The sequence below is a fragment of the Streptomyces sp. SCL15-4 genome (assembly GCF_033366695.1).
Taxonomy (GTDB): domain Bacteria; phylum Actinomycetota; class Actinomycetes; order Streptomycetales; family Streptomycetaceae; genus Streptomyces.
Window position 1 is genome coordinate 7,053,071 of sequence record NZ_JAOBTQ010000001.1, and the last position, 56,900, is coordinate 7,109,970.

Genomic DNA, 56,900 nt, shown 5'->3' on the forward strand with positions numbered 1-56,900 from the left:
CCGCGACGGTCCTGCCGCAGACCTCCCTGGACCTGACCCGGCCGCTGGCCACCGTACGGCTCGCGGGCGCCGCCGGCCGCCGCGTCGGGGACGCAGGGCCCGCCGTGCGCCGGGCCCTGCGCGCCGCCGCCGGACTGCTCGCGGCCGAACAGCTCGGGGTCGCCGACTGGGCGCTGACGGAGACGGTCCGCTATCTGAAGGAGCGCAAGCAGTTCAACCGGCCGGTCGGCGGTTTCCAGGCGCTCAAGCACCGGCTGGCCCGGCTGTGGCTGGAGGTGGTCCACCTGAGGGCCGCCGCCCGCGCCGCCGCCGACGCCCTCGCCTCCGGAAAGGACACCGACGTCACGGTGGCCGTCGCCCAGGCCTACGCCGCCCCCGTCGCCGTACGCGCCACCGAGGAGGCGCTGCAACTGCACGGCGGGATCGGCATGACCTGGGAACACCCCGTCCACCTGTATCTGAAGCGGGCCAAGGCGGACTCGATCGCCTACGGCACGGCGGGCGCCCACCGCGAGGCGCTGGCCGCACTGGTCGACCTCCAGGCCCCGTGACGGTCCCCCGGTGAAGCCCGCCCCACCCGGGGCGGGCCTTCCGCGCGCCCGAAGTGAACAGCACGCCAACTCCCCGTCGCACGGGATCCCTTGGGGCGCACCCGCACGCATACTCTCCCCGGTCCCCATCATCCCCAGGGAGGCAGCGCATGGCCCTCACCACCCGTCGCGGAGCCCTCACCACCCTCGGCGCCGCCCTCGCCGGCACCCTCGCCCTGCCCGCGAGCGACGCGCTGGCCGGTGAACGCCGGCGGCGGCCCCGCCCGCTGTGGCAGGCCCACGCCCACAACGACTACGCCCACCCGCGGCCCCTCCACGACGCCCTCGACCACCGCTTCGGCAGCGTCGAAGCCGACATCTTCCTCGTCGGCGACCAGCTCCTCGTCGGCCACGAGGCATCCGGCCTCGACCCGTCCCGCACCCTGGAATCCCTCTACCTGGAGCCGCTGGCCGCCCGGGTCGCCGCCCACCACGGCTCCGTCTACCGGGGCCGGCACCGCCCGCTGCAGCTACTCGTCGACATCAAGACCGAGGGCTCCGCGGCCTACCTCGCGCTCGACCGCCGGCTGCGCCGCCACCCGCGCCTGTTCACCCGGTACGTGCACGGCCGCGTCCACCCGGGACCGGTCACCGTCGTCGTCTCCGGGGACCGGGCGGCCCGTACGCCGATGGCCGCGCAGACCGAGCGGCACGCCTTCTACGACGGCCGGCTCACCGACCTGGCCGCCGCCTCCGCCCCCGCCTCCCTCATCCCGCTCATCAGCGACAACTGGACGCAGAACTTCACCTGGACGGGCAGCGGGACGTTCCCGGACGCCGAGCGGCGAAAGCTGCGGACCCTCACCGCCGCCGCGCACGCGCGCGGGCAGCGAATCCGGTTCTGGGCCACGCCCGACACCGCCGGTCCGGCCCGCGACGCGCTGTGGAGCGAGCTGCTGGCCGCCGGGGTGGACCACCTCAACACCGACGACCTCGCCGGGCTGGAGGCCTTCCTCGACGCCCGCGCCTCCGTGTAAGACCACACGATCGGCGGACACGTCAGCCGCCCGGACGAACCCTCCGCTACGTCACACTTGCGCCCGAAACGCCGCACATGGGGCGTAGCGGAGGAGGTTCCGATGGCGATTTCCATCTCTGTGGTGCTGCTGCTCCTGGTCCTGGTCGTGATCTTCATGCGCAGTGGCGCGCTGAAGGTCTCCCACGGCCTGGTCTGCATGCTGTTCGGCTTCTACATGGCCTGCACGAGCATGGCGCCCACCATCCACAGCGGACTTTCCGCGACCGCCGACCTGGTGAGCAGCCTGCGGCCCTGACCCGGCCGGGCCTCAGCCCGCCGAGAAGACGCCGACGCCGTTGGGCACGGGGCGCTCGGTGCCGCCGCTGGGGTGGTTGCGCACGGTCACGGCGGAGGCACCCGCGTCGCGGGTCACCATCTCCGTCGAGCCGCCGCCGTCCAGGTTGAACGCGTCGGAGGCGCCCAGCGACCGCATGACGTCCGCCTCCTCGTGGACGGTCAGCCCCGAGCGGTAGTCCGCGCCCCCGTCCAGCGCCAGGAGCAGCAGCTGCCGGCCACCGCCCTTGACGCCCACGGCCGTGCGCACCGCCGAGGTCTCGTCGTCCAGCCCGGACAGCGGGGCGCCGCCGCGGACGACCGGGAAGCCGCCGACGGCGAACGCGTACGGCACCCCGGACGAGGCCGCCGTCAGGCCGTGCGTGATCCGCACCGGGTCGCCGACCGACAGCTCGCGCAGCTCGCGCGCGCCCTCCTCGCGGCCCACCAGGACCGTGGTGTCCGCGGGGATCGCGCCGCCGCCCGGAGTGCCGGACGCGGAGACCACCCGGCCGTCGCGCACCTTCACCTCGTAGGTGTCCTCGCTGCACGGAGCCGAGCGCTGGGTGTCGGTGCCGCACACGGCGCGCTCGCGGGAGGCACCGCCCCAGCGCGCGGTGAACGCGCCGACGGAGCCCACCGGCAGCGCGTACTGGTTGAGGCCCTTCAGCGGCAGCTCTCCTTCCGGTGTGACGGCCGAGCCGGTGAGGGAGAGCCGGTCCAGGCGGGCCCGCCGGTCGGTGCCCACCCCGAGCACCTCGCGGGTGTCGGTGCCCGGGGGCAGCGCCGGCCCGAACCGCTGACCCTTCGGCACCGCCGCCTTGAGCACCTGCCCGTTCGCGACGGCCGGTCCCACGGGCGCGCCGGTGGCGTCCACGCCCGGGTGCTGGGTCTCGGTGATGTGGAAGAAGTCGCCGTTCACCCCGGCGACCGCACCGGCCGAGTCCGCCAGCCGGGAGACCGTCGCCCGGGCCGCCACCGTGCCCGGATACAGCAGATCGACGCGGACGTGCGGGTTGCCCAGGTCCACCGTGAGCAGGTGGACGCGGGCCGTGCCCTTCGCCGCGTCGACGTCGAACTGCCGGTAGGTGACGCCCGGTGCGATCCGCCGGCCCGCCGGTGCGGCGCCGGCCGGCGCCGCACCCGCCAGGGCCGCGCCGGCCAGCACACCGAGCGCCGTGGCCGTCGTGAGAACCGCTCTGCCCGCCGCCGAACGCGCGCCGCGTCTGGTCACCGTGCCTCCTGATGCCTCGTCAACCGCCCCCGTGTGCAGGGGCAGTGCAGCAGAATCGGGCGACCGGCGGTACGCCTACGCGTCGACGACGCGGGAACGGGTGAGAAAACGTACCCCCTCGGGTGCCTCCAGCGAGAAGCCGCTGCCGCGTCCCGGGACGACGTCCACGATCAACCGGGTGTGGCTCCACGCCTGGTACTGGCCGCGTGCCATCCAGAACGTCACGGGCTCCGGCACCCCCGCCACGGCCAGCTCCGCCAGCAGCACGTCCGAACCGCCGGTGCGGAACTCGCCGTCGGGGTAGCACATCGGGGCGCTGCCGTCGCAGCAGCCGCCGGACTGGTGGAACATCAGCGGGCCGTGCTCGGCCCGCAGCCGGCGCACCAGCTCCGCGGCGCGCGGGGTGAGTTCGACGCGCGGGGTCTCCTGTGCCATGGCACCGTCCCTGACAGCCCGGGGATGGATTTTCCGCGTACCAGTCTCACGGGGTCTCAGGAGCGCGTCCAGAGCGCGGTGTTGACCGATTCCGGTCTACTGCGGACCGACGCGCCGTGCCAGCAGGGCGTACGTGCCCGAGGCCACCGCCAGCCCGGCCGGCAGGGCCAGGTCGACGCCGAGGGCGGCCGCCACCGGCCCGGTGCAGACGCTGTCGACGCACAGCGCGGAGGCCGTCACACCCGCCGTCAGCGCCAGCGCCCCGGCCGCGTTGACGCCGCCGGTGTACCAGAACGGCCCGCCGGGCGACTCGTCGGCGAGGGCGGGGCCGTCGTAACGGCCCCGGCGCAGCAGGATGTCCGTGGCGTAGACGGCCGTGGCGGGGCCGAGCAGCAGCACGGTCAGCTGGAGCACATCGCCGACGGTGTCCAGGAAGTCGGAGACCAGCAGCGCGTACAGGGTGAGCGCCACGGCCACCGCGCCGTCCACCAGGACGCTGAGCGTGCGCCGGATGCGCAGGCCGACGGCCTGGAGGGCGAGACCGGCGCTGTAGGACGTCAGCGCGTTCAGCGCGATGGTGCCGAGGACCAGCGCGAACAGGAACACCGGGCGGAACCAGCCGGGCAGCAGCCGCTGGAGCGAGGACTCCGGGTCGTTCATGTCGACGGCGGTCGCGGCACAGGCGCCGATGCCGCACACCAGGACGCTCGGCACGAAGCCGCCGAGCGCCGTCCAGCCGGCCACCGCCTTCGCGGGCGTGGCGCGCGGCAGATAGCGGGAGAAGTCCGCGCTGGTGGTGTACGACAGCGGGCCCGAGGCGATGAGGGCGATCCCGGCGGACACGGCCGCCCACAGGTCCCTGCCGGTCAGCGGCGTCGCGGGGGCGTAGCCGAAGTCGGTGTGCCGCAGCACCGCGACGCCCACCACGGCGAACACCGCCGACAGCGCCAGGGTGATCGGCAGGTAGAGCCGGACGATCGCGGCATGGCCGTAGACGCCGATGGCGAGCGTGACGGCCGCGATCAGCACCACGACGGCCGCCTTGGTCCCGGCGTTCACCGGCAGGCCCGCCCGGTCCACCAGCGAGAAGGCCGCGGTCGCCGCCGCCGCGAGGTTCAGCGCGAAGTAGCACACGGAGATCAGCCAGCCGGTCACCGCGTTGTTCACCCGGTTCCCGCGCACCCCGTACAGCGCCCGGGTCACCACCTCGCTCGGCGCGCCCGCCACCGGGCCCGGCACCGCCAGCAGGCCGGTGAGCAGCCAGAACAGATTGCCCACGACGATCACCGCGAGCGCCTGCCACAGGTTCAGCCCCATCAGCACCAGCGCGCCGCCCACCACCAGGCTCAGGTAGTTGACGTTCGCGGCGGCCCACACGGAGAACAGCTCCCGGGGCCGGCCCCGGCGCGCGGAGTCCGGGATGTGGTCGATGCCGTGCGCCTCGACACCGGCGTGCCCGGGGGCCCGGGAGGCGGCGGCGGAGCCGTCGGACGCGGGCCGGGCGCCGGGGTGCGGGTCGGGAAGCGTGGACGCCATGGAGCCTCCGGAGGCGGTGGGATGGGCCTGGCCGCTTATTGAGCAGGTGACCAGTTGCGTATTGGTCGCACACTCAATAGCATCGCCGTCATGTCGTCAAGCGTTCAGCGCAAGCGCATTCGCAAGGACCCCGCCGCCCGGCGGGCGGAGATCGTCGCCGCCGCCGCGGCCGTCGCCCTCGCCGAGGGCCTGGAGTGCGTCACCCTCCGCCGGATCGCCGAGGAACTCGCCGTCCGCCCCGGGCTGATCAGCCACTACTTCCCCTCGGCCGAGGACCTGGTCGCCGAGGCGTTCGGCTGCGCGGCGACCGGCGAACTCGACCGCCTCCTCCCGGCCGAGCGCGCCGGACGTACGCCCACCGGGGACCTGGCCCGCTTCCTCGCCCACACCTCCGGCGAGGCGTACGACGCGCTCAGCCGGCTGTGGATCAACGCCCGCCACCTCAGCCGCTACCGGCCCGTCCTCCGCGGCCGGGTCGCCGAGCAGGAGGCCGCCTGGCGCGGCCGGCTGGAAACCCTGGTCCGGGACGGCGTGGCGGCCGGCGAGTTCGCCACCGACGACCCGTCGGCGGTCGCCGTGCAGATCCTCGTCGTCCTCGACGGCCTGGGCGTCCACGCCAACACCGCGACACCCGAGCGCCCGGCCGCGGTCCTGCGCATGCCTCGCACCACGGCGGAGCGGGAACTCGGGCTGCGTCCCGGCACGCTCGACGAAGCCGCCGCCTGATCCACCCGCCCCCGCGCCCCTCATGTCCCCGCGCCCTCCCGTGAGCGAAGGAGCCCCTGTGCCCGCCGATCTCGTCCTGCTCTCCGCCCGGCTGCTCGATCCCGGCACGGGCGGCCTCCTGCCGCACACCGCGCTCGCCGCGGAGCGGGGGCGGATCAGCTTCCTCGGCGACGACCGGGACGCCCGTGCCCTCGCCGGGCCCGGCACCACCGTGGTCGACCTGCGCGGGGCGGTGGTCACCGCCGGGTTCACCGACGGCCACCTGCACCCGGTCTCCGGCGCCGAACGCACCATGGGCGCCGACCTGTCCGGCTGCCGCGACCTGGACGCCGTACGCACCGCGCTCGCCGCGGCGGTACGGGAACTGCGGCCCGGCGCCTGGCTGCGCGGCTGGGGCCTGGACCCCAACGCCTTCGGCACCGCGCCCGTGGCCGCCGCCGCCCTCGGCCCCGTGCTCGACGGGGTGCCCGCGCTCATCGACCTGTTCGACGCGCACTCGGCCCTGGCCAGCGAGCGGGCGCTGGAACTGGCCGGCGTCGACGGGCCGCGTGTCTTCGCACAGGGCTCGGAGATCGTCTGCGACGCCGCCGGCCGGCCCACCGGACTGCTGCTGGAGGACGCCGCCTGCGAGGTCGTCGAGGCGGTCGCCCCGAGGCCCACCGCAGCCGAGGTCCGCGCCCGCGCCGCCGAGGTGCTGGCCGCCATGGCCGCCTCCGGGCTCACCGGCGGGCACGCCATGGACGCGAACGGCGACAGCCTCGCCGTCTACGCCGCCCTGGAGGCCGAGGACGGCCTGCCGCTGCGGCTGAGGATCGCCCCCTGGTGCCGGCCCGAGACGGACGACGCCGGTATCGCCGAGCTGGTGCGGCTCCAGGGCACCGGCGGCGCGCTGTGGCGGGTGGCGGGCGTGAAGCTGTTCATGGACGGCACCATCGACAACGGCACCGCCTGGCTGGAGGCCCCCGACTGCCACGGCCGGTCGGACCACGCGCACTGGCCCGATCCCCGGCGCTACACCCGGGTGATCGCCGACCTGCACCGCGCCGGCGTGCCCACGGCCACCCACGCCATCGGCGACGCGGCGGTCCGCCATGTGCTCGACTCCGTGGAGCGGGCCCAGGCCGGGACCGCGCGGACGGGCGGCACGGGTGGCAGCGGCGGTACGGGCGTCGTACGGCACCGGGTCGAGCACATCGAGACCGTCCCCGACGACACCGTGCGGCGGTTCGCGCCGCTCGGCGTCGCCGCCTCGATGCAGCCCACCCACTGCTGCGAGTTCACCCGGGCGGACCACACCGACAACTGGTCGCGCCGGCTCGGCGAGGAGCGGGCCGGCCGCGCGTTCCGCTGCCGGGACCTGTGGGAGGCCGGGGCCCGGGTCGTCCTCGGCTCCGACTGGCCCATCGCGCCGTACCCGCCGCTGGCGGTCATGGCCGGCGCCCGGCACCGGCGTCCCGCCGACCTCTCGCTGCCTCCGCACGGCCCCGAGCAGGCCCTCACTCCGCTCCAGGCGCTCCAGGGCATGACCGTGTGCGCCGCCTGGGCGGCGGGCGAGGAGGACCGCGCCGGCCGGCTGGCCGTCGGCCACCGCGCCGACCTCACGGTGCTCGCCGACGATCCGCTGCGGGTACCCGACAGCGAGCTGGCCGCGCTGCCCGTGCTGCTGACGGCGGTGGCGGGACGGGTCACGCACCGGGCGGCGGGGGTGTAGCGCGGGCCCGGGGGAGGGGCGGGGCCGCGTGGGCGGTACGCCGCTTCCACGGGCCCGGTGGACGAGGGAGCCGCACGCTTGCGGCGGGGTCGTTCAGCGGGCGGAGTCACGGCGTTCGCGGCGTTCGCGGTGGGCGCGGCGGGCCTCCGGCAGCAGCGGGAGCAGCGACACGACGATGACCACGGCCACCAACGGCAGCAGATAGTCGTCGATGTGCGGCACGGACGCCCCCAGGGTGTACCCGGCCAGGACCAGCGTCTGCGACCACAGCACCCCGCCCACCGTCTGCCACAGCGTGAACGTCCCCGCGGGTACGCCCAGGACTCCGGCCACCGGGTGCAGCACCGTGCGCAGCAGCGGTACGAACCGGCCGATCACCAGCGCCTTGCCGTAGCCGTAGCGGGCCACCAGCCGCTCCGCCCGCGCCGCCGCGTCCGTCACCCGGCGGCTGGACGTGCGCGCCAGCAGCGCCCGCCCGCCGTGCCGCCCGATCAGATACCCCACCTGACCGCCCGCCACCGCCCCCGCGGCCGCGCACACCAGCACCTGCCACAGCGCGAGCCGGGGCGGCTGCTGGGCACTGCCGGCGCACAGCACCCCGGCCGGGAACAGCAGGGTGTCACCGGGCAGGAAGAAGCCGACGACCAGCAGGCCCGACTCCGCGAAGATCACCGCCAGCACGCCCAGCGCGCCGAAGGCGGCCAGCACCGAGGCGCTGTCCATCGGGTTGACGGCGGTCACCTGCCCGCACCTCCCGGCCTGCTCGCGGACGCCTCCGCTCCCCAGCATCGCCCGCGCGACGCACCCGCGCGCACCGGTTTTCCCGGCCGGCTCCGGGCGGCCGCAGGACTCGCCTCCGTGCCCGGAGGGGCGGTCAGTATCCGTACCGGCTCTTCAGGTGGCGCCAGAAGTCCCGCAGCATCCAGGTGTCGAACTCGGTGATGCGTGTGGCGCTGCCCGCGTTCATGAGGAAGCAGCACCGGCCGGTCGGCGTCCAGTCGTAGAAGTCGTCCAGGCCGAAGGTGTGGCCGACCTCGTGCAGGTAGATGTGGATGTCCTCCTGGTCCAGCGCGCCGGTGAAGTACTCCTGTCCCACGCGCTGGCCCCAGTCCCCGCCGGCCCCGCCCTGGAAGCCCTTGGTCAGCCACAGCGACTGGTCGTAGTGCCGGGCCGCGCCGCCCGGGCATTTCGAGTAGTCGCCGTTCTGGTGGAAGAAACGGCCGCAGTCGGGAGCGCACTGCGGGGCGCCGGCGCTGTCCAGGACTCCGGCGTAGACGTCGACCGAACTGTCGGTCCACCGGAGCGTGGCGCGGTCCTTGACCGCCCAGCCGACGATGTCGACCGGCACGCCGGTGTACGGCCAGGCGTTGTGCCCCTTGCCGTCCACCACCATGGCCGCCGTCCACTTGCCGAACTGCTTCTTCAGCGCGGCGTGGACGCGGTCGCGCAGCGCGGCGCTCACCGGGGCGTCGGACTCCCAGCGGACGCAGTAGTTGATGCGGCCCTTGTTGGCCATGATCTGGTCCCAGCCGTAGTTGCGGAAGCCGTAGAGGTCGGGGTAGGTCGACTCGACGTGGTTCCAGACCTCGCCCAGCGGCTGGACCAAAGTGGCCGGCGGATTCCAGTCGTCCGCCGCCCGGGCCCGGGACGCCGCCGCACCGGCCGCCGGGACGAGCGCGGCCAGGACGGCGAGCACGGTGAACAGCCGTGCGATACGTCTGTACATGGTGAACTCCTCGTGGGGGGAACGGGATTCACCTGTCGGTCGCCGCCGGTGCCGCCGAGGTTGCCGGTCGGCGGGGGCGTGAGCCGGGGTGTACCGCATTCGCGCCCCCTGCCGCATCGCCCATCGGATCCGATTCACTCGAATGGCTTAACGAAACCAGGCCTTGGCTTTTCATTTCATTCCTCTGGCTGAGAGGATGCCGAGGCCACCCTCTCCACATTTTTGTATGAAAATCTCAAAAGGGTGGCGAGTCGAATGTGAGAGCGCAGTGGCAGATATTTTCGACAAGCAGTTGACGGCCGTCATGCAGCACGCGACACGCATGCGGCCGAGGGCCGTCTACAACGCACTCGAGGCACGCGGAGGGGAGGTGTTCCTGGGTGGAAAACGCCTGGTCATGGCCGCCCGAAACGATTATCTTGGCCTTTCCGGTCATCCCCGTGTCGTGGCGGCGGCGGCCGACGCGGCCCGTCGCTGGGGTGCCTCCGCCTCGGCGAGCCGGCTGATCGGCGGAACGCTCACCCTGCACGAGGAACTGGAGGCCAGGCTGGCCGCGTTCCTCGACGCCGAGGCGGTGATCGTGACCACCACCGGCTTCGAGGCGAACCTGGCGCTGGCTCCCCTGCTCGGCCGCGGTGACATCGTCTTCAGCGACAAGGCCAATCACGCCTCGCTGATCGAGGCGGTGCGGCTGGGCTTCGCCGACAGACGCTGGTACCGGCACTCGGACATGGCGGACCTGGAGCGCAAGCTCGCGGCGGCCGACCCGGACGCCGCCAAGGCGATCCTCACGGACGGGCTGTTCTCCATGGAGGGCGACTTGTGCCGGCTGCCGGAACTGGTCGCGCTGGCCCGGCGCCACGGTGCCCGCCTGGTGGTCGACGGCGCCCATGACATCGGGCTGCTCGGGCCCGGCGGACGAGGGGTGACCGACCATTTCGGGCTGCCCGACGCCGTCGACCTCCACACGGGCACCCTGTCGAAGGGCTTCGGCTCCATCGGCGGCTTTCTCGCCGGGCCGGCCGAGGTGATCCACTACCTCCGGCACACCTCGCGGTCCGTCATCTTCACCACCTCGATCCCTCCCGCCTCGGCCGCGGCGGCGCTGGCGGCCCTGACCATCATCGAGTCGGAGCCCGAGCGCCGGGCGCGCGCCTTCGAGGTGGCGCGGCAGGTGCGGGACGGCCTGCGCGGCCTCGGCTTCGACACGGGCGACTCGGTCACCCCGATCGTGCCCGTGATCACCGGGCGCAAGGAGCTGGCCACGGCCCTGTGGCGGGAGGTCCTCACCGAAGGCGTCTTCACCAGCGCCGTCTCCGCGCCGGCCGTACCCGAGGAACGCTCGCTGGTCCGGCTGTCCCTCCAGGCCACGCACACCGACGAGGACATCGACCGCATCCTCGGAGCGTTCGCCCACGCCGGCCGCCGCCTCGGCCTCATCCCCGCCGGGCCGCCGCCCGTCCCGGTGCAGCCGACCTTGAGGGAAACGCTTCTGGACTGGGTGTCATGAGCGTCACGGTCACCCCCGTCCGCGCCCGCACCGACCTCACCGCCTTCATCCGCCTCCCGTACCACCTCTACCGCGACGATCCGCTGTGGGTGGCCCCACTGGAGCACGAGCGGCGCTCCTTCCTGGACCCGGCCCGCAATCCGTACCACCGGGTGGCCGATGTCCGGCTCTTCCTCGCACGGCGCCACGGCACCGTCGTCGGCAGGATCGCGGCCATCGTCGACCCTCGTTACAGCGAGCGGCACGGCCCGGGCCGCGGACTGATCGGTCTGTTCGAGTGCGCCGACGACACCGAGGCCGCCGCCGCTCTCTTCGACACGGCGGACGACTGGCTCGCCGCGCGGGGAATGACGCGCACCTTCGGCCCCCTCGGATTCACCACCAACGACGAGTGCGGCATCCAGATATCCGGTTTCGATCAGCCGCACATCCTCATGATTCCCCGCACCCGGCCGTATTATCCGCAGCTCTTCTCCGTATGTGGATTCGAGAAGGCCAAGGATCTGGTTTCGTACGCCATTCCGATTCCCGGTGACGGGGAACCTCCCGCGGAATACCGTGAAGCCGCGGACCGCGTCCTCGCGACCCCGGGACTCACGGTTCGGCCGATGGATCCGAAGCGGACGGAAGCCGATATGGAGACCGTCCGGAAGCTCTACAACGAAACGTTCACCCGCAGCTACGGCTCGGTTCCCATCGACGAGGCGCAGTTCGCCTACGTGCTGCGCAAACTGAAGCCGCTCCTGCGTCCCGGCCTCCTCCAGATCGCGGAGATGCACGGCACACCCGTCGCCTTCCTGCTCTGCCTGCCCGACGCCCACCAGGCGCTGCGCGCGGCCCGCGGTCGGTTCACCACCTTCGGCCTGCCCGTCGGGCTGATCCGGGCCGCGCGGGCCGTCCGCCGTATCGACCGCGTGCGCTTCGCCGCCATGGGCGTGGCGAAGGAACACCGTTCCCGTGGTCTCGCGGCGGCCCTGGTCACCCAGGCCCAGCGGGCCGCCTTCCGTCTCGGCTACACCGAGATCTCCTACTCCTGGGTCCTGGAGGACAACCACGCCTCCCGCCGCCACGGCGAGGCCCTCGGCGGCGTCCACACCCAGACGCACCGCCTCTACGAGCGCGCCACCGCCGCGCCGCGCCGCTGCTGAATCCGCGATCCGGCCGCGCCCGCGAGGAGTCCCGGTGGCCGACTCCGGTCAGCTCACACAGGCCGGTGCGGTCTCCGCGGCGAAGGTCCGTGGGTGGAGGCGACTTTTTCGGCCCATGCGGCGCTTGCCGGCCCGGGCAGCGGCAGGGACGGTCACCCGGGCCCACGTCGACAGGTACGAGCGGGCATTCCGCAGGTCGGCCTGGGTACCCGTCGGTTCGCGAAGGACCCGATCGAACGAGGAGGCGGTCACCGTGACCGTGCCCGAGGAGAACCGCCCCAAGACGAGCACGACGGACCAGGTCGTCGAGTCGGCCGACACCGGCGACGAGCAGCAGCAGCCCGGCGCCTCCGGCCGCTCGATGCGCGAGGCGATGGAAGAGGCGGGGATCACACCGGACGACTTCGAGGAGTAGCCGGGCGGACCCGCCCCGACAGGCCCACGGTGACAGGAAGAGGGCCGGTGCCTCGCGGCACCGGCCCTCTTGTGTGTCGGCCTCAGACGGGGCGGACGTTCGCGGCCTGCGGACCCTTCGGGCCCTGGACGACCTCGAACTCCACCTGCTGGTTCTCCTCGAGGCTACGGAAGCCGTGGCCCTCGATCTCCGAGTAGTGGACGAAGAGGTCCGGTCCGCCGGGCTGGGCGATGAAGCCGAAGCCCTTCTCGGCGTTGAACCACTTGACGGTTCCCTGAGTCATTTGCTGCTCCTTGCAGGGGCGGGGTACGGGAGCCGCACCGTGCGGGCTCCCGGGCCGGCCTGGACGCGACTTCACCAGTTCCCTGAAGGAAGGCGGCGCCCGCGACATCGTTCTCCGCGAGCGTGCGGTGAAACACAGACACAAAAACTACGACCGCCTCGTACAACGAGCCGCCCACCGATTTCATTCCCGCCGCCGGAGAATCAGGTACGGCGCTTCCCGACGACATGTGTCTGCTTCATGCCGATATGTGCGTAGGAGTCGGCCGTGCGGGCACCCGTCGGACCGCAACGCCCTCAACCACGGGACGCACCGGTGGGAGGCAGCATGATCACCCATGAACATCTGGTGGAGGAAGTGGCCTCGCGGAGCCGCCTGGACGACACGGAGGCCGCGGACGCCGCCGTACACCTCGTCCTCGCGGCGCTGAGCAGCCGCCTCGACCCGCCGCGCCGGGAGCACCTGCGCAAGGCCGTACCGGCCCACGAACGCCCCGCGCTGCGGTACGGGGCCGACGTGGCGGACGACTCCGCCGTATCGCTCGACGACCTGCTGGCGGACGTGGCCCGGCCCGCCGGCGCCACTCCCGAGCAGGCGCTCTTCCTGGCGCAGACGGTGGTCTGCCGCATCGCGGCCGAGGACACGGACCTGGCGGCGGACCTGCGACGCGCCCTGCCGGACGAGTTCGGCACGCTGTTCGAGGAGCCGGATCAGCCCCCCGAGCGCAGGACCCCGTAGGTCACCAGCCCGTACATCAGATGCGGTATGGCGTCCGACACCCAGTCGGTCGCCGGCCAGCTCTTCGGATCGCTCACGCCCAGGCGGGCCATCGGAAGGTCGGTCGCGGCCATGGCCAGGGCGCCGGTGGCCGCGCCCCCCAGCCACCAGGGCGGCCGGACACCGGCGCGGTGTGCCAGGGCGACCACCGCGCCGGTGCCGAGACCGACGGCGATCCCCGCCAGCGCGCCCAGCCCGGCGAGCCGGTTCTCCCTGTCGTCACCCGACCCGGGAACCGGCCACCCCGCACTCTGGGCCGTCTTCTCCACGGTCCGGGCCGGAGCCTGGCTGGAGGCCCTGCCCCGCAACGCCATGTCACCGTAGGTCACCGCGTTCAACACGGTCGTCCCGGCGGCACCCGCGACGCAGCCCCGCACAACGCTTCGCATCATGCGGCCCCGAGTGCCCGTGACGTACCGGTACGAATCGCCTGGAATGCTCCGCCTCGGACATCGTGCACGAGGCCGGCCCGCATCCGCTGCTCCCTGGCGCCGTCGTAGCGTCATGCCATGACCACAGCTGACGCCTCGGCCTACTCGTACCGCATCGCCGTCCCCGAAGACGCTCCCGCCATCAAGGCGCTGGACGGCTCCTTCACGACCCGCTCCGTCTTCCGGGTGACCGCGACGGAGGAGGGGTTCGCGGTGCGGGAGGTTCCGGTGGACCCACCGCTGACCAAGGTGTTTCCCGAGGACGAGTGGGACGGTGACGAGGAGAGCGCGGACGCTCGTACCTTCGTCGCCGAGGAGGCCGCCGGTGAGCTGGCCGGGTTCGCGTCCGTGTCGTACTCCCGCTGGAATCGCCGGCTGACGATCGAGGACATCGAGGTCGGCCCGGAGCACCGGGGCAAGGGCGTCGGCCGCGCGCTGATGGGGCTCGCGGTGGAGTTCGCCCGTGAGCGCGGGGCCGGACACCTCTGGCTGGAGGTCACCCACGTCAACGCGCCGGCGATCCACGCGTACCGGCGGATGGGTTTCGCGTTCTGCGGCCTCGACACCACCCTGTACGACGGCACGCCCGCGAAAGGCGAGCGGGCGCTCTACATGAGCATGCCCTGCCCATGAGCCGGTGGCGCTGCCGGAGTGCTCAGCCGTCCGGAGGCATCCGGATGGTGAGCGGACCGATCACCGAGGACGATGGTGCTCCAGCCCCGACGTGGCGAGAGGTCACCGGAGTGCCCCGACGACGGTCGCAGGAGGTATCCCGTGGGCCCTGTGGACGCGGCCGGCGGGTCACCGACCGCCCGGCCACGGAGGTGATCGTGTGAAGACACCCCTCGGGTCCGGCATCCGCTCACGCCTGCGGGCGCTGTGGACCCCGACCGCCACAGGGCGGTCACCGCTGGCCATGATGCTGATCCTGCTGGTGCTCGTCCCGACGACGGTGCTGCTGGGCATCTTCGGCATCCAGGACCTCACCGAGGCCCTGACCTACCCGGGCCGCATCACCGGCGCCGCCCTCACCATCCTCGGGATCCTGACGCTTGCGGGAGCCGCGGCCGTGGTGGACCACTGGTTCCACAGCAGCTTCCCCTACTCCGGGACGGTCGCGCTGCTCGGCGCGTTCGCGGCGCTCGTGGCCAACCTCATGCTGCTGTTCGAGACGTGGAAGGACGGTGAGTCCCTGCTCTATCTGGTGGCGTGGAGCCTGCTCGCCGCCGGCTCCGCGTGTGCTGTCGTCATGGTGTACCAGTCGAGGATCTCCATTCCCGCTCCCAGGCGGCTGGCGGCGGCGGTGATCGGCTCCGCGGTTCTCGCAGCGGCCAATTTCAGCTACGAGCACCTTTTCCAGCCGACCCAGCGCGGGGCCAAGCCGCTCATCGCCCTGTCCGTGGGGAAGGCCGTGATCCGCCGGGACCGGGATGCGTTCGCCGTGCCGGTCGACATCAAGCTCGAGAACCACTCCGATGTGGGCTTCTACATGCTCGGAACCGAATTCCACACCATGGGCGAGAAGGTGCAGTTGAGCCGGAAGGACCGGCTGGACGAGCAGTGGCGCGATGACGCCGAGCAGTGGAGCGTCGCCGATCAGCAGATGCATCCCCTCTCCCGGCGGGAGATCCACCAGCGCGGCCAGTTGCTGGCGGCGCAGCCGTGGCTGTCCACCGGGGCATGGATCGAACCGGGCGAGAAGCTCACCGCGCAGACCGTCGTGCAGCTTCCCATGACAACGCCGTACGACCAGCTGACCTTCTACGCCACCGCGGCCTTCGCGCGCAAGGACCGGCTCCGCCTGGACCAACTGGCACGCATTGGCTACACCTGGCACGGTGTCGATGTGCCCGACTGGGTGACGCAGGACAAGACCAACGCCGTGGTCTTCAGCGGCAGGGTGTACGAGAACAACGCGATCGACAGGCATACCAGGGACGCCCGCTGGGTCACCGTCTACTGGCGTTTCAACGAGCACGGCGTCAGCCTGAGCGAGAACATCGCGCGAAAAGGCGAGGAGGCCCGCGTCCCGCCTGGTGAGGAGACCACCGCGCTGGTGGCGCGGTACGGGATCGCCGAAGCGGCGACAGGGCCGTACGAGCAGACCTTGTGGGACATCAAGAACCGGAAATGACCGGTACGGCCGTGTCGTGCGTGAGGTGGCACCGGCCGATTCCCTCCAGCCACACCACGAGGGCGAGAGCGCTGTTCACGCGGTCCCAGGAGTAGGCGTCCCCCAGGCCGAGGCGTGCTTCCCGCACGGCCCGGCACAGCGTCTCGACGTCGAACATCTCCATGACCAGCGGGTGGCTCGCGGAGCGGCACAAGTCGATGAGGCCGTCGCCGTGGGTCCGCAGGCCGCGCGCGTACAACTCATCGAAAGGGATCTTGGCGGTCCGGCCGCGGATCCGCTCCGGCAGCAGATCCGCCATCGCCTCGCGCAGAACCGCTTTCGGACGGCCCGGACGGAACACCGCCTCGGCGGGCAGGCGGCGCATCGTGGCGACGACCTCCGGGTCGAGGAAGGGGTGTGAGAGGAGGAACCCGTCCTGCCGCGCGCGGCGCCAGGACAGCGGGTCGGGCGCGGCGATGTAGTTGGCCGCGTCGTAGAGGGACTCCTCCGGCCTGCGCCCGAACACGAAACGGGCCTCGGCGACGCTGGCCTCACGGTAGCCGTGGGCCCGCGCGAAGTCGCGCCGCAGCCATGGGGGCCGGGCGAAGCCGCCGAGGCCGCCGAGTACGGTTCCCCGCCGGCCGAGGACCGCCGTGACCCGTTCGGTCGCCAGCGGAAGGGCCGGCCGTACGACATTGGCGGTCACGACGTCCCGCAGGCCCCGCTCACCGTCCGAGGCCCAGGCACGCGCCTGCCTCGCCATCCGCCGCAGCTGTCCCGTGCGGGCCAGCCTGTGCAGGTGCAGCGGGTTGGCGTCCGCGACCGGATCGGCCCCGCAACCGGTCAGGAGGACGTCACAGCCCAGTCCGGCTGCGGCGGCGTGCAGCCTGCTCCAGAACGGGGCCCGGAAAGCGTGGGCGTGCGGCTCGTCGGCGTCTGCGGCATGGCGCTCGAAGTCGTCGAAGTCGGACACGTCGTCGGCGTCGACGCTCACCAGGCGGGCACCGGGTGCGTGCAGGCGGACCCCTTCCATCGCCTCGTCCAGATAGGGCCGCTCCCCGGCCAGTTCTCCCGTGCCGAAGCGCCCGGCGAGCAGGACGAGGTCTCCCGGGCCGCCCGGCTCCGCGGCCAGCAGACGTGCCGCGAGCAACGCGACGCTGGTGGAGTCGGTCCCGCCGGAGACGTGACATGCCGTCACCTTGCCAAGACGGCGAGCGACGGCGTTCTCCAGCGCGCGGCGCAGGTCCCGCGCCGCGTCGCCGAGGCCGGCGACGTCCGCTGCGGGAGCCGGCGGATCGTACGCCCGGCGGTGGCCCTCCGGTACGCGGCCGCGTAGCCGCCCGGTGAGCGAGAGTTCCACCACCTCGCCGCCCAGGACCCGGTGCACTCCGCGGAACGGGGTGAGTTCCCAGTGGGGTTGCGCCGCGGCCCCGGTCAGGTACCGGCAGAAGTAGCGGCGTTCCAGCTCCGCTCCCTCGCCGAGGTGGCGCGCCGAGGTGCTGACCGCGCTCACCCGGCCGCCGGATTCCCGGAAGAACAGAGGGACGCGTGCCTGCTCGTCCCGTACCAGCAAGATGCGGTCGTGGCAGACCAGCACGGCCGCGTAGTCGCCGGCCGGGAGGCGGGGCGAGGCTCCCGGCCGGGCGAAGGCGTCGAGCAGACCGCGCGCGCCCGCCACGCGGTCACGGGCCGAGCCGGCCCAGCCGACGACCACCGCGGTGCCGGCCGGCGAGGCCGCCGTCGTCACGAGCCCCCGCCGTGCCAGGGCCGCGGACACCGAGAGCCTCGGTGTGGCACCGGCCCACTCCAGAAGGAGGGCCCGCACGTCACTGTCCTCCGCCGCCGATGGAGAGCACCGGCGCGAACACGTGCCCGCGCGGGTCCGCGTCGGGCACGCACAGGCCGGCCGCGGACGTCCAGGCGTGCAGGGCGAACGGGTGCTCGCGCACACCGACGTGCAGCACCGCCTTCAGGCCCTGGCGCCGCAGCAGGACGAAAGCCGTCACGGCCTCGGCCTTGCAGTCGTCGTCGACGAACCAGCTTCCACGGCCGTACGACTGCACCGCTGACTTCAGCCGTGCTACGACCTCGGCCGGGGCGGGGTCCGCGCGGGCGTATTCGGGGGCGGCCAGGGACACGAGCCGCAGGACCCTCCCGAACCCGATGACCCGGATCAGCAGATGGACGCCGCGCAGCCATAGCCCGACCTCGGCATCCGCGTACTCTTTTCCGCGGGCCGGCACGCAGCCGGCACGGACGAGGCCGGTGACGAGTTCGCCGCGTCTTGCGGAGCCCGCGTCGGCGAACCCCCGGAGGTCCGCCGTCGTCATGGCGAGGAAACGCGTCCGCTTCCAGTCGGCGATCAGGACGCCGTCGGACAACCTGGTGACCCTGCAATGCGGTGAGAGCAGCCGGCTCATGGCGCGCAGCGCGTCGGTATCCTCCGCCACCGGTCATCCTCCAGGATCGGGCCCGCCGCGGCGGGCGCGCGGCGGGCCCCGGCCCACTGCGTCGACGGGATCAGGACAGGTAACCGTGACCGTCGTACATGCCGCCGCTGAAACCCCGGATCAGACGGCCGTTGCCGAGAAGGACGAGTCCACACGTCACACGGCGGCGCCGCAACAGTCGGAGAAACATGGCCTACCTCCAGGTCAGGCAGTGCGGACGATTTCAGGCTACTACGCCCGGAATTTCCCGCAATCGGACCAGTCCGCGTCCGCTACGCGGGTGGCGGGTACGGGACTGCTCCGGACGAGTTGCGTACGGCCGTGGGCGGCATGAGGGTGGAAAGGAGGGCGACAAGGCAGGCTCGGACGCGCCGACTCACCGTACGGACCGGACGTGCGGTATCCGCCCGCCGAAGGTGTCTCGGGCGTGCGGCCGGGGCGGTCACCGGAAATCACGGGGGCAGTCGGAGCGGAGACACCATGACGAACGGATCATTCGACCGCCGTGAGGGCGGCGAGCATTTCGGACTTCACGACCAGAGCGTCCTCAAGCGCGAGAACGCCTACACGGGAAAGTACCTCGTACTTCTCGACTGCCAGGAAGAGGAACGCGGCATGGAGGCGCTGCGTTCCCAGGCCGGCATCGCGGCCGCGGAACAGGTGCGGGGTGCCGAGACGGAGAACGCCCTGCGCATCCTCGAAGAGCCGGACGTGACCGCGCTCTTCCCGGAACTGGGCGTCGCCGTCGTCGACGTGGCACCGGACCAGCGCGAGGCGCTGGTGACGGCCGCTCAGGAGGAACCGTCGATCATCGCCGCGGAGCCCGAGCGACTGGTCTACATCTCGACGATCACGGACCGCTCGCGGGAGGTGAAGGGGTACTACCCCACGTACCGCAGCGACGAGGACGTCCTGGAGCGGCACACCACGGCGGCGATGGCCGTCTCGCTGGGCCCGGCCTGGGACGAGACCGAGCACACCTGGGGCCTGCAAGCCGTGCGGGCCAACCATTCCCACCTGACCGGGCAGGGCGTCAAGGTCGCCGTGCTCGACACCGGAGTGGACACCGAACACCCCGATCTCTCCCCGCGCATCGCCGGCACGGCGTCCTTCGTGCCGGGACAGTCCGTGCAGGACGGCAACGGCCATGGCACCCACTGCATCGGCACGGCCGCGGGCCCGGCGGATCCGCAGCAGCGGCCGCGCTACGGCGTCGCGCCCGAGGCGCAGATCCTGGCGGGCAAGGTGCTCAGCAATCAGGGCAGCGGGAGCGACGGACAGATCCTCGCGGGGATCGCCTGGGCGCTGTCCCAGGGCGCGAAGGTGATCTCCATGTCGCTCGGCGCCCCGGTCAGTCCCGGGCAGCTGTTCTCGCCGGTCTTCGAGAGCCTCGCCAAGCGGGTCGTCACCGCCGGCACGCTGATCGTCGCGGCGGCGGGCAACGACGGCGGGCCGGTCAACCACCCGGCCAACTGCCCCTCGATCCTGGCTGTCGCGGCTGTGGGCAAGGCACTTGACGTGGCGCCGTTCTCCTGCCGCGGCCAGAGCCTCATCGGTGCCGAGATCAACATCGCCGCGCCCGGAGTGGAGGTGCGCTCCGCCTGGCCGATGCCCCAGTTCTACAACACGATCAGTGGGACCAGCATGGCCACTCCGCACGTCGCGGGCATCGTCGCGCTGCTGGCCCAGGGGGCGCCGGACGCCATGGCGTCCGAACTGAAGAAGCGCCTGCTCTCCGGCGCGTACCGGCTGGCGCAACTCCCCGCGAACGTCGGCGCCGGCCTGGGGCAGACTCCGTGACCGAATCCCCGCGGGTGGACGTCATCCTGTCCGTCGACCCCGGGCGGTTCGCCGAGACGATGCGTGCGGCACAGGCCGTCGGCCTCACCGTGACCGGTGAGCAGCCGCTCATCGGCACGGCTGCCGGCACCATCGCGGAGGACCGGATTCCCCTGCTGCGGGCGGTGGAAGGCGTGGAGGCCGTCGAACGGTCCCGCACGATCCGTCTCCCACCGCCCGTCCCGCCGCCCGAGCCGCCGGACGAGTGACGTGCCCGGTCTCCGCGCTCGGTCGGGCCTTTGCGTGCGGTCCCGGTCGGTCTCCGCGCTCGGTCAGGGCCAGACACCGGAGAAGTCGATGCTGCGAACCCACTCCGGATGGTCTATCAGCGGATTGCGGTTCCCCTGTATCCCGGCGATGGCGGCGTTGCGGTGCAACTCGTACTCGGACACGGGTTCGCTCTCGTGCCAGTCCAGGAGGAGGGGCAGTCGTTCCTCGGGGAACTCCGCCGGCCTGTCGCCGACGAGGCCGGGGTAGCGCAACAGGAAGTACAGGGTGGCTCTGGCGACGGCGCCCTTGCTGTGCTCCGGTTCGAACCCCGACTTCTCGCGCATACCGCAGTCCGCCCGGACGGCCTCGTCGAAGCCGGGGAAGTCCATGTAGGGGTAGTTGCCGCGGAAGCTGTTGCACGCCGGTTCGCACGCGAACAGATGGTGCAGATCACCTCGCATGGGCTCCCGCTTGGCGAACCATGACTGCGGGACGACGTGCTCGCAGTTGAAGGGCAACGCCGCCTCCAGGGCGTCCAGCTCCGCGATCAGCTCGTCCGCGCTCGCCGTGCTCTCGCGCGACAGGAACTCCTGCACGCCCTGGAGCCGGGCCGCCTCGGCGGCGGCGTCGGCGCGGATGAGTTCCTCCGCGGTGAAGGTCTTGCCCGAGTAGACGCTGCGCAGCAGGCGGTCGGGATGGAGGTCGACCCATGGGTAGAGCATCCGTGCGGGTTTGTAGGAGGGGCGGGGCCCGTGGGTCTCCTCCAGCAGCGTGGTCAGGGCCTGCCGCAGTGCCTCGCCGTCCGAGTCGGCGTCGACGTGCGCGTAGTAGGCGTCCCGCGCGGCACGGTCGTCATCGCGGACGTAGTAGGCGCGCGCCTCACCGAGCCGGAGGTTGAGCAGGGCCGCGTCCAGGTCCTGCGCGGCGGCGTCGGTGACGGCGGAGCCTCCCGCCACCCGTCCCGCCGGGGCTGCGACGGCGCCGGCGGCGGTCGGCGGAGCCGGGCGCGGACCGGAGAGCCGGTCGTGGCCGCGCTGTTCGGGCGCCCGCACGTCGACGCCGACGGTGATCCGGAGCGGCACGGTGATGCCGACCGCGGTACCGGAGGCGAGCGGTGCGGAACCGTCCGGTGCGAACCCGTCCGGCACGTATCCGTCCGGCACGTATCCGTCCGGCTTCGGCCTCGCCGCTGTCGGCGGGGCGACCTCGCCGCGCGGTGGCGGGCCCGGCGGCTGGAACAACTCGTCGCGCAACCGGCCCGCGTTCCCCGTCAGCGTGAGCCGGCTCAGCGCTTGCAGCACGCGGCTGACGCGCACTCCCTCGTTGGCCTTCCACGCCAGCCGGTGCTCGCCCATCCCCGGCCGCCAGGGTGTTCCGTCGGTGGCCAGGGGGCGGCCGTCGGGGCCGGTCTCCGGCACGGCCGAGTGGTGCAGTGCGACGACTTCCCACTGATCGTTGAAGACCGGGGACCCGGAGGAGCCCGGCGCGGTGTCGGTCACGTAGTGGACGAACAGGTCCAGCAGGTCGACGATCTGGTTCTCGCGCAGGGCGAGCTGCTTGGGCTCGCCGTTGGGGTGCTGGATGATGTTGACGAATTCGCCGAGGATCGCCTTTCCCTGCGCCCCGTCCAGGGGCAGCCAGCCGAAGTCGGCGAGCCGCGCGTCCTCCTGATTGTGTTCGGCCACCGCGACGACGGTGAAATCCAGATCGCGGTCGGTGGCGAAGAAATCATGGGGTTCGAGACCGAAGGTCACCGGGACCAGCGGGCGCCCGTCCCTGTCTGCCTGGAAATTGAACGCGACGACGGCACCGTCTGCCTCCTCCGGGCTCCGCAGTACGTGGTTGTTGGTGAGGAGGAGGGAAGGAGACACCATGAAACCGGTGCCGTGATGTCCGCCCTCGGGCGTGCGGACGGAGACCCGCCCGATCGACCGCGCGGCCAGATACCCGCCCTCCAGGAAGGCCACGCCGGTGAGGTTGTTACGTCCCATGAGGCGTTCCAGGCCGAGGACATCGGCGCCGAACACATCCGGCGACAGCGGCAGCGTGCTGCCGGTCGTCGTCACGGGCTCCGTCGGTATCTGTTCGATCGCCTTGGCGAGCGACCAGTCGGCGTTCAGGCGCGCCAGCCGCTTCTTGACCCGGCCCGGCTCATCGGCGTACAGCACGCCCCGGCTCTCGATGGTCCGGAGAGTTTCCTCTCGCTGCGGGGACCGGTCGGCGAAGCGTTTCGCGGCCTTCTCCAACTGCGCCAGGTAATCCGTTTCCGCCTGGGGAACGTGTTCTACGGTGATCATCGAACGTCTCCCTCGCTCCGTTCCCCTCCTCCATTGTGTCCACCGGTCACCGGTGATTTCTTCTCGTGCGGATGGTCGCCGAAGATGGTCGCTGATTCAAAAGTCACCCGGTCAACCATCTCGCCCGGACAGGCCGGGGACGTGGCCGGGCCGGCCCGGAACCGCCTGGCTGTCCAGCGCGCTGGGCTGTGCAATGGGCGGCGCGGGTGGCGGCGCTGCGTTCCCGGTCGGTATCGAACTGATGGCGGTGCGCGGGGAGTTGGGGAAATGGGCCGGCCGCAGGCGACTCGGTGTGCCACTTGTAGCATGGTCGGTAACCCGGTCAGAAGGGACCGTTCCATGGATGCCGGTGGCTCTCGCGACACCCTCGTTCAGGCGACGAAGCATTTCATCTCCGCGCGTCCGCAGCTCTTCGGCATCGCGTACCGCATTCTGGGCAGCGCCGCGGAGGCCGAGGACGTGGTGCAGGAGACCTGGCTGCGGTGGCAGAACACCGACCGGGCGATCGTGCACGAGCCGGCCGCGTTCCTGACCACGGTGACCACCCGCTTGGCGATCAATCTGGCGCAGTCCGCACGCGTTCGCCGGGAGACCTATGTCGGTCCGTGGCTCCCGGAGCCGGTCGACACCAGACAGGATCCGCAACTGGGTGCGGAACGGGCCGAGGCCCTCGAGCTGGCGGTGCTGCTCCTGCTGGAGAAGCTCAACCCCGTGGAGCGCGCCGCCTACGTGCTGAGAGAGGCCTTCGACTACCCCTACGGGCGGATCGCCGAGATGCTGGAGACGAAGGAGGCCAACGCCCGTCAGCTGGTGAGCCGGGCACGCAAACACCTGGCCGCCGAACGCGGGAAGCGGGTCGACCCGGCGGCCCACCGGCGTTTGCTGGAGGTGTTCCTCGCCGCGGCCCGGGCGGGCGATCTCTCGGTGCTGGAGGACGTGCTGACCGCGGACGTCGTCAGCTACTCGGACGGAGGCGGAATCCGCGGCGCGTCCAAGATCCCGGTCGTCGGCCGGACCCACGTGTCCCGCTACCTCGCGGCGTTCGCGCCGCGCTTCTGGCCGTCGACAGAGACGGAGTGGGTCGAGGCGAACGGCCGGCCGGCAGTGCTCGTCTCGTCCGGTGGCAACGCTGTGGTCCTGCTGACCATCGATGCGTCCGCAGAGGGCATCGACCGGATCATGTGGGTGATGAACCCGGACAAACTGTCTTCCTATGTTGCGTCCCTCAACAACTGACCCACGGCCGGATGTTCCTCTCGGCAGCACCGGGTGGGCATCGGCGGCCGCCTGAGGGCCGCCGGTCTCCGGGGGCCCGGCACGACTGTTCCCTCTGTCGCGCGGATGACCTGATGGGTGGTGCCACCCGTCCCGGTCGTCGGCATCCGCCTCGCTCTGCAACCTCGCGGACGGCCTTCGAGGTGCCGTCGGCCGACCGGCGACGATGACGCACGCAGCCGGCCGGCCAGGGACCCCGTTGATCACCTTGTGTTGATCCCCACCCACCGCTCACGCGGCTTCCCGCTGCTCAGCAGGAGGGGTTCGATCTCGCACCTCTGCCCATCCGTGAGCTGGTGTCGCCGCACGATACGGGCGTCCTGCCCGCATGACCACGACATCCCTCTCCCACCGACAGCCGCCAGAAGCGGTGTTTCCGAAGTGCGGTCAGTAATCCCAGACGGCCGGTACGAAACGGAAGGCGTTGCCCGCGACCGCCACGTGGCAGACGGACGGGAACGGCAGGTGGGTCGCGACCAGCTGCTCGCCGCTCGCCGCCATCTCCGTCAGGAGACGGATCCGGACGCGTGCTGATTCCTCGGGGTCGTGTTCGAACCCGTTGTGCCACTCCGGGTTGTCGAACCCGCACTGGAACACGGCATCACCGGCGAACGTCAGCCGCTCGCCGCCGGACTCCAGGCGGACGATGCTGTGGCCGGGAGTGTGACCGCCGGTGCGGCAGATCCTCACTCCTGGCGCCACCTCGTACTCCGTCTCGAACGGCCGCAGCCGGCCGCGGTAGACGTCCAGGAACCGCGAGGCGGTCGTTCGAAGCACCTCCGGTACCGGTGCCGGCATGGCGGTGCGGGAGAAATCAGGCGCTTCCCAGAACTCGGCCTCGGCGGACGCCAGGTGGACCCGCAGGTCCGGGCGCAACCGGCCCCTCAGCCCTTCGACGAGCAGCCCACCGATGTGGTCCATGTGCAAGTGGGTGAGCAGCACGTCGGTCACGGACGCGGGATCGATCCCGGCGGCGTGGAGTCGCACGGCCAACTGCCCGGCCCGCGGGAAGCCCGGAAACTCCGTCCCCAGCCCGGAATCGATGAGGATGGTCCGGTCACCGCTGCGCACCACCGCCACATTCAGCGGGTAGTCGATCACCTCGGGCGACAGGTACATGCCCCTGAGCCAGGCCGACAACTCGGCCTTGGCGGCATTGGTGGCCAGTGTCTCGGGGGTGATCGCCAGCACCCCGTCGCTGATCACCATCACGTCGATGTCGCCGACCTTCAACGGGTAGCGCGACGGAACCAATTCGTCGTGCCCCTGGGCGTCGAGGCGTGCGATGTCGGCCTGGATCATGCTGTTCTCCTCTTGGAAAGAGTTGACCGAGGACGTCGACGGCGCCATGGGGCATACCGTCCAGTCAGCCCTATGACCGGACGGCAACCAGGTTTGTGACAGCTCCCTTGCTTCCTCGCGCCGCCTCGTTCCACCGATCACGCCGAGGATCGGCCCAGGCGGTCACCTGACGGGTCCGGCAGGTGCGTTCGGATCAGCGGGTGGACCAGAGGAAGGTGCCTGCGACGTGGAGCCGGCGAGGTCAGCCACTCGAAGAAGGCCCGATGCCGCCTCCACGCGTCCGGGTGCGGCCTGCCGAGCCTGAAGGGTGGCGCTGTGACCCAGACGAGGTTCGAGAAGGGCGCCTGACCGGCATGTTGCCTGGTCAGGCGCCCTTTTTTCTGCCTAGAAGAAGCCCAGCTTCTTCGGTGAGTACGACACGAGCAGGTTCTTGGTCTGCTGATAGTGCTCCAGCATCATCTTGTGTGTCTCGCGACCGATGCCGGACTGCTTGTAGCCGCCGAACGCCGCGTGCGCGGGGTAGGCGTGGTAGCAGTTGGTCCACACGCGGCCCGCCTGGATGGCGCGGCCCGCGCGGTAGGCGGTGTTGATGTCCCGGCTCCATACGCCCGCGCCCAGGCCGTACAGCGTGTCGTTGGCGATCTTCATGGCGTCGTCGAAGTCGTCGAAGGAGGTCACCGAGACGACCGGGCCGAAGATCTCCTCCTGGAAGATCCGCATGCGGTTGTCGCCCTCGAAGATGGTCGGCTGGACGTAGTAACCACCCTTCAACTCTCCCTCGTACTCCACGCGTTCACCGCCCGTGAGGACCTTCGCGCCCTCCTGGCGGCCGATGTCCAGGTAGGAGAGGATCTTCTCCAGCTGGTCGTTGGAGGCCTGCGCGCCGATCATCGTGCCGGTGTCCAGCGGGTGGCCCGGCGTGATGCGCCGGGTGCGTTCGACAGCCGCCTCCAGGAACTCCGCGTAGTGGCCGCGCTGGATCAGAGCGCGGGACGGACAGGTGCAGACCTCGCCCTGGTTGAGCGCGAACATCGTGAAGCCTTCCAGCGCCTTGTCGCGGAAGTCGTCGTCGTGCGCCCACACGTCGTCGAAGAAGATGTTCGGCGACTTCCCGCCCAGCTCCAAGGTGACCGGCTTGATGTTCTCCGAGGCGTACTGCATGATCAGCCGGCCGGTCGTGGTCTCCCCGGTGAAGGCGATCTTCGCCACCCGAGGGCTCGACGCCAGCGGTTTGCCCGCCTCCACTCCGAAGCCGTTGACGATGTTCACCACGCCCGGCGGCAGCAGGTCCGCGACCAGGCTCAGCCAGTAGTGGATGGAGGCCGGGGTCTGCTCGGCCGGCTTGAGGACGACCGCGTTCCCCGCGGCCAGCGCCGGCGCCAGCTTCCACGTCGCCATCAGGATCGGGAAGTTCCACGGGATGATCTGCGCGACGACACCCAGCGGTTCATGGAAGTGGTACGCCACCGTGTCGTCGTCGATCTCACCCAGCGAACCCTCCTGAGCCCGGATCGCCCCCGCGAAGTAGCGGAAGTGGTCGATGGCCAGCGGGATGTCGGCCGCCAGCGTCTCCCGCACCGGCTTGCCGTTCTCCCAGCTCTCGGCCACCGCGAGCGGCTCCAGGTGCGCCTCCATCCGCTCCGCGATCCTCAGCAGGATCGCGGAGCGCTCCGCCACCGACGTACGGGCCCATCCGGGCGCCGCCGCGTGCGCGGCGTCCAGCGCCCGCTCGACGTCCTCCGCGGTGCCGCGCGCGATCTCCGTGAACGGCTGTCCGTTGACCGGCGACGGATTCTCGAAGTACTGCCCGCGCGCCGGCGGCACATACGCACCACCGATGAAGTGGTCGTACCGCGCCTGGTAGGAGACGATCGCGCCCTCGGTGCCCGGCGCCGCGTAACGAGTCATCCTGGTCTGCCTCCCGGTGAAGCGCTGCCCGCCATTGGGCAGCTCTCGGCCCGAGGCTAGGCAAGCGGACGTTGCGAGTACGTTGCGCTGCCGGCCCGGGCCGCTGCCCAGCCGGCCGGCGCCGCCAGCTCCGCCTCCAGCGCGGCGAGCCGGGCCCGCACCGATGCGGTGGGCCGTAGCGCCGCGAGGGCCCGCCACACCTCCAGGTCGTCCTCGCCCCACGGTGCGTGCGCCCAGTCCGCCAGCAGGTCCGGGTCGCCGTGTGCGATCAGCGCCGTGCGCAGTCCCTCGGCGAGCCGCTCCCTCAGCCGCACGATGGCCGGGGCCTGCGAGCCCGGCAGCAGAGGTCCGGTGTACCCCGCCACCGCCGAGGTGAGCGCGCCCGTCTCCAGCCGCCGCTCCACCACGGTGGCGTCCGACTCGGCCACGGCCGCCAGCCGGTACGGCCGCGAGGCGAGCAGCCCCGGGCCCAGCAGCCTGCGCAGTCTGGCCAGTTCGGCGCGCAGCGTCACCGGTGTCACCGACTCGTCCGCGTACAGCGCGCACAGCAGTTCGTCACCGCTCAGTCCCTCGGGATGCCGGGACAACAGCACCAGGATCTCGCTGTGCCGGCGGCTGAGCCTGATCCGCCGTCCGCCCAGGGCGAGTTCGGCCTCGTCCCGGCCGAGCGCGGTGAGCAGCGGCACCTCCTCGGGCCTGGGCGGGGCGAGCAGGGCGAGGTGGGCCTCGGCGGCGCGTGCCACCGCCCGCACGAAGCCGAGGCTGTGCGGATGGGCGAGCCCGTCCCCGCCCGTGATGTCCACGGCCCCCAGGACCCGCCCGGTGCGCGGATCGTGCACCGGGGCGGCGGCACAGGTCCACGGCTGCACCCGCCGTATGAAGTGCTCCGTGGCGAAGACCTGCACGGGCCGGTTCACGGCGACGGCGGTGCCCGGCGCGTTGGTGCCCACCGCGCCCTCCGACCAGCGGGCCCCGGGCACGAAGTTCATCCGGTCCGCGCGGCGCCGGGTCGCCGCGTGTCCCTCCACCCACAGCAGCCTGCCCTGCGCGTCGCACACCGCCAGCAGATGCTCGCCATCGGCGGCGAACGTGCCCATCAGTTCCCGGAACAGGGGCATCACCCGGGCCAGCGGATGCTCCGCGCGGTAGGTGCCCAGGTCACCGCCGGTCAGCTCCACACTGGCGGTGCCGTCCGGGCCCACACCGGCCCGCGCGCTGCGCCGCCAGGACTCCGCCACCACCGACCGCACCGGGCGCGGCACCGTGCCCACCGAGGTGAACGTCTCGTGCGCGCGGCGCAGTTCCCGGGCGCGCTCGGCGGGGTCGGTCCCCGGCTCCAGGGCAACCCACGGATCGGTCAACTCGGCCCCCCCGGGCAGTGATACGGCTGTGACGAGGGCGGTACGGCAAAGCTGCCGTGGTGTGGTCGGTCAGGAGAAGTTGACCATTCTGATGTAGCGCACCCAGTCCCAGTACGGCCCTGGGTCGGTGTGGTCCGTGCCGGGCACCTGATAGTGGCCGATGATGTGCTCTCTGTCCCGGGGGATGCCGTACTTGGCGCAGATCGCCGCCGTCAGCCTCGCCGACTGCGCGTAGAGCGCGTTCGTGAAGTACTGGGGCTGATCCACCCAGCCCTCGTGCTCGATGCCGATCGAGCGCGTGTTGTAGCCCCAGTCGCCCGCGTGCCAGGCGATGTCGGCTTCACGGACGCACTGGGCGATGTGCCCGTCCGACGAGCGGACCACATAGTGGGCGGACACCTTCTTCTGCGGGTCGGCGAAGATCGCCAGCGCGTCGGTGTACGTCTCCTGTGTGACATGGATGATCACACGGTCGACGGTGTATGTGCCGGGGCGGCCGGACACCGTGTAGTTGGCGGTGCTCGCCGGCCGCCACTCGGCGGGCGGGTAGTCGGCGGACTGGGTCTGCGCACCGGCACGCGCGTCGGGGAGCAATGCGTAGGGGACGGCGGCGAGTGCCGCGCCCTTCAGCAGCCGTCGTCGGCTGAGGCGGGGTTCGGCTCGGTCCAGGTCCATGGCGGTATGCCTTTCGGGGAGGCCTTTCGGTATGCCTTGGGAGGGAGGTCCGTTCGGGCGGGGAATCCTTGGGAATTCGGGCGGGAGACCCTTGGGAAGGAGCCCGGTCGGGGAGGCAGCCCTTCGAAAGGACCCGCTGGGAGGCGACCCCTCGCGACGTGGAGCCGAGGGAGGAAGCCGCTCGGGGAACGGAGGTTCGGTTTCGGATTACGGCTCGGACGTCAGCGGCGCAGGGCCCGGGCGGTCTCCCGCAGCCGTGCGTGCACGCCGCGGTACGTCTCCCGTGCGGGCAGCCACTCCTTGCGGAGCTTGGCCACGCACGTGTAGTTCGTGTCGCACACGTTCGCCAGCGGTGATTCGACCGCCTGGGTCGCGAACTGGTAGGCGTCCAGCTCGCTGAAGCCGTAGTCGGCCACCAGCCACCGGACCAGGTCGAGCTGCGATATCCGGAACGCGTCCTCCAGCGGGCGGGCCGAACCGGTCGAGATGATGTGGGTGTCCGACTCCAGCCGGGGCCACGGTGTGGTGACGCCCTTGAGCAGGTCCACGACCACCACCGTGTTCATCGCGCACTCCACGGCCACCCCGCAGGTCTCGCCCTCGCCCTGCCGGGCATGCCCGTCGCCGAGGCTGAGCAGGGCGCCTTCGACATTGACGCCCAGGTAGCAGGTGACACCGGCCCGCATCTCGGGTGTGTCCATGTTGCCGCCGTGGGCGTCGGGCACCAGAGCCGAGCGGACCTCCAGGTTGGCGGGGGCCACGCCCACCGTGCCGTGCATCGGGTCCAGGGGCAGCTCCACCCGGATGTCGCTGTCCCGCGCCTGGAACAGGGCGGTCCCGCGGGCGCGGTCCAGCTGCCAGATCCAGACCCATTCCGGCAGTGGCGGCTGCAGCGTGGCCGTGGTGTGCGTGGAGGTGAGCGCGCCGAAGAGCGGGACCGTCGTGGACGCCGCCCAGTCGCGGGCCGGTTCGATCGAGACGAAGTGCACCGCCACGGTGTCACCGGGTTCGGCGCCCTCGATGTGGAAGGGGCCGGTCTGCGGATTGAGGTAGGGGAACTCGCACACCTCGGACACGAGGTCCTTCTCGGAGCGGACCCGGCCGGCGAAACAGTCCTCGGTGTACAGGTCGAGAACCGTGCCGGGGGTGATCCGCGCCAAGGGTGGCGCTCCGCCGAACGTCCAGGCGTACTGGTCCGGTTCCGGGCGCACGGTGAGGATCCGGGGGTCGGTCATCGCGGCATGGCTCCCTTCTGGGGACGATCATGGCGTCGGTGCATCGGGCCGGCGGGCTGCGCCGCCCGCCGGAGGGACGGGGTCAGCGGACCTCGGTCCCGTCCTGCCGGTCGGCACCGGCGTCGTGGGCGTCGAGGTGCACCCGGGCGGTCTCGGCTATCCGCTCGGGGTGCCGCCGTATCAGCACCAGCAGCACCAGCACACCCACCGCGAGCCACGCGCCGACGACCGGACCGGCGTAGGACACCGGAGCCGTCAGTTCCGTGACGAAGTCGAACACCGGCAGGCCGGCGGCCGTCAGCAGGGCCGGGACGAACGCGGCGCTGCCCAGCACCGGGAACAGCAGGTGCCGTACCGGCTTCAAAGACGCCCGGCGGGACCGCAGGAAATAGCCGGCGCAGGAGAGATTCACGACGATGTAGACACCGACGACGACCGTGACGATCACCGTGGCGAGCAGCAGATACGCCGTCACCGGGTCGTAGCCGAGGCCGAGGCCCAAGACCGCGCCGACCGCCACGACGGTCTGTACGGCGATGCCCGCGACGGGGGAGCGGTGCCGGGGATGCAGCGTGGCGAGCACGCCGGGCAGGACGCGGACGCGGGCCAGGGCGAAGGCTGTGCGGGTGGAGACGTTCGCGCAGGCGTTGGCGTTCGCGATCGTGGAGTTGACCACCGCGAGGAACAGCAGCACCCAGAAGAGACCGAACGAGGCCCGGGCGACGCCCTCCCAGGACGCCTCACCCGATGCGCCGAACGCCGCGAAGCGGTCGGGACCGAAGTAGACGGTCATCGCGTAGGTCGTGAGCACGTAGAACAGGCCGATGCCCAGGGCCGCCCCGAGGACCGCGCGGTGCATCGTCCGCCGCGGGTCGCGGGTCTCCTCGGCGAGCGGCGCGGCCGCCTCGAACCCGGCGAACGCCAGCACCGTGTACACGGACCCGGCGAACACCCCGGAGATCCCCGCGTACCCGTCGGCGGTGTGGGACGTGCCGAACACCGACAGCGTGTTGGCGCTGCCGGCCCCGCTGATGAGCAGCACCGCGAACACCAGGAGGACGAGGATCTCGAAGACGCCGAGGACGGTGCCGAAACGGGCCGAGGCGCGGACGCCGAGATAACCGGCACATGCGATCACCACGGCTCCCGCCAGCGCCCACGGCCACCACAGGTCCGCCGGGTACGCGGACCACTCCGCGTGCAGCGTGCCCGCCGCTGTGAAGCCCAGTTGCAGGAGCAGCAGTGGCGGCACCAGCATCTCCACGAAGACGTAGGCCCAGCCGACGAGGAAACCGGCGGCCGGGTGCAGGCCTCGCGCCGCGTAGGTCGCCACCGAGCCCGCGGCGGGCAGCTCCCGGGCCAGCTCGGCCACGCACGAGGCGGTGAACAGGCAGGCCACCAAGGCGATCAGCACCGACAGCGGCAGGCTGCCGCCCGCGAAGACGGCACCGGACGGGATCGACGCGGCCACCGCGGCGGCCGGAGCCATCGCCGTGACGCTCTGGAACAGGACGTCGCGCAAGCCGATGGCGTCACGCCGCAGCGTCCCGGCCGTCTTCCCGTGCATGTGCGCTCCCGATGCGTCTGTCAGCTGCCGTCCGTCGGCCCGAGCATGTCTCCGCTTCCGCCGGCCTGCCGCACGGAGGTGACGACCCGTCGGCTGGCCTCGCGTGAATCACGGTACGGCGCGGGGTGGTTGGGCAGAAGGGTCCGCCACGGTTCGGTGGACAACCCGCCGCCTGTGGATAACTCGGCCACCCGATCGGGTGCGGCCGGGACCGCCGGCAGGCCGAAGTCACGGGCTCGACCGGCGACGCGCCCGGCCTGCGGATACGGCGAGGCAACAGGCCGCGCCCCCATCCTGCGGTACACCGGCGAGCAGGCCACGCGCTCTCCTGCGGGCCCTCCGGGCAACGGCCCACGCGGGCATCAGCCCGCACGCGGACTCCCGGGCAACGGCCCACGCGGCGGCGAGTGCCGTGACTTCCGCAGCCCCACGCGCGTCAGCCCGCACGAGGCAGACGGCGGCCCCGGGCCGTCGGGTCCCGCAGGCCGAGCGGCCCCCGGCCGCGCGGCCGGTCCCGGTCCGCGCCCGGCGTCAGGACCGTTCCGCCACCACCGCCGGATCGTCCAGCACCGCGCGGACGACCGAGTGCGCGGCGCCCAGCAGCGGGCCCTGCGGACCCAGCGGCGACACCGTCACCGGGCAGGCCGGGCCCGCCGTACGTCCCGTCAGCTCCGTTTCCAGCGCCGGCAGCAGCCAGGGCGAGAGATCCGCCAGGGCCCCGCCGAGGACCACGGTCTCGGGATCGAGCAGATTCACCGCCCCGGTCAAGGCGATACCCAGGGCCGTGCCGGCGTCCCGCAGGGCGGCCCGGACACCCTCGTCGCCGGCCCCGGCGCGCTCCGCGAGCAGGCCCACCAGGTCCTCGCGGGGCTCCAGCCCGGCCGCGCGCCGTACCGCTTCCTCACCCGCGTACTGCTCCAGGCACCCCCGGCTGCCGCATGGGCAGGGAGGCCCGTCGGGCCGTACCGGCACATGGCCCAGCTCGCCCGCGAATCCCCGCTTCCCGCGCAGCAGCCGGCCGTCCACGACGACCGCGGCACCGATGCCGATCTCGGCCGACACGTGCAGGAAGTCACCGGGCGTCCCGGCACCGAGCCACAGCTCGGCCAGCGCGCCGAAATTGGCCTCGTTGTCCACGGACAGCGGCCAGCCACCGGGCAGCAGGGCACCGAGGTCGGTGTCGTGCCAGTCGAGGTTCGGGGCCCGTACGACCGTCCGCCCGTCCCTGGCCACCAGTCCGGGCACGGCGACCGCGAGCCCGGCGGGCCAGAGTTCCGCCCGCTCGGCTTCCGCCACCACCTGGTGGATCAGCGTCGTCAGCTCCTCGGTCACCGGCTCCGGTGCCCGGCCCCGGTTGCCGCCGCGCCGGACCGCCCGCGCGCGGACCTCGCCGCGCAGGTCGACCGCGCACACCGCGAGGTGGTCGACACCGATCTCGGCCCCGATCCCGGCGGGGCCCCGGCCGCTGACCGCGAGCGCCGACCCGGGCCGGCCCACCCGGCCGGGTCGCTCGGGGCCCAGTTCCTCCAGCAGGCCCCAGCGGACCAGCTCGTCCACCAGCGTCGACACCGCCGCCCGCGTCAGACCGATCCGCGAGGCGACCGCCGCCCGCGACAGCGACCCTTCCGCGCTGACGGCGTGCATCACCCGGGCGAGGTTGCGCCGGCGCATGCCCTGCTGGGTGTCCGGCAGGGCGCGCCCTGTGCCCGGCGGGCGCGCCTCGTGCAGCGGTGCGGTCATGCCTGCGTCAATCCTCGCTGTCTGCCGCCCGGCTGTGGGCGGGCGGCCTGGTCAGTCGGTCTCGGGCCGCCGTTCCAGCAGCGGGGCCGCGTCGGAGAGTACCCCGGTGATCCTCTCCAGCGTCGACCGGTCCCGCTCCACGGCCTCCAGCACCGGTCCCGCGGCCGTGTTCCAGCGACGGGCCACCGCCGCGGGGTCCTCGCCGGTCAGCAGCCCGGCCGCCTGCGCCGCCGCGCCCAGGGCGACCAGTTCCCTGGCCTGCGGGATCTGCACGGGGCGCCCGGAGAGCCGGCGCACGGTCTGCTGCCAGGCGGTGCCGCGTGCCCCGCCGCCGATCAGGAGCAGCGGGGTGTCGCGGTCGGCGTCCGAGTCGAGCACCAGGTCGAGGGCCCCGAGCAACGCGTGCACCGCGCCGTCGTAGGCCGCCTGCAGCAGCTGGCCGGCCGTGGTGTCGTGGCGCAGCCCGTGCAGCAGTCCGGAGGCGTGCGGCAGGTTGGGGGTGCGCTCGCCGTCCAGGTACGGCAGCAGGGTCACCGAGCCGCCGGACTCGACCGCCTCGCGGTCCAGGCCCAGCAGTGCCGCGACCCGGTCCACCGCCAGGGTGCAGTTCAGGGTGCAGGCGAGGGGCAGCCAGTCCCCGCGCGCGTCGGCGAAGCCCGCCACCGTGCCGGTCGGGTCGGCGGGGCGGCGCTCGGAGACGGTGTAGACCGTGCCGGAGGTGCCGAGGCTCAGCACCGGCGTGCCGGGCCGCAGGCCGAGGCCCAGGGCCGCCGCGGCGTTGTCACCGGTGCCGGGGGCCACCAGCGTGCCTTTGGAGAACGGCAGGTCGTGACTGTCGCGCACGGTGCCGACCACCTCGCCGGGGCGCACGACCCGGGGCAGCAGCGCCGGGTCCAGGCCGATGTGCGCCAGGGTCTCCTCGTCGTACGCCTCGGTGCCGGACGCCCACCACCCGGTGCCGGAGGCGTCGCCGCGGTCGGTCGTGCCCTGCCCGGTCAGGCGCTCGGTGAGGTAGTCGTGGGGGAGCCGGACGGCCCGGGTCGCGCGGACCGCCTCCGGCTCGTGCTCGGCGAGCCACGCCCATTTCGTCGCCGTGAAGGAGGCGCCGGGCACGCTGCCGGTGCGTTCGGCCCATGCCTTCGGGCCGCCCAGCTCCTCGACGAGACGGCGGGCCTGCGGGGCGGAGCGGACGTCGTTCCACAGCAGGGCCGGACGCACCGGCTCACCGTGTTCGTCCAGTGTGACCAAGCCGTGCTGCTGGCCGCCGACCGAGACCGCCGCCGCCTCGTGCGCCGCCTCGCCGCACTGGGCGAGCGCCGTGCGCAGCGCGTCCCACCACTGGCGCGGGTCGCTCTCCCGGCCGGCCCCGTTGGTCACGGTGTGCGGCGCTTGGCCGCTGGCCACGATCCGCCCGGTCGCCACGTCGACGACCAGTGCCTTCGTGGACTGGGTGGACGTGTCCACTCCGACGACGAGCGGACCCTCGGCTGCTGACATCGGGCTCTCCCTCTTCCGCGGCTCCGCGGGTTCTGCGGTGGGTGATGAAGACATCCGGCTGGCGAAAGACATGTTGTCTCTTCCCAGCGGTGTGTGCGCATACTAATTTGTAAACGGCCATGACGAAATACTCGTACGCAGCAAGGAGCCGCACCATGAGCTACCAGCCCACCCCCGAGGACAGGTTCACCTTCGGACTGTGGACCGTCGGCTGGCAGGGCAGGGACCCGTTCGGCGACGCCACCCGTCCCGCCCTCGACCCGGTCGAGACGGTGCAGCGTCTGGCGGAACTCGGTGCCCACGGAGTGACCTTCCACGACGACGACCTGATCCCCTTCGGGTCTTCGGACACCGAGCGGGAGTCGCACATCAAGCGGTTCCGGCAGGCCCTGGACGCCACCGGCATGACCGTCCCGATGGCCACCACGAACCTCTTCACGCACCCCGTCTTCAAGGACGGCGCGTTCACCGCCAACGATCGCGACGTGCGGCGGTACGCCCTCCGCAAGACCATCCGCAACATCGACCTGGCGGCCGAACTGGGCGCGAAGACGTACGTCGCGTGGGGCGGCCGCGAGGGCGCCGAGTCCGGGGCCGCCAAGGACGTGCGCGTCGCCCTGGACCGCATGAAGGAAGCCTTCGACCTGCTCGGCGAGTACGTCACCTCGCAGGGCTACGACCTCCGCTTCGCGATCGAGCCCAAGCCGAACGAGCCCCGCGGCGACATCCTGCTGCCCACCGTCGGCCACGCGCTGGCCTTCATCGAGCGCCTGGAGCGGCCCGAGCTGTACGGCGTCAACCCGGAGGTCGGCCACGAGCAGATGGCCGGCCTGAACTTCCCGCACGGCATCGCGCAGGCCCTGTGGGCGGGCAAGCTCTTCCACATCGACCTCAACGGCCAGTCCGGCATCAAGTACGACCAGGACCTGCGGTTCGGCGCCGGTGACCTGCGGTCCGCCTTCTGGCTGGTCGACCTCCTGGAGAGCGCCGGTTACGAAGGACCCCGCCACTTCGACTTCAAGCCGCCGCGGACCGAGGACATCGACGGCGTGTGGGCGTCGGCCGCGGGCTGCATGCGCAACTACCTCATCCTCAAGGAGCGCGCCGCCGCCTTCCGCGCCGACCCGGAGGTGCAGGAGGCGCTGCGCGCGTCGCGGCTGGACGAGCTGGCCCAGCCGACCGCGGCCGACGGTGTGCAGGAGCTGCTCGCCGACCGGACGGCCTTCGAGGAGTTCGACGTGGAGGCGGTCGCCGCGCGCGGCATGGCCTTCGAACGGCTCGACCAGCTGGCGATGGACCACCTGCTGGGAGCGCGGGGCTGACGCCCACGCGCGCGTACCGGCGACCGCCCCGGCAAAAGGGGCGGTCGCGGAGAGACGCGGGGCCGCCCGCGACACCGCGGGCGGCCCCGCGCCCGTCACAGCCAAGGAACCGCGAACCTCCGACGGCCGGGGGAGAGCCACTAGGGGTGCGTCTCAGGGATACCTCAGGGACGGAGAGCGGAACCGCCGGGAGGAGGAGGTCGTTCTCCGGAGCAGAGGGCGGCGGTGGCCGCGAAGGAGGCGACACTCATGTCGAAGAACGCGAAGATCGCCGCAGGTGGCGTGGCAGCCGGGCTGATCCTGCTGATACGGCTGCCCTGGTAGGCGGCGTTCCTGATCATGGTCGGCGTGCCCGTACCCGTGCCCGTGCCCGTGCCCGTACCCGTGCCCGTGCCCGAGCACCGGGCCCGGCCGGCCGGGGACGCGCTGCTGTGCGGGGAGCGGGCCGAGGGAGCCGGGTGGTGCCGCCCGGCCGCAGAGCGTCACAGCGGACGTACGGCCATCTTGTCGAGCGACTCCAGCAGGCCCGGCAGCTCGGGGCCCCGGCCCACCGGCAGGACCTCGCCAGGCTCGTCGTCGAGCAGGACGAACGCGATGTCGTCGGTGCGGGCCACGAGCGACCAGCCGGGACCGTCGGCGCGCAGCGTGCGGGCGTCGCCCGGGGCGAACGACGAGCGCACCCTGCCCGGCGGCGGTGGCGAGTCGACGTAGGCACGCGCCTCCGCGAGCGCCCGGCGGACACCCGCGTGGCCGCCGGTCCTGGCGCCCTCCTCGCCGTCCCGTGCGGACTGCGCGGGGGTCGACCGCTCGCCGGGCGCGGGCAAGTCGGCGTCGTCGATCTGTTCCCGCCACACGGCCCACCGCAGCGCGATCTCGTCGGCGCCCAGACGGCGCTGGGCCGGCCCCCAGGAGCCGGTGTCCGGCGGGCTCAGCGCCGGCCGGTCAGCCGCCTCGGCGGGGGGATCGTGCGGTGCGGGCACGCCGGGCGCGGCGACGGCGACGGCCAGGGGCCATCCCGGCAGGGCGGTCACGACCGCGCGTTCGTCCGGGGACAGCTCGTATTCCATGCCGCAGTCCCAGGACGCGATCGCCACGGCGACCAGCGAGACGTCGTCGATGACGACCGTCCATCGAGCGCCGTTCCCGTCCTGCCCCAGCACCAGGCCGTACCCGTCGGCGAGCGGAGGCAGATCCAGCGCCGCGCACGCCTGAGGGTAGTCGTCGCCCAGCACGCTCGGGAACTGTGCCGGCGTCAGCAGTACCGCCGTCAGCACATACAGCGCGTCGTCCGCGGCGGCGACGGCCATATCGTCCGTCCCGGCCATCCCAGCCTCCCCAGTGGTTCGTCCGTCGGCGCGCACCCTAGTGCGAGCGGAAGCCGGTTGTCACGGCTCCGGGCGCCAGGCGGAGCTGCGGGTTTCCGCCTGGACAGGGGCGAAACGACCACGTGTACGCAAGGGGGTTCCGTTCAGTTTGCGGGCAAGCCGAGGAGATCGCGGGCCACCGCGCCAGGCGACTCGTCACGCTCCCGGGCCAGTGCGACGACCGCCCGGCAGGCCAGCTCGCTCACCCCGAAGGACAGTGCCTCCGGCGACACCCAGGCCGCCGCCTCCTCGGCCCGGTCCTCGTCGTCCTCCACGCGAGCGGCCACATAGACGGCCGCCGCCTCGAACAAGTTGTGCGCGCGCTGCCGCGGGACGTCCGCCGGCCGCGGTTGCGTGGGCGCGCGGAACCTGCCGGTGTACCTGCGGATCGCGTCGAACACGTGGACCACCCTCTCCCCGAACGAGTCAGGACTGATCGCTCATCTGGTGCTTCACAACGTAGAGTTGGAGTTCCGGCGGCAGAAGGGGGCGACGCGGTGAAGCGGTTCGAACAGCTGGGGCGGATCCGTCGGCTGGACCCGGTGGCGGACGCGCTGGAGATCCACCGGATCAGCGTCACCCTGGAGTTCCCCTGGGACTACACGCGCGCCTTGGAACTCGCCCTGTACCGCACCTACGCGGTGCCGAGCATCGGCCGCCTGCTCGCACGGACGGCGGAGCTGACCGAGCGCACGCAGAAGCGCTACGACGACACGGCGCTCCTCCTCGACACCGTGCTGGAGCACGGTTTCGCCGCGGAGCAGGGGCGTACGGCGATCCGCCGCATCAACCAGATGCACCGCAGCTACGACATCAGCGACGACGACATGCGGTACGTGCTGAGCACGTTCGTGGTGGTGCCCAGGCGCTGGATCGACACCTACGGCTGGCGGCGGCTGTCCCGGCACGAGATCATCGCCGGCACCGAGTACTACCGCACCCTCGGCCGGCACATGGGCATCCCGGACATCCCCCGGACCTACGAGGAGTTCGAAGCCCTCCTCGACTCCTATGAAGAGACCCACTTCGGCTGGGACGAGGAAGCCCGGCGCGTCTCCGACGCCACGCTCGGCCTGATGGCCTCCTGGTATCCCCGGCCCCTGGCCCCGCTGCTGCGCACGGCCACCCTCGCCCTGCTCGACGAGCCGCTGCTGCGCGCCTTCCGCTATTCCCGACCCGGCCCGACGGCCACCGCGCTGGTGCGCCGGGCCGTATGGACGCGCGGCCGGCTGGTCCGGCTTCTGCCGCCGCGCCGCACTCCGCACTTCGCGCGTCAGAACTGGGAGATCAAGGGCTACCCCGACGGCTACCGCGTGGCCGACCTGGGCACCCGCCCGGTCCCCGGACTGCGCGGCTGCCCGGTGCGGCACCGGGACACCTCAGCGGCCGACCCCGTCGAGTGAGGCGAGAGTGTCGCGCAGCCAGGCCAGTTCGGCCCGGCTCGTGGCCCGCGCGATGGTGAGGACACCCCGGCGGAAGGGGTCGTCCAGTTCTTCGGCGCTCAGCGGTCGGTCGCCGTCGTAGAAGAAGCTCGCCGGTTCCTCCAGGAAGGCCAGCCGGCGTCGCAGCACGGCCGACTGTGCGCCGGGGTCCGCCAAGTGCCGCAGGAACGCGAGCAGCGTGAACCAGTGGTTCTCGTCGGTGATCTCCCGCTGGGCCGGCTCGGCGAGCCGGCGCATCAGCTCGCGCCCGCCCTCCTCGGTCAGCCTCAGCACATGGCGCGGCGCGGCGACGGCACCGGGCTCGGTGGACCGTACCAGCAGGCCCGCCTTCTCCAGCCGCTTGATCGCCGGGTACAAGGTGCTCTCGGCGACCGGACGCACATGTCCGGTGAGCGCGGCGATCTGACGGCGCAGGACGTACCCGTGCAGCGGCGCGTCGTACAGGAATCCCAGGATGGCGAGTTCGAGCATGGCCGCATTCTTACGCAGGAGTACATCGCGGCATCAATACCGCCTTGGCGGTATACCTCGTAGTCGATGTATGGTGAGGCGTCGTCGAAACACTGGGAGGGGTGCATGCGGCAGGCCGCGTTCGACAGCGAGGGAAGCCATATCCGGTGGACGGACGTGCCCGGCGCGGAGCCCGCCCGGGTGTACCTGCACGGACTCGGGTCGATGTCCGCCGTCTACCACGCCCACATCGCGGCCCGTCCCGAACTCGTCGGCAGACGCGGCCTGTTCATCGACCTGCCGGGCCACGGCACGAGCGACCGGCCCCAGGACTTCGGCTACACCCTGGACGACCATGCCCACGCGGTCGCGGTCGCACTGGACGCGGCCGGAGTCACGGGCGCCGAACTGGTCGCGCACAGCATGGGCGGCTCCGTCGCCATCGTCCTCGCCCACCGGCGGCCCGACCTCGTCTCCCGGCTGGTTCTGACGGAGGCCAATCTGGACGCCTTCCCACCGTCGAGCGCCGCCAGCAGCGCGATCGCCGCCTATGACGAGGAGGAGTTCGTCGCGAAGGGGCACGCGCGCGTGCTCGGCGCCGTCGGCCCGCTGTGGGCGGCCACCATGCGGCTGACCGACCCGCGTGCCCTGCACCGCAGCGCCGTCGGCCTGTGCCAGGGCTCCAGCCCCGTGATGCGTACGCTCCTTGAGGCACTGCCCGTCGACCGCGTCTTCCTCCAGGGCGAGCGCAGCGGTGAGGTCTCGGGTCGGCAGAGCCTGGAAGCCGCCGGGGTGCGCGTGGTGACGGTGCCCGGCGCCGGGCACAACGTCATGTTCGACAACCCCGACGCCTTCGTGGCAGCCATCGCCGCAACGGCCTGATTCCGGCGAGTGGCGGTCAGTCCTCGCGGACCGCGAGCGCGAGGAAGCGGGCGTCCTCGTCCACGTACGACGTCATGCGCCAGCCAGAACGTGCCAGCAGCGGGCGGAGGTTGGCCTCGGCCCGCAGGTCGTCGGGAGTGATCCGGCGGCCCTGCCGCGCCGCCAGGGCCGCACGACCGATCGGATGGAAGAGCGCGAGCGTGCCGCCCCGCCGCACGCCGCGGGCCAGTTCCCGCAGGTTGTCCACCGGATGCGGCAGGTGGGCGATCAGGCCGGCCGCGAACACGGCGTCCAGGCAGCCGGACCGCAGCGGCAGCGCGGCGATGTCCGCGAGGAGCAGGCTCCCCTCGCGGTGCCGGTCGGCCCGCACGGCGGCCTGGAGCATCGCCGGGGTCAGATCGGCCCCCAGCACCATGCCCGAAGGGCCGACGGCGGCCCGCAGGGGCGGCAGGGCCCGTCCCGTGCCGCAGCCCGCGTCCAGGACGCGGTCTCCCTCGCGCAACCCGAGGTCGGCTACGGCGGCGGTGTACGCAGGGCCGTCATCCGGGAACCGGTCGTCCCAGCCGGCGGCCCGGGCGGTGAAGAACTCCTGGACATGGGTGTGTTCGTCGCTCATGCTCCGCATGATTCCGCACCGCCACCCGGCCGTCGCCGGCGCCGTCACGGTCGCGACGACAACCGCACGCTCCCGCGGCTCAGGCCGCGAGGTCCCGTACCGCCACCACGTTGTCGAGGGTGACGCGGACGAGGAGTTCTCCCGGTACGCCGTTGCGGGCGCCGTACTCCTCGGCCTGGTCCTCGCCGACGTACCGGGCGGCGATCCGGGTGGCCCACTGGCGGAGTTCGGCCAGATCGTCCGACAGCTCGGCGTGGCCGTTCAGCACCACGAAATGGAACGGCGGGCGGTCGTCGTCCACGCACAGGGCGACCCGGCCGTCACGGGTCAGATTGCGCCCCTTCACGGTGTCCTTGCCGGTGGTGAGCACCAGCTCGTCCCCGTCCAGGACGAACCAGACGGGCGCCACATGGGGTCTTCCATCAGCGCGAACGGTCGACAGCTTGCCGGTGCGGGTGCCGTCGGAGACGAACGCCCGCCATTCCTCATCGGTCATCTTCTCTGCCATGCGTCCATCCTGCTTGCCCGCGCGCCGGTCGTGGGGAAGGCTGGCGGAGAGTTCCTCCAGCCAGGGGGAGACATCACACGGGGAGAGGGACATGGCGCAGAACCAGGGCCTCGGCTGGCTCCTGGACGATCTGACCGAGCGGGTGGACCACGTCCGCCACGCGCTGGTCCTGTCGAACGACGGGCTGGTCACCGCGGCGAGCACGGGCCTACGCCGCGAGGACGCCGAGCATCTGGCCGCCGTGGCGTCCGGACTGCACAGCCTGGCCAAGGGCTCGGGACGTCACTTCGGCGCGGGCAGGGTGCGCCAGACGATGATCGAATACGACGATGCCGTGCTGTTCGTGACCGCGGCCGGCACCGGCAGCTGTCTGTGCCTGCTCAGCGGGGCGGAGGCGGACATCGGCCAGATCGCCTACGAGATGACCCTGCTCGTGAACCGGGTCGGCGAACACCTGGGGATCGATGCCAGGCAACCCGAGCGAACTCGGAAAGCGGGCGCCTGACCTGCGGGTTTTCTCACCCCCGTGGAGTTATCCACAGGCTCGCCACGATGTGCCGCGAACCGGCTACGGTGAGTGCACGGCGAACGCACCGGGCGTGAGCCAAGGACTCCACGGGGGAGTAGGACCATGTTGGCCAGCCTTTTCGACCCCACCCGCACCAGCACCTGCGCGCCGGGCCATGCCGCCCGCGAACTGGGACTCAGGCGAGGCGAATTCGACCGCGCCGTGCAGCTCGGCATCATCCTGACGGTGCCCGACGAGGGCGGGGGAGGCGGCCGGCGGGTGGCACGCGCGGAGATCGAGCGCCTTCGCGCCCAGGACGGTTTCCCCGAGTCCCTCCTGAACCGGGTGCGGGTGGTGGGGACGGCGGAGGGGGCCGCCCTCATGGACATCCCGGCCGGCAGGTTCACCCGGCTCGCCCGCCTCGGCCTGTTCGTGCCCGTCACGTTCTACCTCAACCGCTACCGAGCCGTGGTCTGGCTCTACCTGGCGGAGGAGCTCCACCAGTTCGCGACCGGCACCGAGAACGCACACCTGCTCAAGGGGCGTACGCCCGAGACGCTGCGCGGCCAGCTGACGACGGGCGTGGATCTGCGGGCGCGCAACTGGCGCGGACGCCACCTGGGATTCCTGCTCCGTCAGGCCGGGGACCCCTGGGCCCGGGCCGGGGCCGTGGCCGCGTTCCTCCCACCCGTTGAGGTCGCCGACATCGTCAGGGACCCGTACGAGCGGGCGTACCTGAACGCGTTCCGGCCCACGCCGCCGGGGCACGGTCTTGTCGGAACACCCTCCGCGCACCCCGCCGAGCAGATCACGACGGCCCGGGACGCGGACGAGATCGACTGGCTGCGCAGCGAACTGGCACGCACGGTCGACGAGGCCCGCGGTGCCGCCCCCGCCCCGCGCCCGGCCGCCCGCCGCGTCCCGGCCGCGATCCGTACGGCATCACGGCCCGTCCCGATCCCGCCGATGGCCCGCACGGTGACCGGTCCCACGGAAGCGACGACGCTCCCCGAGCCGGCGACGTCAGCCTCGGGACCGAAAGCCTCGGCCCCGGACCCGACGTCACGGCCCACGGAACCCTCCGCACGGCATTCCGAGCCGCCGGCCAGGCCTTCGGAGCCGGCCGGGACACGGACCGAGCCGCCGACGCGGCCCATCGGCTCGCGTGGGCCGGGCGCCGGTCCGGTCGTGCGCACGACGGTGCCGACCGCCCGCCGGGGCCGCGGGCCGACGGGCCCGGCACAGCCCGCTCCGCAGCGGTCGCCCCGCGGCCTGCGGGCCTGGCTCCGGCGGAGAAGCCCACAGCGCACAGGGCCCGCACGGGTCTGACAGCCGGACGCGGGGCCCTGGCCCCGGAGGGCTACAGCGCCCGGAAGAGACCTTCCTGGACGACCGACACGAGCAGCCGTCCCTCCAGGTCGTAGATGCGCCCGCGGGCCAGCCCGCGCCCGCCTATCGCGATCGGGGACTCCTGGTCGTAAAGGAACCACTCGTCCGCGCGGAAGGGCCGGTGGAACCACATGGCGTGGTCCAGCGAGGCCAAGTCGAAGTTGCGCGGCCCCCACAGCGGCTCCACCGGGATACGGACCGCGTCCAGGAGGGTCATGTCGCTGGCGTAGGTCAGCGCGCAGGTGTGCACCAAGGGGTCGTCGCCGAGCGGTCCCACCGCGCGCATCCACACGGCGCTGCGCGGCTCGGCTCCCTCGATCTCCTCGGCGTGCCAGCGCAGCCGGTCGACATAGCGGATGTCGAAGGGCTGGCGGCGCGCCATCCGCTCCAGCTGCTCCGGCAGCGTGCCCAGATGCTTGCGGATCTCCTCCGAGACCGTCGGCAGCGACTCCGGGTGCGGCACCTCGCGGGCCGGCGGCAGCTGGTGCTCGAAAGGTCCTTCCTCAGGCTTGTGAAAGGAGGCGGTCAGATTGAAGATCGTGCGGCCCTGCTGCACGGCCGTGACCCGGCGCGTCGTGAAGGAGCGCCCGTCGCGGACCCGCTCCACCTGGTACACGATCGGCACGCCAGGCCGTCCCGGGCGCAGGAAGTACGCGTGCAGTGAGTGCACCGGGCGGTCACCTTCCGTGGTGCGGCCGGCGGCGACCAGCGCCTGGCCGGCCACCTGGCCGCCGAAGACCCGCTGGAGGGACTCCTGCGGGCTACGGCCACGGAAGATGTTGACCTCTATCTGCTCCAGGTCGAGCAGGTCGACCAGTCTCTCGGCCGGATTCGTCATCGATGGGTTTCTCCTTGGCTTGGCCCTGGCCGTGAACGTCTCACAGCTGGCCGACGTCGGTGACGCGGACGATCGCACGGCCCTCGGCGTCGGAGGCCGCGAGGTCGACCTCCGCGCTGATGCCCCAGTCGTGGTCGCCACTCGGGTCGTCGAAGATCTGGCGGACGCGCCAGAGGCCGTTCTCCGGCTCCTCCTTGATGACAAGGAGCTTCGGACCGCGGGCGTCGGGCCCGGTGCCGAGGTCGTCGTACTCGTCCCAGTACTTGTCCATCGCCTCGCCCCAGGCGTCGGCGTCCCAGCCGGACTCGGCGTCCAGCTCGCCCAGTTCCCCGACCTGGTCCAGGGCGGCCAGCTCCACGCGGCGGAACATGGCGTTGCGGACGAGGACGCGGAAGGCGCGGGCGTTGGTCGTGACCGGCTTGACCTCGTCGGCCTTCTCCTGGGCCTCCTCGGCGGTCATCTCCTCGGGGTTGGCGAGCTGCTCCCATTCGTCCAGCAGGCTGGAGTCCACCTGGCGCACCATCTCGCCCAGCCACTCGATCAGATCCTGCAGGTCCTCGGACTTCAGGTCGTCCGGGATGGTGTGGTCCAGCGTCTTGTAGGCGCTGGCGAGGTAGCGCAGCACGATGCCCTCGGTGCGGGCCAGCTCGTAGAAGGACACCAGCTCCGTGAAGGACATCGCCCGCTCGTACATGTCCCGCACCACCGACTTGGGCGACAGCGGGTGGTCGCCGACCCACGGGTGGCTCTTGCGGTAGGTGTCGTAGGCGTGGAAGAGCAGTTCCTCCAGCGGCTTCGGGTAGGAGATGTCCTGGAGGCGCTCCATGCGCTCCTCGTACTCGACACCGTCCGCCTTCATCGCGGCCACCGCCTCGCCGCGCGCCTTGTTCTGCTGGGCGACGAGGATCTGCCGCGGGTCGTCCAGCGTGGACTCGACCACGGAGACCATGTCCAGGGCGTAGGACGGCGACTCGGGATCGAGGAGTTCGAACGCGGCCAGGGCGAACGTGGACAGCGGCTGGTTCAGCGCGAAGTCCTGCTGGAGGTCCACCGTGAGCCGGACGATACGGCCCTCGGCGTCGGGCTTGTCGAGCTTCTCCACGATCCCGCCGTCGAGCAACGAGCGGTAGATCGCGATGGCCCGGCGGATGTGCCGCAGCTGCTGCTTGCGCGGCTCGTGGTTGTCCTCCAGGAGGTGGCGCATCGCCTCGAAGGCGTTGCCGGGACGGGCGATCACCGACAACAGCATCGTGTGCGTCACCCGGAAGCGCGAGGACAGTGGCTCCGGTTCCGACTCGATCAGCTTCTGGAAGGTGTTCTCCGTCCAGCCGACAAAACCTTCCGGTGCCTTCTTGCGCACCACCTTGCGCCGCTTCTTCGGGTCGTCGCCCGCCTTCGCCAGCGCCTTCTCGTTCTCGATGACGTGCTCCGGCGCCTGCGCGACCACGAGCCCCGCGGTGTCGAAGCCGGCCCGCCCGGCCCGGCCCGCGATCTGGTGGAACTCACGGGCCCGCAGGGTGCGCACCCGGCTGCCGTCGTACTTGGTCAGCGCCGTGAACAGCACCGTGCGGATGGGCACGTTGACGCCGACGCCGAGCGTGTCGGTGCCGCAGATGACCTTCAGCAGTCCGGCCTGGGCGAGTTTCTCCACCAGGCGGCGGTACTTGGGCAGCATGCCGGCGTGATGGACACCGATGCCGTGCCGCACGTAACGGGAGAGGTTGCGGCCGAACTTGGTGGTGAAGCGGAAGTTGCCGATCAACTCGGCGATCTGGTCCTTCTCCTCCCGCGAGCACATGTTGATACTCATCAGGGCCTGCGCCCGCTCCACGGCCTGCGCCTGCGTGAAGTGGACGATGTACACCGGGGCCTGCTTGCTCTCCAGCAGGTCGGTGAGCGTCTCGGTGAGCGGGGTCAGCTTGTACTCGTAGGACAGGGGCACCGGGCGGGTCGCCGAGCGGACCACCGAAGTGGGGCGGCCGGTACGGCGGGCGAGATCCTTCTCGAAGAAGGACACATCGCCCAGAGTGGCCGACATCAGGATGAACTGCGCCTGGGGGAGTTCCAGCAGCGGGATCTGCCAGGCCCAGCCGCGGTCGCCCTCGGAGTAGAAGTGGAACTCGTCCATGACGACCTGGCCGACGTCCGCGCCTCTGCCGTCGCGCAGCGCGATCGACGCCAGCACCTCGGCGGTGCAGCAGATGACGGGCGCGTCGGCGTTCACGGAGGCGTCACCGGTGAGCATGCCCACGTTCTCGGTGCCGAAGAGCTTGCACAGCTCGAAGAACTTCTCCGACACCAGGGCCTTGATCGGAGCCGTGTAGAAGGTGACCTCGTCCCGGGCCAGCGCGGCGAAGTGCGCGCCCGCGGCGATCATGCTCTTGCCGGAGCCGGTGGGCGTCGACACGATCACGTTCGCACCGGAGACCACCTCGATCAGCGCCTCCTCCTGGTGGGGATAGAGGGTGAGACCGCGCTCCTGGGCCCAGGACTCGAAGGCCTCGTACAGGGCGTCGGGGTCGGCGGTCGGCGGCAGCTGATCGATGAGGGTCACGCCCCCATCTTGCCTGGCCCACCGCCCGAGCGGGGAATCGGCTGCGAGGACGAAGATCACGGAAGCTACGCTGTGTCACCGGCGGGGCGTCGGCGCACCGGGTCAACTGGACAGCGGCACACGAGGAATGGGGCGGGAAGCGGCCATGATGGGACCAGCACACTCATTGTCGGGGGCCGCGGCCTGGCTGGGCGTGGGAGCCGCCACGGCGGCGGCCGGGCATCCGATGCCCTGGCCGGTCCTCCTCTGCGGCGCGCTGATCTGCGCCGGCGCCGCGCTCGCACCGGACCTCGACCACAAGGCGGCCACCATCTCGCGGGCCTTCGGGCCGATCTCCCGCGCGATCTGCGAGATCGTGGACAAGCTGTCGTACGCCGTCTACAAGGCGACGAGGAAACAGGGCGACCCGCGCCGCTCCGGGGGACACCGCACGCTGACGCACACCTGGGTGTGGGCGGTCCTGATCGGCGCCGGCAGTTCCGCCGTGGCGGTCGTCGGGGACCGCTGGGGGGTGCTGGCGATCCTCTTCGTGCACATGGTGCTCGCGATCGAAGGGCTGCTGTGGCGGGCGTCGCGCGGTTCCAGCAGCGATGTCCTGGTCTGGCTGCTGGCGGCGACCAGCGCGTGGATACTGGCGGGAGTGCTGGACAAGCCGGGCCATGGTTCCGACTGGCTGTTCACCGCGCCGGGGCAGGAGTACGTGTGGCTGGGGCTGCCGATCGTGCTGGGCGCGCTGGTGCACGACATCGGGGACGCGCTGACCGTCTCCGGCTGCCCGATCCTGTGGCCGATCCCGGTGGGGCGCAAGCGCTGGTACCCGGTGGGCCCGCCGAAGGTGATGCGGTTCCGGGCGGGCAGCTGGATCGAGCTGAAGGTGCTCATGCCGGTGTTCATGCTGCTCGGGGGAGTGGGCTGTGCGGCGGCCCTCAACGTGATCTGACCGAGTCGGCGGCACCGGCCTGCGGCCGGACGGAGCCGGAGGCGTGTCGTGATCAGACGGAGTGGTCCGGCTCAGGTCGGCTCGCTCGCGTCCGCCGTGCCGTAGCGACGCTCGAAGCGGGCGATGCGGCCCTCGGTGTCGACCGTGCGGGCCTTGCCCGTGTGGAAGGGGTGGCTCTCCGAGGAGATCTCCACGTCGATCACCGGGTAGGTCCGGCCGTCGTCCCACTCGATGGTCTGCTCGTTCCGCGCGGTGGACCTGGTCAGGAAGGCGTATCCGGCGGCGCGGTCACGGAAGACCACGGGGTGGTAGTCGGGGTGCTTGTCCTGCTGCATGGCGGCTCCTCGGTACGGGAGGTCGGGACGGAGGCGTCCGGACGGTCCGGTTCAGCCGGGGAGGGAGTCCTCGTCGACGATGTGCACCGCGGCCTCCTCGGCGGAGGCGGCGGCCCCGTCGATGCCGACGTCGGTGGCGACGAGCGCGGCCTCCTCGTCCTCGTGCACGCCCTCGTCCGGCGCCACCAGCCGGCCGGACCGGAAGTTGCCGACCTCGTTGTCGAGGGGTTCCCCGTCGGTGCCTTCGCAGTCCCCGATACCGTCGCTGTCGGGTGCGGACGCGTCGGGCAGTTCCTCGGCGAGCCGCTGGTCGAGGGTTTCGCCCGCCCGGCGTTCGGCCGCCGTCACGCCGATGTGTTCGACCGCCCACGGTCGCTCGGGAGGGGACCAGCCGCGGTCGAGGGGGTCGTCGACGCCGTCGAAGTCCAGTGTGTCCTCGACGTCGAGCACTCCCGAGTCCTCCCGGATCTCCGAGGGATCGGGCTGGTAGACGTCGTCCCCCCAACCGTCGGCGCTGTCCACGACTACCTCCAGTGGGTGAGGACGGCCGGATGCCGCCCCAGCGGGCGGTGGGCCGTCGGCACGCGCGGCACGGGCATGGCACGCCGTGAACCGGCTGGTCCCCGGGCGCGCTCCGAACCGCTGCCGCTTTCCAGCCTTCCACCCCGGATCGGCACCGCGCAACGGCACGGGTCCGGGCACGGGTGCGTATCCGCGCGGCGGGGCCGGGCGCGGCGTGCCGGGCGCCGGAGCGGGGCCGGCGGAGGGTTTCGCGGTCCGGCTTTCTCAGGGCGTCGGAGTACGGCAGAGGGGAGTCTTCGCGGTCCGGCCTTCGCCGGGTGGCGCAGTGTGGCAGGCGGACGCTCTCGCCGCGGGGTTCTCCCGGGCACGGTGGCCGGTGCGCGGTCCATGCTCGGGCTACGAGGCACAGCGGCAGGGACGCTTTCCGTGCCGGTGAGGCGGGGGACGGAGCCAGGCGCACCGTCCGTGCCCGTGACGCAGCCGTCCGCCTCCGCCCCCGGCTTCACGAAAACGGCTCCCGCCGTCTCCGTCGGCGCGTCCGCCCCCAGGCCTCACGGGACCGGCCCCCGCCGTACCACCGGCGATCCCGTCCCCGGCCTCACGGAACCGCCCCTCGCCGTCACCACCGGCGTCCCCGTCCCCGGTCTCAGGCGGTCGGCACCCGCCGGTTCCGGCCCCGACCGACCGGCCGCCACGGTCCCCACCCGCGCCTCAGCCCCCGGCCAACCGGCGCCCGCAGGCCCGCGCGCCCGTGCCCCCGGGCGGCACTCACCCGTGCCAGGAGCGCCAGAGCGCCGCGTAGGCCCCCTCCGCCGCGACCAGTTCCTCGTGGCTGCCCAGCTCGCTGATCCGGCCGTTCTCCACGACGGCGATCACGTCGGCGTCGTGGGCGGTGTGCAGCCGGTGGGCGATGGCCACCACGGTGCGGCCGTCGAGGACCCGTGCCAGGGAGCGTTCCAGATGGCGGGCCGCGCGCGGGTCGAGCAGCGAGGTCGCCTCGTCCAGGACCAGGGTGTGCGGGTCGGCCAGCACCAGCCGGGCCAGCGCGATCTGCTGGGCCTGCGCCGGAGTCAGGCCGAGGCCGCCGGAGCCGACCTCGGTGTCCAGTCCGTCGTCCAGGGCCCGTGCCCAGCCGTCCGCGTCGACCGCGCCGAGGGCCGCCCACAGTTCGGCGTCCGTGGCGTCGGTGCGGGCCAGCAGGAGGTTGTCGCGCAAGGAGCCCACGAAGACGTGGTGCTCCTGGTTGACCAGGGCGACATGCGCGCGGACGCGTTCGGCGGGCATCCGGGACAGCTCCGCGCCGCCGAGGGTGATCCTGCCGTTCCGGGGCGCGTAGATACCGGCGAGCAGCCGGCCCAGGGTGGACTTGCCCGCACCGGAGGGACCGACCAGGGCCAGCCGGGTGCCCGGAGCGACCCGCAGGGAGACCTCGCGCAGCACGTCGACGCCCTCGCGGTAGCCGAAGCGCACCCGGTCGGCGTCCATCACCCGTCCCTCGGGGGCCAGTGCCGCGTCCCCGGCGGCCGGCTCGATGTCCCGCACACCGACCAGGCGGCCCAGCGAGACCTGGGCGACCTGCACCTCGTCGTACCAGCGCAGGATCAGGTTCACCGGGTCGACCAGCATCTGCGCGATGAGGGCGCCGGTGGTCAGCTGGCCTACTCCTATCCAGCCCCGCAGCACGAACACACCGCCGACCATCAGGACCGAGCCGAGCACGAGGAGGTGGACGGTGTTGATGACCGGGAACAGCACGGAGCGGAGCCAGAGGGTGTACCTCTCCCACGCGGTCCACTCGGCGATACGCTGCTCCGACAGGGCCACGCGGCGGGCGCCGAGGCGGTGTGCCTCGATGGTGTGGCCCGCGTCCACGGTCTCGGCGAGCGCGGCGGCGACGGCGGTGTACCCGGCGGCCTCCGAGCGGTAGCCGGACGGCGCCCGCTTGAAGTACCAGCGGCAGCCGATCACCAGGACCGGCACGGCGAGCAGCACGGCGGCGGCCAGCGGCGGGGCCGTCACGACCAGCCCGCCGAGCAGCAGCAGGGCCCACACGACACCGATGGCCAGCTGCGGCACGGCCTCGCGCATCGCGTTGGCCAGCCGGTCGATGTCGGTGGTGATACGGGAGAGCAGGTCACCGGTGCCCGCCCGCTCCAGCACGCCCGGCGGCAGCCCGACGGACCGGACGAGGAAGTCCTCGCGCAGGTCGGCCAGCATCCGCTCGCCGAGCATCGCGCCCCGCAGCCGTACCTGCCGGACGAACAGGGCCTGCACGGCGAGCGCGAGCACGAACAGTCCGGCCGTCAGTCCCAGGTGCAGCTCCCGGGCCCCGTCCGACACCCGTTCGACCAGGCCGCCGAGCAGGTACGGCCCGGCCATGGAGGCGACGACGGCCACCGTGTTCACGGTGATGAGCAGCAGGAAGGCCCGGCGGTGCCGGCGGAACAGCTCGGTGACGTAGGCGCGCACGGTCGCGGCGGCGCCGACGGGCAGGGTGGTGGCGGTCGTCGGGGCCGCCGGGTCGTAGGCAGGCGGTGCGACGCCGATCATGCGCTCTCCTCGATCTCTTCCAGCTCCTGGAGCGCGTCCAGCAGCAGGCCGTCGTCGCCGGCGGCCGGTTCCTCGTCGGTCTCCCGGGTCACCACGGCCCGGTACCGGGGCTCGACGTCGATCAGCTCGCGGTGCGGGCCGACCGCCACGACCCGGCCCTCGTGGACCAGGACGACCTGGTCCGCGCGGTCCAGCAGCAGCGGTGAGGAGGTGAACACCACGGTCGTCCGTCCCGACCGCAGGCGGCGCAGCCCGTCAGCGATCCGGGCCTCCGTGTGCGAGTCGACCGCGGAGGTCGGCTCGTCCAGCACCAGCACCTCCGGGTCGGTGATCAGCGACCTGGCAAGGGCCAGCCGCTGGCGCTGGCCGCCGGACAGCGACCGGCCGCGCTCGGTGATCCGGGCGTCCATCGGATCGGCGGCGTCCGGCGAACCCTGCGTCAGCGCGTCCAGCACGTCCTCGCACTGCGCCGCGGCGAGCGCGTCCGCGGCCCGCACGGCACCGGAGGCGGGCACGTCGAGCAGCTCGCGCAGCGTGCCGGACAGCAGCACCGGATCCTTGTCCTGGACGAGGACGGCGGTGCGGGCGCTGTCGAGGGGCAGTTCGTCCAGGGGCACCCCGCCGAGCAGTACCGACCGGTCCGGCTCCGACGGATGGCCGCCGAGCCGCTCGGCCAGCCTGCCTGACGCGTCCGGGTCGCCGCACACCACGGCGGTGAACCGCCCGGCGGGAACGAGCAGGCCGGTCACGGGGTCGTGCAGGTCGCCGCCCGGCACCTCGGCCGCGCGGGTGCCGTCGGTGGCCGTGGACCGCTCCAGCGCCAGCACACGCGCGGCGCGCTTGGCCGACGGGCGGGAGAAGGAGTACGCCATGGCGATCTCCTCGAAGTGCCGCAGCGGGTAGTTGAGGATCATGACCGCGCTGTAGACGGTGACGAGTTCGCCGACGCCGATCCGGCCCTCGCGGGCCAGGTCGATGCCGCGCCAGACGACGGCGATCAGCAGCAGTCCGGGCAGCAGCACCTGGACGGCGGAGATCAGCGACCACATCCGGGCGCTGCGCACGGCGGCGTGCCGTACCTCCTGGGAGGCCCGGCGGTAGCGGTCCAGGAACAGTTCCTCGCCGCCGATGCCGCGCAGCACCCGCAGGCCCGCGACGGTGTCCGAGGCCAGCTCGGTGGCCCGGCCCGCCTTCTCGCGCTGCACGTCGGCGCGGCGGGTCGCCCGGGGCAGCAGCGGCAGCACCGCGAGCGCCACGACGGGCAGGCCCACGGCCACGACCACGCCGAGCGCGGGCTCGTACACGACCAGGGTGACGCCGACGATCACCACCGTCACCGCGGCGGCGGTGAAGCGGGAGACGGCCTCGACGAACCAGCCGATCTTCTCCACGTCACCCGTGGACACGGACACCACTTCGCCCGCGGCCACCCGTCGGGTCAGGGCGGAGCCCAGGTGGGCGGCCTTGCGTGCCAGGAGTTGCTGGACGCGGGCGGCCGCGGTGATCCAGTTGGTGACGGCTGCGCGGTGCAGGAAGGTGTCGCCGACGGCGAGTCCCGCTCCGCACAGCGCCAGCAGACCTCCCGTCAGCGCGAGCCGGGTGCCGGAGCGGTCGACGGCCGCCTGCACGGCGAGACCGACGCAGAACGGCAGGGCGGCGACGGAGACGAAATGGAGCAGGCCCCAGGCGAGCGACTTCAGCTGCCCGCCCAGCTGGTTGCGCCAGAGCCACCACAGAAATCGGGGACCCGAGCGTGCGTCGGGCACGCCCGGATCGGGATACGGAAGGTCTTGGATCTGCATGACGTCCCAGTGGCTCGTGTCAGGGCAGGGCAGCGAAACGCCGCGATGAAGCGGCAACAAGCCGTGAAAGGTTGACGTCCTGCAGTGGTGAATTTCAAACAGTTTTTCCCGACGGCCCGTGAAATCGGCCGCGTTCCGGCCGGGGCACCGCTCTCCGGCAGCCGGGAGCCCCGCGTCCCGGCTGCCGCGCCGTCACCGTCCGGCGGGACCGGCCGCCCCGGCCGAGTGCTCCGGCGATGCCGGAGCCGGCGGCGCCGCAGACGTCGGGGGCGCGGAGGCGGACACGACGTCCACGTCACTGGCCCGGACGTACGCGAGGCGGTGCCCCAACTGGATCTCGTAGTACCTCTCCCGGCCCCACACCACCGGGTTGGGCGCGTCGGTGAAGGACTTGGGGGTGTAGGAGCTGCCGACGCCGGACTGCGTCACATAGCGCTGGCCCGCCTGGACGCTGTACGGCAGCGGGGACTCGTCCGGCTCGTCCACGTCGTCCGGATACGCCTCCTCCTCCGGGAGGGCGCGCCCGTACACCGGGATCTCGTCCAGACCCTCCTTCGGCGTGACCATGCGTCCGGCCGCGCCGACGGCGGTCGGACGGTTCCGGGGATTCTTGAACCAGGCTTTGTGGCCCTGGAACCAGATGGCCGTCCAGTCGCCGCTGCGGTCGGCGACCGCGAAGGTCTGACCGGCGGAGACGCGCGAGCCGAGGTCGTTGACGTCCCTGGTGGAGTCCTCGCCGTCCGGCTTGCGGCCCGGGTCCTGGATCAGCGGGGCGCGCTCGCTCGGCTCGGTGTATAGGCGGACGGCGCTGGAGCCGTGCGGCCGACACGGTGAACCGCTGCGGGCGCAGCCCGTGAACTCCGGCTGGTGTGTGGCGTAGTCGGGCAGGATGGTCACCATGTCACTGTCCGGTCCCGCCGTGGCCCGCAGCGGCGCGCCCAGGAGGTCGAAGTAGTGGCGCCAGTCCCAGAAGGGGCCGGGATCGTCGTGCATGTCGGGGATGCTGTCGGCGGTCGGGGCCGGCACGTTGTCGTGGCCGAAGATGTGCTGTCGGTCCAGCGGGATGGCGTACTTCTTCGCCAGGTACTTCACCAGGCGTGCCGAGGCCTGGTACATCCGCTCCGTGTACCAGGTGCCCGGCTGGGTGAGGAATCCCTCGTGCTCGATGCCGATGGAGCGGGCGTTCACGAACTGGCTGCCGGAGTGCCAGGCCTCGTCCTTGGTCTTGACGTGCTGGGTGACACGGCCGTCGCTGGAGCGGATCGAGTAGTGCCAGGACGACTCCGTGGGGTCCTGCACCGTCTGGAGCATGCTCGGCAGCTCCGCCTCGGTGTCGTGGATGACGATGTACTCGATCGGCTGGTCCCGGGGACGGTCGGCCAGGTCGTGGTTGCCGTACGCGCTGTCGTCGATCTCCTCGTACGGCGCGCCGAGCCAGTCACAGGCAAGTTCGGCGGGGCACTCGACGTCCTTCTGCCGCTGCGGACCCTTCGCGGTGGCGGGGCGGTGGCGCGGCCGGACACGGGGGGTGGCGGGGAGCGTGACCTCCTGTCCCTCGGCGGTGGTGCGGTGCGCGCCGCGGCGGATCAGGGCGAAGACATCGTCCGCGTAGGCGGCGGCCGACGTGACGTCGCGGGTGCCCGGGAAGCGCGCCACCGTCTCCCACCAGTCTCCCGGGTCGGCGCTGAGCGGTTTGCCGAGTTGTCGTTGCGTGGCCGCCAGGAGTGCGGCGCCGCCGCGTACGTTGGCGACGGCGTCCTTGCGCAGCCGTTCGGCCGGGACGTGGATCAGCCGTGCCGCGTGCGGCAGGTCCGCGGGCTGCACGGCGTGCCGGGACGAGGTGTCGGCGCCGTCCGCGGCGGCCGGCCCGGGGGCCGCGGCGCCGAGGCCGGTGTGGACGCCGTCCGCCGCCCGCGGGTCGGCGGAGGGGGACGGGGCCGTGACGAGGCCGGGGTCCAGCAGGTGCATCGGTCCGAAGCCGCCCGCCACGCTGGGCGCGCCGGGGTGGGAGTCCCAGCGTGACTGCAGGTAGGACACGCTCATGAGGACGCTGCGCGGCACCTGGAACTCGCGGGCGGCGTCCGTGAAGGCGTCCTGCAGCTGTCGGTCGGACGGATCGGCGCAGCCGGACATCGGGAGGATCAGCAGCGGTGGCAGCAGCACCGCCCCCGCGAACACACAGGCCGTACGGCGGCATCTCCGGACGGCACCGGGGACACGAGCAGCGACAGTTCTTCTCATTGCAGAGGTTCTCCCAACCACGCTCGTTCGCAACCAGGGCAGAGGAGTTGCCCGTCGCGCCACCCCTCGTACGTTTCCGTGCCCCGCGCGCCGTGTCGTGGCGAGCGTCACCGGGGTGGACCAGCGGCCCCCCAGAGGCCACCCGGTCGGCGGCAGTGACTCCGCTGCCCGGGGCAACCAAACGCGATCGCGAAGACCGCGGTCCGCGGCCACCCGTCCCCACCCGGACCGGTCACCCGGACACTCGGCCGCTCAGTCCTCGACCGGGTCGGGCCGCCAGTCGGGATGCCCCGGCATCGGCGGGGTGTGCGGACCGTACAGCCACGAGGTCAGGAACGGGCCGAGGTCCTCGCCCGCGACCCGGGAGGCGAGGGTGACGAAGTCCCGGGTGCCGGCCGCCCGGCCCCGGTAGACGGTCGCCCAGGCCCGCTCGATCCGGCCGAAGGTCTCCTCGCCGACCTTCTCCCGCAGCGCGAACAGCACCAGCGCCGAGCCGTCGTACCGCATCACCTTGAACAGCGTGGCGTCGGTGGGTTCGGCGGGCGCTCCGTCGTCGCGGCGCCACTGATCGTGCTGCTCGTACGCCGTCCTCATCACGGACTCCAGGTCGGCGCCGCCGTGCTCGCCGGAGTACAGGCGTTCGTAGAAACGGGCGTGACCCTCGCTCAGCCACAGGTCCGACCAGCGCCGGATGGCGACGCTGTCCCCCGTCCAGTGGTGCGTCAGCTCGTGCACGAGGTTGCGTTCGGCGTCGACCCGGTCGCCCAGCAGGTCGTCCCGGGGCAGGACGGAGAGCGACTGGGTCTCCAGCGCCACCGGCAGGTCGGTGTCCCCGACCAGCACGCCGTAGCGGGGGAACGGGTACGGGCCGAGCCGCTGTTCCAGCCAGGCCAGATGGTCCGGGGTGAGCGAGCGGTACTCCGCGGTGTCCGTGACCAGCCCGTCCGGCACCACGTCCCGGACGGGCAGCCCGCGCGGCCCCTCGCTGTCGACGAACGTGAACCTGCCGATGGCCAGCTGCACCAGCTGCGCCGCGATCGGCTGTTCGGAGTCGTACGTCCAGCGGGTGCGGCCGTCGGGGTGCCGGACGGTGCCGACGAGCCGGCCGTTGGCCACCGCGCTGAGCCCGGGAGGGGTCGTCACGCGGAACGTGACGGGCGCCCGCAGGCTGGGATGGTCGTTGGCCGGGAAGATCATCCGGGCGCCGTCGGGCTGTGCGCAGATCACCGTCCCGTCGGACGTGGGCACCCAGCCGTAGTCCTGGATCGCGTCGTCGCGGTGGCGTTGCCGCGCCGGGTCGGCGGTGTACGCGACGCGGACGGTGAACGCGCCGCCGCGGGGGATCGGCTCGGCGG

General features: G+C 72.3%; 50 protein-coding genes and 1 pseudogene (2 of these 51 running past the window's edge). 20 read left to right on the forward strand and 31 right to left on the reverse strand.

Annotated features, from left to right (window positions below; translation table 11 throughout):
* From SCK26_RS31775 to SCK26_RS31785, 3 genes are all read left to right on the forward strand, one after another.
* Positions 1–551, forward strand: partial view of an acyl-CoA dehydrogenase family protein gene (locus SCK26_RS31775; protein ID WP_318204782.1) — the 3' portion only. 523 nt of this gene lie to the left of the window's left edge; only the last 551 of its 1,074 coding nucleotides appear in the window; its start codon lies beyond the left edge, outside the window; its stop codon occupies positions 549–551.
* 149 nt (positions 552–700) lie between these two features.
* Positions 701–1,567, forward strand: coding sequence for a phosphatidylinositol-specific phospholipase C/glycerophosphodiester phosphodiesterase family protein (locus SCK26_RS31780; RefSeq protein ID WP_318204783.1), 867 nt, complete (start codon positions 701–703; stop codon positions 1,565–1,567).
* A gap of 102 nt (positions 1,568–1,669) precedes the next feature.
* Positions 1,670–1,864 (forward strand): hypothetical protein, encoded by a 195-nt coding sequence (locus tag SCK26_RS31785; RefSeq protein ID WP_318204784.1) that lies wholly within the window; start codon positions 1,670–1,672, stop codon positions 1,862–1,864.
* Between the two features lie 12 nt (positions 1,865–1,876).
* Here SCK26_RS31785 and SCK26_RS31790 read toward each other — a convergent pair whose 3' ends face one another.
* The 3 genes from SCK26_RS31790 to SCK26_RS31800 all read right to left on the reverse strand — a co-directional run bounded on the left by SCK26_RS31790 (position 1,877) and on the right by SCK26_RS31800 (position 5,086).
* The gene (locus SCK26_RS31790; protein WP_412080803.1) at positions 1,877–3,115 is read right to left on the reverse strand and encodes a phosphodiester glycosidase family protein; all 1,239 of its coding nucleotides are present in this window, start codon (positions 3,113–3,115) and stop codon (positions 1,877–1,879) included.
* A gap of 75 nt (positions 3,116–3,190) precedes the next feature.
* Positions 3,191–3,550 (reverse strand): DUF779 domain-containing protein, encoded by a 360-nt coding sequence (locus tag SCK26_RS31795; protein ID WP_318204785.1) that lies wholly within the window; start codon positions 3,548–3,550, stop codon positions 3,191–3,193.
* Positions 3,551–3,646: 96 nt separating this feature from the next.
* Entirely contained in the window at positions 3,647–5,086 is a 1,440-nt protein-coding gene (locus SCK26_RS31800; RefSeq protein WP_318204786.1) for a purine-cytosine permease family protein, read from the reverse strand.
* Positions 5,087–5,176: 90 nt separating this feature from the next.
* Here SCK26_RS31800 and SCK26_RS31805 point away from each other — a divergent pair, with 90 nt between their 5' ends.
* Both SCK26_RS31805 and SCK26_RS31810 read left to right on the forward strand, forming a co-directional pair.
* Positions 5,177–5,812 carry a TetR/AcrR family transcriptional regulator gene (locus SCK26_RS31805; RefSeq protein ID WP_318204787.1) on the forward strand — a complete coding sequence of 212 codons (636 nt, stop codon included), beginning with the start codon at positions 5,177–5,179 and terminating at the stop codon, positions 5,810–5,812.
* A 58-nt stretch (positions 5,813–5,870) separates the two neighbouring features.
* A complete protein-coding gene (locus tag SCK26_RS31810) occupies positions 5,871–7,523 on the forward strand; it encodes an amidohydrolase (protein ID WP_318204788.1) in 1,653 nt (550 codons plus the stop codon).
* 93 nt (positions 7,524–7,616) lie between these two features.
* On the opposite strand, the gene SCK26_RS31815 is transcribed toward SCK26_RS31810, so the two are convergent.
* Positions 7,617–8,264 carry a DedA family protein gene (locus SCK26_RS31815; RefSeq protein WP_318204789.1) on the reverse strand — a complete coding sequence of 216 codons (648 nt, stop codon included), beginning with the start codon at positions 8,262–8,264 and terminating at the stop codon, positions 7,617–7,619.
* A gap of 133 nt (positions 8,265–8,397) precedes the next feature.
* The gene (locus SCK26_RS31820; RefSeq protein ID WP_318204790.1) at positions 8,398–9,249 is read right to left on the reverse strand and encodes a hypothetical protein; all 852 of its coding nucleotides are present in this window, start codon (positions 9,247–9,249) and stop codon (positions 8,398–8,400) included.
* Positions 9,250–9,646: 397 nt separating this feature from the next.
* Here SCK26_RS31820 and SCK26_RS31825 point away from each other — a divergent pair, with 397 nt between their 5' ends.
* From SCK26_RS31825 to SCK26_RS31835, 3 genes are all read left to right on the forward strand, one after another.
* Complete coding sequence (locus tag SCK26_RS31825; RefSeq protein ID WP_318204791.1) at positions 9,647–10,759, forward strand: aminotransferase class I/II-fold pyridoxal phosphate-dependent enzyme; 1,113 nt, start codon at positions 9,647–9,649, stop codon at positions 10,757–10,759.
* Positions 10,756–11,907, forward strand: a complete 1,152-nt coding sequence (locus SCK26_RS31830) for a GNAT family N-acetyltransferase (protein ID WP_318204792.1) — start codon at positions 10,756–10,758, stop codon at positions 11,905–11,907. Before SCK26_RS31825 ends, SCK26_RS31830 begins: the two co-directional genes overlap by 4 nt.
* 253 nt (positions 11,908–12,160) lie before the next feature.
* Complete coding sequence (locus SCK26_RS31835; protein WP_318204793.1) at positions 12,161–12,322, forward strand: hypothetical protein; 162 nt, start codon at positions 12,161–12,163, stop codon at positions 12,320–12,322.
* Positions 12,323–12,404: 82 nt separating this feature from the next.
* Here the strand turns inward: SCK26_RS31835 and SCK26_RS31840 are convergent, their stop codons facing one another.
* Complete coding sequence (locus tag SCK26_RS31840) at positions 12,405–12,605, reverse strand: cold-shock protein (protein WP_318204794.1); 201 nt, start codon at positions 12,603–12,605, stop codon at positions 12,405–12,407.
* A 327-nt stretch (positions 12,606–12,932) separates the two neighbouring features.
* On the opposite strand from SCK26_RS31840, the gene SCK26_RS31845 reads away from it, so the two are divergent.
* Complete coding sequence (locus tag SCK26_RS31845; protein ID WP_318204795.1) at positions 12,933–13,343, forward strand: DUF2267 domain-containing protein; 411 nt, start codon at positions 12,933–12,935, stop codon at positions 13,341–13,343.
* Here the strand turns inward: SCK26_RS31845 and SCK26_RS31850 are convergent.
* Complete coding sequence (locus SCK26_RS31850) at positions 13,316–13,774, reverse strand: hypothetical protein (protein WP_318204796.1); 459 nt, start codon at positions 13,772–13,774, stop codon at positions 13,316–13,318. The genes SCK26_RS31845 and SCK26_RS31850 overlap by 28 nt on opposite strands.
* Before the next feature lie 117 nt (positions 13,775–13,891).
* Here SCK26_RS31850 and SCK26_RS31855 point away from each other — a divergent pair, with 117 nt between their 5' ends.
* Together SCK26_RS31855 and SCK26_RS31860 are read left to right on the forward strand one after the other, a co-directional pair.
* Positions 13,892–14,446, forward strand: a complete 555-nt coding sequence (locus tag SCK26_RS31855; protein ID WP_318204797.1) for a GNAT family N-acetyltransferase — start codon at positions 13,892–13,894, stop codon at positions 14,444–14,446.
* A gap of 199 nt (positions 14,447–14,645) precedes the next feature.
* The gene (locus SCK26_RS31860) at positions 14,646–15,947 is read left to right on the forward strand and encodes a hypothetical protein (RefSeq protein WP_318204798.1); all 1,302 of its coding nucleotides are present in this window, start codon (positions 14,646–14,648) and stop codon (positions 15,945–15,947) included.
* On the opposite strand, the gene SCK26_RS31865 is transcribed toward SCK26_RS31860, so the two are convergent.
* Positions 15,931–17,751, reverse strand: a complete 1,821-nt coding sequence (locus SCK26_RS31865) for an asparagine synthase-related protein (protein WP_318204799.1) — start codon at positions 17,749–17,751, stop codon at positions 15,931–15,933. The two genes, SCK26_RS31860 and SCK26_RS31865, sit on opposite strands and share 17 nt — an antisense overlap.
* A 1-nt stretch (position 17,752) precedes the next feature.
* Complete coding sequence (locus tag SCK26_RS31870; protein ID WP_318204800.1) at positions 17,753–18,376, reverse strand: lasso peptide biosynthesis B2 protein; 624 nt, start codon at positions 18,374–18,376, stop codon at positions 17,753–17,755.
* 480 nt (positions 18,377–18,856) lie between these two features.
* Here SCK26_RS31870 and SCK26_RS31875 point away from each other — a divergent pair, with 480 nt between their 5' ends.
* The gene (locus SCK26_RS31875) at positions 18,857–20,176 is read left to right on the forward strand and encodes a S8 family serine peptidase (RefSeq protein WP_318204801.1); all 1,320 of its coding nucleotides are present in this window, start codon (positions 18,857–18,859) and stop codon (positions 20,174–20,176) included.
* Entirely contained in the window at positions 20,173–20,424 is a 252-nt protein-coding gene (locus SCK26_RS31880) for a hypothetical protein (RefSeq protein WP_318204802.1), read from the forward strand. The genes SCK26_RS31875 and SCK26_RS31880 overlap by 4 nt, the downstream gene beginning before the upstream one ends.
* 63 nt (positions 20,425–20,487) lie before the next feature.
* Here SCK26_RS31880 and SCK26_RS31885 read toward each other — a convergent pair whose 3' ends face one another.
* Positions 20,488–22,722 carry an endonuclease gene (locus SCK26_RS31885; RefSeq protein ID WP_318204803.1) on the reverse strand — a complete coding sequence of 745 codons (2,235 nt, stop codon included), beginning with the start codon at positions 22,720–22,722 and terminating at the stop codon, positions 20,488–20,490.
* Positions 22,723–23,061: 339 nt separating this feature from the next.
* Here SCK26_RS31885 and SCK26_RS31890 point away from each other — a divergent pair, with 339 nt between their 5' ends.
* The gene (locus SCK26_RS31890; RefSeq protein WP_318204804.1) at positions 23,062–23,958 is read left to right on the forward strand and encodes an RNA polymerase sigma-70 factor; all 897 of its coding nucleotides are present in this window, start codon (positions 23,062–23,064) and stop codon (positions 23,956–23,958) included.
* A 426-nt stretch (positions 23,959–24,384) separates the two neighbouring features.
* On the opposite strand, the gene SCK26_RS31895 is transcribed toward SCK26_RS31890, so the two are convergent.
* The 8 genes from SCK26_RS31895 to xylB form a co-directional block, all read right to left on the reverse strand.
* Positions 24,385–25,299, reverse strand: coding sequence for an MBL fold metallo-hydrolase (locus SCK26_RS31895; RefSeq protein WP_318204805.1), 915 nt, complete (start codon positions 25,297–25,299; stop codon positions 24,385–24,387).
* Positions 25,300–25,683: 384 nt separating this feature from the next.
* The gene (locus SCK26_RS31900) at positions 25,684–27,207 is read right to left on the reverse strand and encodes an aldehyde dehydrogenase family protein (RefSeq protein ID WP_318204806.1); all 1,524 of its coding nucleotides are present in this window, start codon (positions 27,205–27,207) and stop codon (positions 25,684–25,686) included.
* A gap of 56 nt (positions 27,208–27,263) precedes the next feature.
* On the reverse strand, positions 27,264–28,568 hold the full coding sequence (locus tag SCK26_RS31905; RefSeq protein WP_318204807.1) for a GAF domain-containing protein: 1,305 nt from the start codon (positions 28,566–28,568) through the stop codon (positions 27,264–27,266).
* A gap of 69 nt (positions 28,569–28,637) precedes the next feature.
* Entirely contained in the window at positions 28,638–29,243 is a 606-nt protein-coding gene (locus SCK26_RS31910; protein WP_318204808.1) for an N-acetylmuramoyl-L-alanine amidase, read from the reverse strand.
* A 221-nt stretch (positions 29,244–29,464) separates the two neighbouring features.
* Positions 29,465–30,478: an acetamidase/formamidase family protein gene (locus SCK26_RS31915; RefSeq protein ID WP_318204809.1), complete on the reverse strand. Its 1,014-nt coding sequence runs from the start codon at positions 30,476–30,478 to the stop codon at positions 29,465–29,467.
* Between the two features lie 82 nt (positions 30,479–30,560).
* Positions 30,561–32,045 (reverse strand): APC family permease, encoded by a 1,485-nt coding sequence (locus tag SCK26_RS31920; RefSeq protein WP_318204810.1) that lies wholly within the window; start codon positions 32,043–32,045, stop codon positions 30,561–30,563.
* Between the two features lie 531 nt (positions 32,046–32,576).
* Positions 32,577–33,785, reverse strand: coding sequence for an ROK family transcriptional regulator (locus SCK26_RS31925; protein ID WP_318204811.1), 1,209 nt, complete (start codon positions 33,783–33,785; stop codon positions 32,577–32,579).
* A 51-nt stretch (positions 33,786–33,836) separates the two neighbouring features.
* Positions 33,837–35,282: a xylulokinase gene (xylB, locus tag SCK26_RS31930; RefSeq protein WP_318204812.1), complete on the reverse strand. Its 1,446-nt coding sequence runs from the start codon at positions 35,280–35,282 to the stop codon at positions 33,837–33,839.
* Positions 35,283–35,437: 155 nt separating this feature from the next.
* Here xylB and xylA point away from each other — a divergent pair, with 155 nt between their 5' ends.
* Positions 35,438–36,604 carry a xylose isomerase gene (gene xylA, locus SCK26_RS31935; RefSeq protein WP_318204813.1) on the forward strand — a complete coding sequence of 389 codons (1,167 nt, stop codon included), beginning with the start codon at positions 35,438–35,440 and terminating at the stop codon, positions 36,602–36,604.
* A 482-nt stretch (positions 36,605–37,086) separates the two neighbouring features.
* On the opposite strand, the gene SCK26_RS31940 is transcribed toward xylA, so the two are convergent.
* Together SCK26_RS31940 and SCK26_RS31945 are read right to left on the reverse strand one after the other, a co-directional pair.
* Entirely contained in the window at positions 37,087–37,929 is an 843-nt protein-coding gene (locus SCK26_RS31940) for a hypothetical protein (protein WP_318204814.1), read from the reverse strand.
* A gap of 143 nt (positions 37,930–38,072) precedes the next feature.
* Positions 38,073–38,369 carry a hypothetical protein gene (locus tag SCK26_RS31945; RefSeq protein ID WP_318204815.1) on the reverse strand — a complete coding sequence of 99 codons (297 nt, stop codon included), beginning with the start codon at positions 38,367–38,369 and terminating at the stop codon, positions 38,073–38,075.
* Positions 38,370–38,465: 96 nt separating this feature from the next.
* Here SCK26_RS31945 and SCK26_RS31950 point away from each other — a divergent pair, with 96 nt between their 5' ends.
* Entirely contained in the window at positions 38,466–39,371 is a 906-nt protein-coding gene (locus tag SCK26_RS31950; RefSeq protein WP_318204816.1) for an oxygenase MpaB family protein, read from the forward strand.
* On the opposite strand, the gene SCK26_RS31955 is transcribed toward SCK26_RS31950, so the two are convergent.
* Complete coding sequence (locus tag SCK26_RS31955; protein ID WP_318204817.1) at positions 39,348–39,881, reverse strand: PadR family transcriptional regulator; 534 nt, start codon at positions 39,879–39,881, stop codon at positions 39,348–39,350. The two genes, SCK26_RS31950 and SCK26_RS31955, sit on opposite strands and share 24 nt — an antisense overlap.
* A gap of 105 nt (positions 39,882–39,986) precedes the next feature.
* Here SCK26_RS31955 and SCK26_RS31960 point away from each other — a divergent pair, with 105 nt between their 5' ends.
* On the forward strand, positions 39,987–40,742 hold the full coding sequence (locus SCK26_RS31960) for an alpha/beta hydrolase (RefSeq protein ID WP_318204818.1): 756 nt from the start codon (positions 39,987–39,989) through the stop codon (positions 40,740–40,742).
* 16 nt (positions 40,743–40,758) lie between these two features.
* Here the strand turns inward: SCK26_RS31960 and SCK26_RS31965 are convergent, their stop codons facing one another.
* Both SCK26_RS31965 and SCK26_RS31970 read right to left on the reverse strand, forming a co-directional pair.
* A complete protein-coding gene (locus tag SCK26_RS31965) occupies positions 40,759–41,358 on the reverse strand; it encodes a class I SAM-dependent methyltransferase (protein WP_318204819.1) in 600 nt (199 codons plus the stop codon).
* Positions 41,359–41,437: 79 nt separating this feature from the next.
* Complete coding sequence (locus SCK26_RS31970) at positions 41,438–41,866, reverse strand: PPOX class F420-dependent oxidoreductase (protein ID WP_318204820.1); 429 nt, start codon at positions 41,864–41,866, stop codon at positions 41,438–41,440.
* 91 nt (positions 41,867–41,957) lie between these two features.
* Between SCK26_RS31970 and SCK26_RS31975 the strand changes: the two genes are divergently transcribed.
* On the forward strand, positions 41,958–42,371 hold the full coding sequence (locus tag SCK26_RS31975) for a roadblock/LC7 domain-containing protein (RefSeq protein ID WP_318204821.1): 414 nt from the start codon (positions 41,958–41,960) through the stop codon (positions 42,369–42,371).
* Positions 42,372–42,497: 126 nt separating this feature from the next.
* A pseudogene (locus SCK26_RS31980) lies at positions 42,498–43,394 on the forward strand (DUF6397 family protein); the annotation flags it as partial.
* Positions 43,395–43,734: 340 nt separating this feature from the next.
* Here SCK26_RS31980 and SCK26_RS31985 read toward each other — a convergent pair.
* Positions 43,735–44,601: an acyl-CoA thioesterase gene (locus SCK26_RS31985; RefSeq protein WP_318204822.1), complete on the reverse strand. Its 867-nt coding sequence runs from the start codon at positions 44,599–44,601 to the stop codon at positions 43,735–43,737.
* A gap of 40 nt (positions 44,602–44,641) precedes the next feature.
* Positions 44,642–47,155 carry a DEAD/DEAH box helicase gene (locus SCK26_RS31990; RefSeq protein ID WP_318204823.1) on the reverse strand — a complete coding sequence of 838 codons (2,514 nt, stop codon included), beginning with the start codon at positions 47,153–47,155 and terminating at the stop codon, positions 44,642–44,644.
* A 145-nt stretch (positions 47,156–47,300) separates the two neighbouring features.
* Between SCK26_RS31990 and SCK26_RS31995 the strand changes: the two genes are divergently transcribed.
* Positions 47,301–48,095 (forward strand): metal-dependent hydrolase, encoded by a 795-nt coding sequence (locus SCK26_RS31995; protein WP_318204824.1) that lies wholly within the window; start codon positions 47,301–47,303, stop codon positions 48,093–48,095.
* 71 nt (positions 48,096–48,166) lie between these two features.
* Here the strand turns inward: SCK26_RS31995 and SCK26_RS32000 are convergent, their stop codons facing one another.
* The 6 genes from SCK26_RS32000 to SCK26_RS32025 form a co-directional block, all read right to left on the reverse strand.
* Positions 48,167–48,430, reverse strand: coding sequence for a type B 50S ribosomal protein L31 (locus SCK26_RS32000; protein WP_318204825.1), 264 nt, complete (start codon positions 48,428–48,430; stop codon positions 48,167–48,169).
* Positions 48,431–48,481: 51 nt separating this feature from the next.
* Positions 48,482–48,952, reverse strand: a complete 471-nt coding sequence (locus SCK26_RS32005) for a DUF5709 domain-containing protein (protein WP_318204826.1) — start codon at positions 48,950–48,952, stop codon at positions 48,482–48,484.
* Positions 48,953–49,720: 768 nt separating this feature from the next.
* Positions 49,721–51,502 carry an ABC transporter ATP-binding protein gene (locus SCK26_RS32010; protein WP_318204827.1) on the reverse strand — a complete coding sequence of 594 codons (1,782 nt, stop codon included), beginning with the start codon at positions 51,500–51,502 and terminating at the stop codon, positions 49,721–49,723.
* Complete coding sequence (locus SCK26_RS32015; RefSeq protein ID WP_318204828.1) at positions 51,499–53,304, reverse strand: ABC transporter ATP-binding protein; 1,806 nt, start codon at positions 53,302–53,304, stop codon at positions 51,499–51,501. The genes SCK26_RS32010 and SCK26_RS32015 overlap by 4 nt, the downstream gene beginning before the upstream one ends.
* Positions 53,305–53,496: 192 nt before the next feature.
* The gene (locus tag SCK26_RS32020) at positions 53,497–55,482 is read right to left on the reverse strand and encodes a peptidoglycan recognition family protein (protein WP_318204829.1); all 1,986 of its coding nucleotides are present in this window, start codon (positions 55,480–55,482) and stop codon (positions 53,497–53,499) included.
* A 315-nt stretch (positions 55,483–55,797) separates the two neighbouring features.
* Positions 55,798–56,900, reverse strand: partial view of a M1 family metallopeptidase gene (locus SCK26_RS32025; protein WP_318204830.1) — the 3' portion only. The gene runs 454 nt beyond the window's last position; 1,103 of the gene's 1,557 nt are visible here — the last part of the coding sequence; its start codon lies beyond the right edge, outside the window — the gene reads right to left on this strand; it ends in the stop codon at positions 55,798–55,800.

Coding starts and splice junctions, on each gene's coding strand:
- SCK26_RS31900 (WP_318204806.1), bottom strand. CDS start 27,207: ATGACTCGTTACGCGGCGCCGGGCACCGAGGGCGCGATCGTCTCCTAC.
- SCK26_RS31845 (WP_318204795.1), top strand. CDS start 12,933: ATGATCACCCATGAACATCTGGTGGAGGAAGTGGCCTCGCGGAGCCGC.
- SCK26_RS31995 (WP_318204824.1), top strand. CDS start 47,301: ATGATGGGACCAGCACACTCATTGTCGGGGGCCGCGGCCTGGCTGGGC.
- SCK26_RS31925 (WP_318204811.1), bottom strand. CDS start 33,785: ATGACCGCACCGCTGCACGAGGCGCGCCCGCCGGGCACAGGGCGCGCC.
- SCK26_RS31940 (WP_318204814.1), bottom strand. CDS start 37,929: ATGGCCGGGACGGACGATATGGCCGTCGCCGCCGCGGACGACGCGCTG.
- SCK26_RS31960 (WP_318204818.1), top strand. CDS start 39,987: ATGCGGCAGGCCGCGTTCGACAGCGAGGGAAGCCATATCCGGTGGACG.
- SCK26_RS31875 (WP_318204801.1), top strand. CDS start 18,857: ATGACGAACGGATCATTCGACCGCCGTGAGGGCGGCGAGCATTTCGGA.
- SCK26_RS31890 (WP_318204804.1), top strand. CDS start 23,062: ATGGATGCCGGTGGCTCTCGCGACACCCTCGTTCAGGCGACGAAGCAT.
- SCK26_RS32000 (WP_318204825.1), bottom strand. CDS start 48,430: ATGCAGCAGGACAAGCACCCCGACTACCACCCCGTGGTCTTCCGTGAC.
- SCK26_RS31785 (WP_318204784.1), top strand. CDS start 1,670: ATGGCGATTTCCATCTCTGTGGTGCTGCTGCTCCTGGTCCTGGTCGTG.
- SCK26_RS31805 (WP_318204787.1), top strand. CDS start 5,177: ATGTCGTCAAGCGTTCAGCGCAAGCGCATTCGCAAGGACCCCGCCGCC.
- SCK26_RS31830 (WP_318204792.1), top strand. CDS start 10,756: ATGAGCGTCACGGTCACCCCCGTCCGCGCCCGCACCGACCTCACCGCC.
- SCK26_RS31780 (WP_318204783.1), top strand. CDS start 701: ATGGCCCTCACCACCCGTCGCGGAGCCCTCACCACCCTCGGCGCCGCC.
- SCK26_RS31910 (WP_318204808.1), bottom strand. CDS start 29,243: ATGGACCTGGACCGAGCCGAACCCCGCCTCAGCCGACGACGGCTGCTG.
- SCK26_RS31840 (WP_318204794.1), bottom strand. CDS start 12,605: ATGACTCAGGGAACCGTCAAGTGGTTCAACGCCGAGAAGGGCTTCGGC.
- SCK26_RS31855 (WP_318204797.1), top strand. CDS start 13,892: ATGACCACAGCTGACGCCTCGGCCTACTCGTACCGCATCGCCGTCCCC.
- SCK26_RS31895 (WP_318204805.1), bottom strand. CDS start 25,299: ATGATCCAGGCCGACATCGCACGCCTCGACGCCCAGGGGCACGACGAA.
- SCK26_RS31970 (WP_318204820.1), bottom strand. CDS start 41,866: ATGGCAGAGAAGATGACCGATGAGGAATGGCGGGCGTTCGTCTCCGAC.
- SCK26_RS31800 (WP_318204786.1), bottom strand. CDS start 5,086: ATGGCGTCCACGCTTCCCGACCCGCACCCCGGCGCCCGGCCCGCGTCC.
- SCK26_RS32015 (WP_318204828.1), bottom strand. CDS start 53,304: ATGCAGATCCAAGACCTTCCGTATCCCGATCCGGGCGTGCCCGACGCA.
- SCK26_RS31850 (WP_318204796.1), bottom strand. CDS start 13,774: ATGATGCGAAGCGTTGTGCGGGGCTGCGTCGCGGGTGCCGCCGGGACG.
- SCK26_RS31955 (WP_318204817.1), bottom strand. CDS start 39,881: ATGCTCGAACTCGCCATCCTGGGATTCCTGTACGACGCGCCGCTGCAC.
- SCK26_RS31820 (WP_318204790.1), bottom strand. CDS start 9,249: ATGTACAGACGTATCGCACGGCTGTTCACCGTGCTCGCCGTCCTGGCC.
- xylA (WP_318204813.1), top strand. CDS start 35,438: ATGAGCTACCAGCCCACCCCCGAGGACAGGTTCACCTTCGGACTGTGG.
- SCK26_RS32010 (WP_318204827.1), bottom strand. CDS start 51,502: ATGATCGGCGTCGCACCGCCTGCCTACGACCCGGCGGCCCCGACGACC.
- SCK26_RS31885 (WP_318204803.1), bottom strand. CDS start 22,722: ATGATCACCGTAGAACACGTTCCCCAGGCGGAAACGGATTACCTGGCG.
- SCK26_RS31915 (WP_318204809.1), bottom strand. CDS start 30,478: ATGACCGACCCCCGGATCCTCACCGTGCGCCCGGAACCGGACCAGTAC.
- SCK26_RS31975 (WP_318204821.1), top strand. CDS start 41,958: ATGGCGCAGAACCAGGGCCTCGGCTGGCTCCTGGACGATCTGACCGAG.
- SCK26_RS31920 (WP_318204810.1), bottom strand. CDS start 32,045: ATGCACGGGAAGACGGCCGGGACGCTGCGGCGTGACGCCATCGGCTTG.
- SCK26_RS31965 (WP_318204819.1), bottom strand. CDS start 41,358: ATGAGCGACGAACACACCCATGTCCAGGAGTTCTTCACCGCCCGGGCC.
- xylB (WP_318204812.1), bottom strand. CDS start 35,282: ATGTCAGCAGCCGAGGGTCCGCTCGTCGTCGGAGTGGACACGTCCACC.
- SCK26_RS31825 (WP_318204791.1), top strand. CDS start 9,647: ATGGCCGCCCGAAACGATTATCTTGGCCTTTCCGGTCATCCCCGTGTC.
- SCK26_RS31985 (WP_318204822.1), bottom strand. CDS start 44,601: ATGACGAATCCGGCCGAGAGACTGGTCGACCTGCTCGACCTGGAGCAG.
- SCK26_RS31795 (WP_318204785.1), bottom strand. CDS start 3,550: ATGGCACAGGAGACCCCGCGCGTCGAACTCACCCCGCGCGCCGCGGAG.